We start from the raw sequence: 57,671 nt of genomic DNA on the forward strand, positions 1-57,671 counted from the left end.
TGACGTCTGCAGCCCGCTCCAGCAGATTCCCCGAAACTCCTGCAGCTATGCGGGCAACAGTCCCCATTGACGCCGGCACGACAACCATGGCACTTGCTGTGGAAGACCCGCTGGCAAGAGGTGAATGGAAATCACTATCAGCATAATAACGGAGCTGTTCCGCTTCGACATTAAAATGCCTTCTGAGCCTTACGTTCACCAGATCGGCCTCACCGGACCAGTCCAGATGGTGCTCCTCCTTGAGAACGGCAAATCCTGCCCTGCTTACCAGAACACTCAAACAGCATCCTGCTGCGAGCAGTTCCTGGACAAGGCGCAACCCGTATATGGAACCCGATGCCCCGGTAATTGCGACAGCGATATGCCTTCCGTTCATGCTCCCACCTTATGCACCATTATTTCACAGAGTGTGGCAACAAATACAATGATGCTGATGTAGCCGTTCATGGTAAAAAAGGCCATGTCGAGCTTTTCAAGATCGCCCTTCCTGAGCAGCCAGTGTTCATAGGCCAGCAGCAGCGCCGACAGCACCATCCCCAAGAGGAAGAATCCCCCCAATTGCAGCACAACATGGAGCCAGGCGAGGAGTGCTATCATTGCCAACGACAGGAACCGCGCCAGATAAAGCGAACCCTTAACTCCCAAAGTAACCGGAATGGAATGAAGGCCGGCCGAGCGGTCAAATTCAAGATCCTGCAATGCATAGAGAATGTCGAAGCCCGCAACCCAGAAAAGCACGGCTAAGCCAAGCAGAACCGCCGGCAGTTCAATCGTGCCCTTGATGGCAACCCACGCCCCTACCGGAGCCGCACCAAGGCACAGCCCGAGAACAACATGGGCCAGTGAGGTAAAGCGTTTGCAATAAGAGTAGAGCACCAGAAAAAACAGCGCGACCGGTGCAAGTTGCAAACAAAGAGGATTAAGCATCGCAGCGGCATAAAACAAAAGCATCACGGAAACTATTACAAATAACACCACCGTACCTTTACCCAGAAGACCGGCAGGTATGGCGCGACCGGCAGTACGCGGGTTTCTGGCATCAATCTCGGCATCGATCAGCCGATTAAGCCCCATGGCAGCAGTCCTTGCCCCGACCATGGCCATAATTATCCAGAACAGCTGGATTGATGATGGAATCCCACGGCCTGCCAGGAGCGCCCCGGTAAGGGCAAACGGCAAGGCAAAGATAGTATGGGAGAACTTGATCATCTCCAGGAAAATTTTTATCCGAGCGAATAACCCTCGGGTTGTCTCATCTGCCATCATTGAATCCATACTCCCGCCACCGCTTCTCGATCAAACACTCGGTCTCCGGGTCAATTGTAACTGCCACTCTCTGATCACCAGGCTTGCGGGTCGCGTCAATCGCCAAATGCGGGCCATTAATGACCAGGTCTCGCTGCCATTCCACGTTGTTCAATACCCGCCAGTAGACTCCAGCAACATCGGATGGGTCCTGATCCGCATCGACGAAGATCAGGAGCCGTGACCCGGCAAGCCAGTTCTTCTCCCGGAACAGCTCCAGCAGCTTAGTCCTGCCGCCGGCACCAGTCACGTCAACCGCTACGATCGTGGCCCCGTGAAATATCCCTGCACCAGGTTGGTAGACATCTTTCACCGCCGGGATGTCCACCTGCAGCAATGGCAACAGCAACCGACAGGCTGCCTCGGCAAGCCAGCAGTCCTCCATGGGGGGCGGACCGACCACAGTAAACGGATAAATCATACCACGGCGGTGGGTTATTGCGGTGACCCGTACCAGAGGAGAAAGCCCGGAAGGGTGATAATACCCGGTATGGTTGCCGAACGCGCCGTCTTCTACCGTCTCTCCCGGCTCGATCACCCCTTCGATAACCAGTTCGGCACCGGCAGGGACAAGCAGACTGCTGGTAAGACAGCGGACCGCAGTAATCGGCGCTCCCTGGAGTAGCCCGGCAAAGGTGTACTCATCCAGTTCCGGCGGAAGAGGCAACATGGCAGCGAATGTCAGGGCAGGCGGACCGCCAACAGCAATGGCAACAGGCATCGGCCTGCCAACTTCGCGCCATGCCGCTGCATGAAAGGATCCGCCGCTCGTGGCAGTCCAGTGAATTGCAAGTCTGTCAGGTCCAAGCACTGCAGCACGATACATCCCGCAGTTCAGAGCATGATCGCCAGAGGGTCCGGCCGTGACAACCACCGGCAGTGTTAGGTAACGGCCATCATGAGCGGGTATACCATCTTCCGGCCAGCTTTTTGGAATCGGCAGTCCGGACAAATCCGGGGGGTCGATCCTTAGCTCCTGACAGGGAGCAGTTGCTTGAGTCACTGGCCTCAATCGGCTTGCTGAACCCCCTTTGGCAAGGGAGCTGAGTTTCTCTTTTGAGCTCGCGCCTGCCAGACCATTAAGGAACTCGGTCATGATGCCAGACAGGTCAGCCAGTTTTTCGAGATTCAAGGCAGCGGCCAGCCGTTTCTCCGACCCGAAAAGATTGGCGGCAGCCCGAAAACTGGACCCTTTAACCTTTTCAAAGAGCAGCGCCTTTCCTGCTACACCAAGCTTGCAAACCTTGCTGCAGATGGCGGACATCTCAAAAACAGGATCAACCTCAACCGGCACCTGATGTATTTCGCCGAGTTCTTCAAGGCGACACAGGAAATCCCTCAGATCATGATTCACCATGTTCGGTATCTCTCAGTCTCAGCAACAATCATTACCACTTACCCAATTTGAAGACAATGTTTTTGTCCTTCTTCCGGCGCTCACTCCTGGTCTATTCTGGCTTCGATCATTGTCTTGAACCTTGGGAACACCGTAAACATGGAAGGGGCTGTCTGACCGGTTGCTGCGGCTTTTGCCAGCTCGTCCCCATAGATTTCATGTACCCCCTTCATGATGTCTGAGGTGAGACTGTCAATGTAAGCATCTCTTGAGGCCCCCCTTACTCTGAGTTTCGCAAAGACAGTTTGCGTGTTGTCGTCAACGAAAAAGAGCCGCGCAGACTTGCTGTTTTTGCGGACAATGACTGCCAAAAACTCGGCCTTTACCAAGGCCCCCTTTTCATCCAGCAGGGTCAGTTCCTGTTCCTTCAGGATTCTGGGGTCACCACCTCTGATGCTCCCCGACTCCTCCTTGGTATACCGCCACGGCGCATAACGCGGGTAACGGTTCTCCAGCTCAGAGGCAATCTCGGCAAACTCATAGGTCATGGACTTGCCTTCAACATCCAGAACATGGGCCCTGTCTTCCAACAGTGCCGCACGGTAGATGCCACCCCATTTGGCCTGCTGCCGAACCCGACCTGCCTCATCCTGCGGCTTGCTCAGATAAGGAAGAACGCTTTCCCTGTTCCTAAGAATTTCCGCCAGATTGGCAGCCCTGAGATATTCCATCCCTATGCTGCGCGGCGCAGAAAATTCCAGATAGAGGTTATCATCGGTATTGATTCTTCCGCCACGACTGTAAGCCCTTGTCCCCTCTGTTCCCATCACGAAGTAGCTGAGGAAATCCTCGGCGCTCCCCATCTTTATCTGTCGCATGTCGCCCAAAACCTGCCAAGCTGAAATCCGCTGCTCCAGCTCCTGCTCATTGATGAGCAGCGGGGAGTTGCTGGCGATGATCTCTGCATCATAGTGGGTAACCCAGATCATAGTGTAGGCAAAGTTTTCCCGGATTGTCCGGACAACGGATTTTAGATTCTCGTCGGTTAATTCGTATAAAGGCAACCACTGGCAGATGATTCCACCGGGGTTAAGCCGCTGCGCGGCCAACCGGAAATATTCCGTGGAGTAGAGGTAGCCGGCGCCACTGAACCAGGGGTGTACCGGATCGGCCGTGATCACGTCGAATTTGTCTTTCGTGGTAAGCAGATAGTTGCGACCGTCATTAAAGACAATCTTCAGCCTGGGATCAGGTTTATTAAGAATGTAGTGATTGTCTATACCGAATGTTTTGGCAACCCCAAGCACTTGCGGTTCGATTTCGGCCAGGGTGATCTTCTCGACAGCAGGATGTACCGAGACCGCGCCCAAGGTCATGCCACTACCGGTGCCCAGCACAAAAACCCGCCGCGGATTCTTATGCAGCAACATCGGGAGATGGCCTAAGACATACTGGCACTGCATGTCGTGGTGGGTATTGGATGCCTCTACCCGGCCGTTAGTGATGAAAAAGAGGACGTCCGCTGACTGGATCGCGCTTACTATAGACTGTGCCCCTTCTGCATAATAACGGATGTTCATGTTCGCCAGCATTTCGTTGAACTCATCAGAACTGCCGTATGCTTCGGGTTTGTTGGACTGATAGATGGCATACATCTTCGGGTTCCAGAGCCGCCAGCTTTCCGGGGCAGCAACCGGCACCATGAGGGCCGCCAGCGCAACCACTGTTGTCAACCAAACAGCTGTTTTGCCCCATTTGATGCTCGCTATAACCAAACAGCCGTAACCTATGTTGAGCAGTATTATGAGCTGCAGTGAGCGCTGGATGCCGAACAAGTACATGAGCAGATAACCGCTGACGCCAGCGCCGAAAATGGCGCCGACGGTATTGAAAGAAAGCAGTTCGCCGACGGCAAAGCCGACCGTCCTCCGGTAACGGCAATGGATGCCCCCGGCCAAAGGGATGGCAACCCCCATGAAGAAAGCCGGGACAAACATTATAGAGAACACCAGGATAAAATTTGCCAGCTGCACAAGCTGGAACTGGTCGCCACCAGGGAAGACCCCAAGGATATAGCTGCGTAAAAAAGCAACGTATGTAGGCAGGATACGGAACTGCATTGTTGCCAGCAGAGCTGTTGCTCCTATGGCCACCTGGACCCACCCGAAAGCAGTTATTGCCCCATCGGCTGCAGTAGTGAATCCCCTGCGCCACCTGCCGGAAACCCGGCAGAAAATACCATAAGCAGCGCTGCCCAGGCCTATCCCAGAGAGGAAGGCCATCAGCAAGAGAGTAAAGCCGTAAGCGCTGGCCCCAACAGCAACACTCAAGATCCGACTCCACAGGACCTCATAGCCCATGGCACAGAAGCCGCTCACCCCGATACCCCAGATCACCAGCCTGAAAGGGAGTAAATTGTCAGGGGCGACAGTAACCTGGGCAAATTCGGTCCCCTGGTCCGGTTGCAGCTCTTCGCCGGCCGGCTTCGCCAAGATCCGCTGCAGCATGATAGCAGCGATGCCGACAAAAAGATTAATCGCCACAGCAGTCAGCAGCGTCTTACCCATGGAGAAGCTGCGGAGCATCACGAAACCGGTAGCTGCTGCCCCAAAAACAGCGCCAATGGTGTTGCACCCATAGAGAAACGAAAGACGGATGCTCGCCCCCGACATCAACCGGGAAGTGAAACCGGTCAATACCGGCAGAGTTCCTCCCATTAGTGTTGTCGGAACAATCAAGGCAATAACGGCAAAGGTCACGCGGATGAAAGTGAGGTAGCCGGTTGACTCCGGGGCAAACTGGGCGAGGACAACGTATACCTGGGGATAAACCTTCATAAGTCCGGCAAAGAGCAGTGCCGATGCTCCAGTGCCTAACTCCAGGTAGCCGAAGAGAGATAACAGGTGCTTCCGGTTGTCGATTTTTCTGCCAATAAAGTAGCTGCCCAAGGCCAGGCCGGTCATGAACACGGTAAGCACCGTAGTGACCGCAAGGTGGGATCCGCCAAAGACAAGACTCAGATAGCGGGTCCAGACGATCTCGTAGATAAGGGCTGCAGATCCGGAAAGGAAAAAGATGCTGTATGTCAGAATGATGGCTGCTCTGCCCATGATGCTTTCAGTCTTGCAGGACGTTATTTCCGCTGCGCAAAAGGCTGCCTGACTAAGACCCCGTAAACAGGCAAGCCTTGCGTTGTGAGTGGAGGAAGGTATCTGCATGCTACAGAAAACAAATAGCTGCGTCAAGCTGAGTACTCATGAGAAGAGCGGTGTCGCTCTTGCCATGGCGAGATTCGCTGCAAAAGGCTTGCTTGAGACCTGATGACGCGAGTACAATCAAATCCGCACCGATTCACTGTAGTATCACGTGAGGGAGCGGCAGACGAAGACCGAGAGAAATGAGTTGAATGTGGTCTAAATGAACGGAATGAACAGCAATAATGCTTTAGAAGTACTTTCAGACCGCCACAGTAGCGTTGAGCCGGCGCCTTTGAGCCGCTCAAGCTGGCTGGGAGGCGCTCTGATCTTCGCGCTGGTACTGCTAGCCTACTCCTCAGTATTCTATGCCGGATTTATCTGGGACGATGATTCCTATCTAACTGAAAATCCTTATCTCTCACATCTTTCCGGCCTGGTCAGTATCTGGGTTTCCCCTGGTGCAACTCCGCAGTATTACCCGATGGTCTTTTCCGTTTTCTGGCTCGAATACCACCTGTGGGGGCTTAACCCCGTCGGCTACCATCTGGTAAATATCATTATCCATATCATAAATGCGCTGCTCATCTGGACTGCCCTGCGACACTTCCGCGTTAAGCAAGCTTTTTGGGCTGCCGCCATTTTTGCGCTACATCCGGTTCATGTTGAGTCAGTCGCTTGGATCACAGAGCTAAAAAACGTCCTTTCCCTTTTTTTCTACATGCTCGCGCTACTGTCATATTTTCGCTTTCTGAAGATGACAGTTGACGGATATCAGCCACTGTGGCAGTTAAGGGGATACTACGTTGCGGCATTTTTCTTTTTTGTCTTGGCGCTGTTAAGCAAGACCGTGACGGCCACTCTGCCTGCAGCAATCCTTTTGCTTATCTGGTGGCGTGACGGCAGGATTGTCAGGAAAGATACGGCCAGACTCTTGCCCTTTTTTGTCGTGGGTGTGGCCATGGGGCTTTTTACTGCCCACCTGGAGAAGACCCTGGTCTCGGCAACCGGAGCAGAGTGGAATTTCTCCACCGTGGAAAGGATCTTGATTGCCGGCCGGGCGGTCTGGTTCTACGCAGGTAAATTACTCTGGCCCGATCCCTTGATTTTCAGTTACCCCAAGTGGCACATCGATGCCGGACAATGGGCGCAGTACCTTTTTCCGGTCGGGGTATTTGCGGTCCTGGGCGTTTCATATCGCTTCCGCGGCATAATTGGCCGTGGTCCGTTGACCTCGCTCCTGTTTTTCATCGGCACACTTTTCCCGGCCCTCGGTTTTTTCAATGTCTACCCGATGCGGTATTCATTTGTGGCCGACCATTTTCAGTATGCAGCGAGTGTTGGGATAATCTGCCTCTTTTGTGCTTCCCTGGAGCGGATTATCAGGCGCATCAGCCATGAAACCCTGCTGCTGGAAGTCGGATGTTATTGCGGCATACTGTTGCTTATCGGTCTTGTCACCTGGCAGCAAGGGAAAACGTATAAAAATACCATGGCGCTTTACACCGATATTATCGAGAAAAATCCATCCAGCTGGTTTAGTTATACAAACCGCGCCATGGAATATATGGATCAAGGCAAGTATGACCTTGCTGTTATCGATATGGAGCGAGCCCTTGAGACTCATCCTAATAAGTCTGAAGCCCTCAGCAATCGAGCCGTTTTACGCCAGCGGGGTGCTGATTATCAGGGGGCGCTGGCTGATTTCAGCAAGGCATTGGAACTTGATCCGGCACGGGTTGGCGTTTTAATAAACAGGAGTGATCTGTATTTGTTGCTGAAAAGATATGACCTGGCCCTGCAGGACTGCAACAATGCACTCCGAATTAAAAATGACTATGTCGACGGTTATTTACAGCGAGCCAGGATCTACGAACTCCTTAAGGACAACAGTAAGAGACTGGGAGATTTATCAAAAGTGCTGCAACTTACCCCCGGAAACATGGAGGCTTTGGCTGAACGAGGCTTGCTGCATTACCAACTAGGCCAATTTGAGAAGGCGGTAGCTGATTTTTCCAAAGCATTGGACATAGATCCGGGATCTGCTCCCATTTACGATAAGCGGGCACGTGCTTTAGCTGCTTCAGGAGAGAAAGATAAGGCGCTCGCCGATTTTCAGCATGCCCGCAGTTTGGGGTATGTGGTACCTGAAGCTGAGATAACCAGCACACTGGACCCCAAGAGCAAATAAGATTATTTGCCCGACAAATCCCTAGTTCCATTGAAAGGTGATTACTTGATTGTTTGTCAAATGGCCATAACATGAAACAGTTCGGGTACTACCTGCGTGAATTGACCCTCACTGAACGGATGATCATTGTTTACATGGCCCTGCCGGTGGCAGTGTTCTATCTCGGATGGCTGAAGCCGATGATTGGCATTTTATGCGCTGTTTTATTAGGCCTTTTGATCTGCTCTCGGCTTAAAAAGGAGTTTATCCAAAAAGACGGCTCCCTTTCGCTCACAGTTATCGCCTCAGCCATATTGCTGGCCGCTTGCTGGTCATGTCTTGGAGGAGCCGGCCACCTTTTCTATGCCAATAATGACTGGCCGGTGCGTGATGCGGTACTACGAGACCTTGTTGTTTATCCCTGGCCAGTTACTTATTCTATCTCTGCCGACAACATGCTCCTGCTGCGGGCCCCTCTTGGTTACTATCTCTTCCCTGCGTTGCTCGGCAAGATCATCGGCCTTAAAGTTGCTGACTATCTTTTGCTTGGCTGGACTATCTTAGGCACAACTCTCCTTTTTCTTCATCTCTGCGCGTCATGCCGCAAAAACTCCCATGCCCTACTGACCATCTCGGTATTCATTTTTTTCAGCGGAATGGACATTGTCGGCAGCTTGATAATGAACGCCCCTGTTGCGGTAACGACCTACATGGAATATTGGGCTGAATATTTTCAATACCCCTCAATGACGACACTGCTCTTCTGGGTCCCCAATCATGGCCTCTCCGGCTGGCTTGCCGCATCACTTTTCATACGCCACTGGAAGAATTCCTTTTTCCTGCCAATCGCTTTTTTTCTAGTGACCATTACGCCGCTCTGGTCTCCATTCACGGCAATTGGCGTAATGCTCCTGTTTATAGCCTCTCTGCTCTATCACATCAGACACGGCAACTGGAAACACCTGCTGGTGCCGGAAACAGGAGTCGCAACACTAATAGCCCTGCCTATTGTCCATTATCTCACGATACAGGCAGCACAAGTAGCTTCGGGAGGGGCGATCCTGTCGGTACTCCCGACAGGAGAGTTCTTCTATTACTACACATTCTTTGTCTGCCTGGAACTCGCCGTGGTCCCTCTCATCCTGACAGGAGAAATCAAATACCGCTCAGGGAACTCATGGCTGATCGCTTCGACGTTCTTTTATCTTCTTTTGCTTCCGTTCTTTTACTACGCCCCCACAAATGAGCTTGTGATGAGATGCTCCATCCCGCTCCTGGCCGTTATCGCCATACGTACCTCAACTGTGCTTGTAGCATTCATGGAAAACCGTGCCTACGCTCTTGCCGTCTTGACCGTTGCAATTCTTCTCATCGGCGCGGCAACTCCTGCCTGGGAAATCGCTCGGGCTCTACAATTGCCGCGTTGGCGACCTGACCTGGCAACAAATCTCGTGACTGCCACAAACGCGGAGTACCGTCACTACTATACAAGAGTTCAGCCGCAGGATTTCCCATGGGAACTTAAAAAGCCAGCCCATCGATGAGCCACACCACACCGACTTTCCCCTTGACAAAACCCCTCGAAACGGCTAAAAAATTGCTTCGTCGGGGCGTAGCGCAGCCTGGTAGCGCACCTGCTTCGGGAGCAGGGGGTCGGAAGTTCGAATCTTCTCGCCCCGACCATAAATTTCGAGGGGTTACGGCATCAGCCGTAACCCCTCTTGACGTTTTCAGTTTCTGATTGGCGATTTTGTTAACTACTTACCAGTGGCACGAGGTGGGCCGTGATTGATCAACAACCAGTAACAACCAATGGTCGAGACAACCGGCGCAAAGTGATTGAAGTCGATCGGCTTGCTGATGTAGCTGTTGACCCCCAACCGGTAACTGTCGATCAGGTCCCGCTCTTCTGTCGACGAGGTAAAAATGACTACCGGCAGCCAGCAGGTCCGTTCATCCGAGCGAATCTTCTGCAGGACTTCTATGCCATTGACTCGGGGCATATGGATGTCCAGGAGAATAACCTGAGGAAAAGGCTCTCCGTTGCCGAGGCATTTTTCAAAAATGTATTCTAAGGCCTCAGCGCCATCCTTCAGCCAGACGACTTTGTTCAAGACATTTGATTTTTTCAGCGCACGTTGCGTCATCAGCGCGTCATTGCTGTTGTCCTCGACCAGCAGAATCGTCTTGCCTTGGGCAATAATCTGATCATCCGCGTCGAATGAATGCGTAATCATAAGATCCTCCCGGTCCATAACTAGTTGGAACCGCCAAGAGTGAAAAAGAATGTTGCCCCTTTGCCGACAACACCATCGGCCCAAATCCTACCGCCATGCCGCTCAATGATACGGTGCACCGTGGCCAAGCCTATACCGGTGCCTTCAAAATCCTCACCATGCAGTCGCTCAAATACTTGAAACAGTTTATCCTGGTATTTCATATCGAAACCAACCCCATTGTCCCTGACGAAAAAAACCTGCTCATTGTCTATTGTACACCTTCCCACAGAGATTACAGCATTAGGGTTCCGTGCTGAATACTTCCAGGCATTGCCGATCAGATTCTGTAATACCATATCCAACAAGGAACTATCCCCCGTGGCAGTAAGACCTTCTTCAATTTCGATACGAGTCGGGCAGTTTGGCTCCGACTCGGTAAACATGCGGGCAATCTGCTGTGCCGCCTTGCTCAGATCAACAGCCACAACCTGCAACTCAGCCCGCGAAACCCGCGAAAACCTCAGGAGATCATCGATGAGCGTTCCCATGTTCTTGCTGGCCGCGCATATCCTATCCAGGCAGTCTTTGCCCATATCATCAAGACCATCGCGATAATCTTCACTGAGGATTGTCGTAAACCCGTTGATATGGCGTAGCGGGGCTCTGAGGTCATGAGACACAGAATAGCAGAATGATTCAAGTTCGCGGTTGGCAGCTTCCAGCGCTATTTTTTGACGCTCCAGATCGTCGTTGAGCCAGGCCGCTTCCTCTTGTGCCTGCTTCCGTTGCGCCACCTCCTGTTTCAGAGTCTTATTGGTATCCTCCAGTTCCTGGTAGACCTGCTTCATCTTTGAGATGTCGAGGGCATTACAGACAATCCCCTCAATCGTTCCCGCTTCATTGAGCATCGCCGATGCTGACAGGAAAATAGGTAACGTCGTACCGTCTTTCCGAGTGCACACCGTTTCGGCACCGATTCTCCCTTGCGTTCCCGACGTTATCGGTGCAAGCAATTCCTCTTCGAAAAACGCCCCAGCCTCGATACCAGCCAAGGTACCATATTCATACCCCAGCAGTCGGTAGGAAGCATCATTCACATCCTGGACCACGTAAGTCGGAGAGAGGATCAGCAAGGCCTCAGTCATGCTCTTGATGATGTTATTGACATAATTTTTGGAAACCGTTGTTTTTTGGATATCTTCGGCCATCTGATTGAAAGTTGCGACCAGTTCCTGCATCTCGCCTACAGTGGTTATCGTCAACCTGGTGGCAAGATCGCCCTTGGCAAGCCGGCGCGAAGCATCGGCCAACTCTGAGATTGGAGCGAAGATAATCCTTTGTGAGACCATAAAGAGAATTGCAGCGAGCACCAGTGCAATCAAGATATTCAAAGCGACGATAAACGTCATGGTGCTTAGGATATTTTTGACAATATTTTGCTTAGATACGCAGACGACAACCTTACCAATAGTTTCATTACCGGTTACAATAGGTGAACTTATTTCTATCGTGGACCTATAGTCATTAATGTACTTTATTATCTCCGGTAATTCATTCAAACCTCTGAATTCTGATTTAATCTTGGTTATTATCGAAGAATTATAGTTGATACTTGAGAATTGCGATGTGGTAATTTCACCCTGACCATCAACGATGATGGTATACAGAATATCATCATCGTATTTAGCTTCGTTTACTATTGAATCAAGCTGAATATCATCTTTCATTATCAGTGGATCTTGACTGATTTTCGCTACATATTGCGCGAGGCCCTTACCTTTCTTTATCAAAAGATCATTTTGCGCGATACTTTCATGTATTGCTATGGTTGCGCACAAGACCATCGTGCCGATAGTCAGTACCAAGGCAATAGTCGAAAAAAACTTGTGCCTGATGGTTTCAGCAGAAAATTTCTTGTTAAGTGCCGTCAAAAAAAGAACCTCGACAAAGACATTAATATGTTTTTGCTACCTTTTGCATAAATGCTTTCGGGATATGTACCTTGGAAGCAGCAACGGTTTTTTTGTTGATGATTACTCCCGGCTTGGCAATGGCCTCTATCGGGATGGCTGACGGCTTAGCCCCTTGCATAACGGCAACGGCTTTTTTCCCGGCCAGAACCCCCAGTTGGTAGGGATCCGAACACAAGCCCAACAGCACCCCCTCTTTCACCAAATCTTCTAAATGGGTGAAAGAAATAACCTCGGCCTTTGCGGCGATCTCGACTATCGGCGGTATTGTTGCCCCAATCACACTACTCCCGGAAAGATACAAGGCATCCACGGAAGTAATAACCTCCGGCAGAATCTGGGCCACATCTTCTTTTTTGGCAATGATCACGGGAATGACCTTAATCCCATGTTTCTGCTGCTGGCTTTGCAGCTCTTTCAGCTGTGATTCGGAATTTTTCTCTCCAGGGGTATATAGTGCTGCCACCCTTTTAACCGGCCGGATCTCCTTTAACCTGCCGACAAGCTCGCTGATCGGGATTTTAGGACTGCTGCCAGTCACGTTGGTTCCGGAACTCTCCCATCCCTTGGCAACGCGGGCCTCTAGCGGATCATAAACCATGCTGAACACAATCGGGACGTCCTTGATCTCTTTAGCAACGGCAATCGTCGCATTGGTACCAAGGGTAATCATCATCGAGATGTTGCCCGTTGCATAATTCTTCACCATGTCGGCCGCCTTGGCCTTGCTGCCTCCGGCGTTGCCCATGACAAACGTTACCTTAGGCTCCTTGTACCCTGCCTTGGCCAACTGGTCCTTAATGCCCTTAAGCGCCTCATGATAGCGGGCCTCTTCACTAAACAGCAAGACCCCGATCCTTTTCTCTGCCCGCGCTTCGAGCGGAAAACCAACCACCATCAAGATAAATAAAAAGATAAAGGCGAACCTGCTTATCTGCGCCATGACGTCACCTCAAGAAAGTTGTACCTTGCAGCAACCACGCTTAATCGAAACCATGCATGCCCCCTTAGAGCTTTTCAGCGAAGCTAAGCAGCACCGCTTAAAATACCCACATGAACAGCTTCTTCAACCCTGATTGAGTTATAACAGCGCAGCAGCCAGTTTCAATAGCAACCGAATAAAAAAAGGGCGTCTGCTGCCAGACACCCTGTTAAGCACCAATCGTTTGCACTGCGTGTAGCGATGCCATGACGGCAGGGCATTCTATTGAGCCGGTTGTGCCGGCAGGTACTGCTCGAACTGCTTTTTGTCGATTGAACAGCGATAGGCCTCTTCAGCGCCGATCTGCTTGGTCTTTAAAAGATCAAGAAGATGCTGATCCATCAACTGCATACCGTCGCGTTTGGCAGTCTGGATGATGGAGGGTATCTGAAAGGTCTTGCCTTCGCGAATAAGATTGGCAATAGCCGGCGTACCGAGCATGATCTCAAGTGCAGCTACCCGGCCCTTGCCGTCTGAGGTCCTGAGAAGCTGCTGGCAGACGACCCCTTTCAGTGACTCAGAAAGCATTGCCCTGACTTGCTCCTGTTGGTCTGTGGGAAAGACGTCGATAATCCGGTCGATGGTCTTGGCTGCCGTATTGGTATGCAGAGTACCAAACACCAAGTGACCGGTTTCGGCAGCTGACATGGCAAGGCTGATCGTCTCAAGGTCCCTCATCTCACCAACAAGAATGATATCCGGATCTTCGCGCAGGGCAGCACGCAGGGCCGAGGTAAAGCTTTCCGTGTGTTCCCCGATCTGACGCTGATTAACCAAAGATTCTTTGTTCTCGTGAATAAATTCCAGAGGGTCTTCAAGGGTGAGGATATGCTCCTTGCGCGTGGCATTTATCAGGTCGATCATTGCCGCCAGCGTGGTTGATTTTCCGGAGCCGGTAGGACCGGTAACCAATACCAGACCTTTTTTAAAATTGGTCATTTTACGTACGCCGTCCGGCAGCTTGAGGTCATCGGCAGAAAGGATCTTGCTGGGGATGATCCTGAAAACAGCGCCAATCCCGCGATGCTGCATCATATAGTTGCCACGGAACCGCGCCAGCCCTTCTACGGCATAGGCAAAGTCCAGATCCTTTTTTTCGGCAAAGTGTTCCTTCTGTTTTTCGGTGAGGATTTCAAACAGGATCGCCTTTAGCTCATCATGAGTCAGCGGTTTGAAATTGAGCCGCTCGATCTCACCATGCAGACGGAAAATCGGCGGATTCCCGGTTGAAAGATGCAGATCCGACGCACCCTGTTCTTTCATCATTTTGAAAAGCGCATCTATTCGTGCCATATCTGAACTCCGTCATCTTGCGGTAACACTACAAAAGGATTGATGTAACATATTCTTCCGGCGAAATATGACCGGACTGCAACAGCTCCGCCCCGTCATCACCGCTCCCGCGATACCCCCTGGAGGAGAGAAACGCCAGAATCTCTCGGCCGTCTGCTGCAGACTCAAAGACCTCAATGACTTCTTTGTCAAAAGGAATCAGGTCAAGCAGGTAACGGCTCCCCCGGCACCCGGTAAGGTCGCATTCGGGACAGCCGACCGCTCTGAAGTAGCTTCCCGGCGGAAGGTGAGTACCTAACGCAGCGGATTCATCCTCACTGAGCTGTAGCTGTTGACGGCAATTGGGGCAGAGAAGCGCCACCCGCTTGCAGGAAACGATGCCGCGAATATAAGTCGGGATCACATAATGTTTATGCCAGAAATGAAGCAGGTGCCTCAGAGTTGACCCCATATCCTTGAAGTCAAGGCCGGCCAGCACCAGCTTGCCGCGCATTGCCGCTTTGCTGGCAGCAATGAAGGATTCAGGTTCGCTGGCATCCTCGATCACCAGAACATCGGGATCATGCTCCAGCGCAGCAAGAACGAGTCCGTGGCACTCACCATAAGAACCGCCGTGACAAGGGATTCTCGGGAACCTGACCGGCCCATTGCCAAGACCGTCGCCGATAAGAATGACACTCTTTCCCGTGGTGTCGGTCTCAGCCATAAGCAGGTCCATCAACTGACACCGTTCCTCAGCCTCACGATGAACAACCACTACCAGCCCGCCACCGGTGGTAAGCTTTCTCAGCCGGCTCTCCTTCTCTTCACTCAACTTCAGATCGGCAAGCGTTACAGGAAAGGAACTGCTGATGTTGAGCTTGAACGTTACCAGGTCCCCACCGAGCCCTTTGAGCATCAAGACCTGGAAGAGGTAGCGCTGGCTCCGGAAATTAAAGAGATAGGCCCCCCGGCTGTTGACATCCGACGGTCCGCCAAACTGGCACCATTTGCGAAGATTTAGCAGAAATTCTTGATAGTGGGTTATCGCAAGCTGGCCGATATTCCTGCTAACCCCGCCGCGCCGGGCGAGCACTGCCACTGAATCGCCAAGAGGCTGTAACGACAGAACGGATAGCCGGTTCTGCATGAAATAAGCAAGCAGGTAATCGAGGAATTTTGCCCCTCCGGCATCGCCATTGACGATCTCAAGAATCCTTGGTGAGAAGGCGGCAGAAGTGAAGCCAAACGAGGCGGGCTCGGCAGGTGGACCGAAGAAATAGTCCTGCATCTCGCGAATCTCTCTGATCAAGCCGACCGACACCTGTACCGTGCAGCCGGTTGCCTGCTCTATCGCTTCGATCGCGGCCCGATTCAGCGGGTCAGCCATGGCCACGTTCAGCTCCTCACCCGCCCGGATCAGCGGAATAATATTGTACTGCCGCGACAGCGCCGCAGGGACAAGCTCGACCGCTGCCGGATCGATCATGTTCTTTTTCAGCCTTACGTAAGGGATGTCCAGCTGGTTGGACAGCGCCCAGTCGATATCTTCCTGGGCCACAATGCCGAGCCTGACAAGCGCTTCGCCAAATTTGCAGGACAATGCCTGCTGCTCATGAAGAGCCGCCTTTATGTCATCTTCCGTGATGATGTTGGATTTATGAAGGATATCGCCGAGCGAGCCTTCCCTGATCACGCCTTCCATAACAACTCCTTAGCAGGCATCATATACCCCATTTGTATTCCAGAAACTTCATGGTCTGTTCATACCCCTGGGCCAGCAGATATTCTTTTTCCGCAGCTGTCAGGGAAAACCGGGCCGGCTCGATGTCTGAACAATACAGCAATATCGTGTCTTTCCACCGCCCTCCCTTGATAAACTCCTTTTCCATGGCATGCAGCGAGAAATTCAACATCTCCCGGAAATACCGGGACAGGGTCAGCTTTTCCTCTATCTGGTGCTTGAGAGTTCTTTTGGAAACAACCTTGAGGATCAGTATCCGTTCACTGCTCCTACCGTAAGACTCCTCGACGGCGCCGGCCATCAGCAACCCGTCCACCAAGACATGCTTTTTACCCTGGTGCTCAAAGTGTTTGCAGGTAAAGACCCACGGAACACCGGTTGAAAAGCGGGCCGCTGCCGAAACCTTAAGCTCCGGGTGGCTCTCAGCAGAGAAAATGAGTGGCTTGTAGTTAAGGATATCAGTGGCAATCATCTTTACCGGAAAGCGAAAATCATCACAGAATCTCCGACCAGCAAGCTTTTCCTCTACCCAAGCCTCAAGGGAGTCGCCGGTGCAGAGGCCGAACCCGGAAAAGATCCGCCGAATGCTGACATCTTTGAATCGTGCAGGATCAAGGTCCATAACCTCCCGATGCAGGTCATCCGGGGTCATCCCGGCGGCGTACATGGCGCCGATAATACTACCCGCGGAGGAGCCTATCACTTTGGAAACCTTGATTCCCTTCGCCTCAACAGCACGTAACGCGCCGACCAGGGCAGGGAAACGAATCCCCCCTCCCAGGAGAAGCAGTGTTACAGGCTGGCTCAGGTCCACAGGGGGCATGATTCTGAGATCGGCATGATGCCGTTCTGACATGAGACAACTCCACGAAACTTGATGATGAGGACGTTTTGAAATTATAGAGCGGGAGCAGGTAAAGTCAACGTGACCGGGGGTGACAAACTGATACAGGCCTTTACTTTCCTTTCCCGCCTGTGTTAATCTTGCCCAACCCGTTCAGTTCGATCTGAACGGGTTATTTTATCGGGCTTGCGTGACAGACATTACCTTCCCCGCCACCTGTCATGTCGCCCCAGGAGACACCATGAAAAGAAAAGCGCTTGCCCTCCTTTCCGGGGGACTCGACTCCACTCTTGCGGTCAAGGTTATGCTTGAACAGGGGATAGAGGTAGAGGCCCTCAACTTCACTTCCCCATTCTGCACCTGCACCAGCAAGAATGCCGGTTGCAAATCCGAAGCTGTCCGGGTGGCCGAAGAGTTCGGTATCCCGATCAAGGTCATGAACAAGGGGCTCGAATACCTTGAGGTTGTCCGCAACCCGAAACATGGCTACGGCAAGGCGATCAACCCTTGCATTGACTGCCGGATCTTCCTGTTGCGTAAGGCAAAGGAATATATGGTTGAATCAGGAGCCGATTTTGTCATAACCGGAGAAGTTCTCGGCCAGCGGCCAATGAGCCAGAGACGGGACACACTGAGGATTATCGAGCAGGAGAGCGGGCTGGAAGGGTTGCTGCTCAGGCCGTTATCAGCAAAGCACTTCAAAGTGACTATTGCTGAAACCGAGGGGTGGGTGGATCGTGACAAGCTCCTGGCAATACAGGGACGGGGACGCAAGGAGCAGATGGAGCTGGCTGAAGAGCTGGATGTGACAAACTACCCATGTCCGGCCGGTGGCTGCATGCTTACTGAAGTCTCATTTGCCCCAAAGGTGCGAGACATCTTTGACCACTCCGATGAATTGCAAATGCGCGATTTCCGCTTGTTGAAACTTGGTCGTCATTTTCGGCTGGGTGCGAGAACCAAGCTTCTGGTCGGTCGCAATGACGCCGAGAATACCGCTCTTACCACCCAAATGCTACCAGGCGAGGCAACTGTCCGCTGGATCGAAGGGGGGAGTCCGTTAGGCGTGGTCATGGGAGAGGTTACCCCCGAGATCCTGGACACTGCCGGGAAAATAGTGCTCCGTTACACCAGGGCGGAAAGTGGCGCACCATGCGCCGTCAAGATAGAGCGTGGCGAGGAGGAAGAATTCCTTGCCATAACCAACACCTTTTCCGAACCTGAGATCGAACGGTTCCGGGTTTAACCCACAAAATAGCAGAAAAGCCGGGTAAATCCCGGCTTTTCTGTTCCAACACAACAATGTCAGTTAAAGCCCTCAGATATCCGTTACCTTGTAGCCAATCCTTATCCCACCCCAATGTCTGCCGGCAATCCTGATCGGCGTGGACAAGTCATTCATGATTTCACCGGTATCACGCATATATGTCTGAAGAAGAAAGGTGTCGGTATTTTTCGCAGCCTTCAGGCCGGTCTTGTCAGCAAAGATGCGCTTGGTCCGGTTGTTGGCCATATCAATCGCCGGGTCGCCGGTAAGAGGTTTGGAGAATTTCAGATTGTGACAAGGACAGTAACCGTTGTCATCAACGCAGATCGCGAACACCATGTCGGAATTCTTGCCCAACACATCTTCCTGAATTGACGATATCAACTGGTCAAACAGGCTGTCAAATTGTGTTGTGAATTTCTTCGGAGAGCTATTGGGAACCTCCCGGTACTGCCTGGAAAACAACGCCTCGGTACTGATCTTCCCTTCTGACAGACATTTCTGCAAGGTTGACTCCACCCGATCGCGAAGTTCGCAGGCATATCCTTTCATGGCATCATGGTAGTTACCCACCCTGAAGCGCCCTACTGTCGCATAGATCTTCTCGACAACACCCGCCAATTCATGAAGGCTGTCGTCATTGACCGTCATCAGGTCATTGACCTCCTGTGCCACCGTGGAGATCCGCTGGATTTTGTGGGTAATCTCGTTGGTCGTGGCGCTCTGTTCTTCGGTAGCAGTGGCAATCTGGCCAATCATGTCCGTGCATTCGCCAGTAAGCCGAGAAATCCGTTCCAGCGCTTCTTTAGCCTTCTCTGCCGTCGCAACTCCCTCAATAACCTGAACCTGCTCCGATTCCATGGAAACAGACGCCGCCTTCCCTTCCTCCTGAATTACGGCAATGATCCGGGCAATTTCTTTGGTGGACGCAGCAGTCTTTGACGAAAGGTTCTTTACCTCATCAGCAACAACGGCAAAACCACGCCCGTGCTCTCCAGCCCTGGCCGCTTCGATTGCGGCATTAAGGGCCAGCAGATTGGTCTGGTCAGCGATCTCCTCGATCAGGCTTACGATCTCGCCGATGGTTGCCGAGGAGTCTGCCAATCTTTTTACGCTTTCCAAGGTGTGTTCCACGCTGGCCTTTATCCCTTCCATACAGCGCCAGCTTTCCTCTACCGACGACATCCCCTCCAAGGCGGCCTGATTGACCTCTCCGGCCAGATTGGCAGCCTGATGGGTATTTGCGGCAACGCCATTCAGGGTGGCTGCCATCTCTTCGGCTGCCACTGCAACCGTCATCGACTCATCTTTCTGGGTAGCGGCGGAACCCACCGACTTGGCAGTAGTCTGCGACAACTGGCAGACCTTTACAGCTACCTTGCCAGCCTCAATGTATAGCCCCCCGATGATCTCTCGCAGCTTGGAGGTCAGCTGATTAATATCCTGAGCCAGGTGACCGACTTCATCTTCGCTCCTCACCCTTACCTCGCAGGTAAGATCGCCCTCCCCCTGGGCCAGTTCCCTGACATTTTCCGAGTAGCCGATGATATCCCTGACAATGGTCCGGCGGAAAAAGAAATAGAGGCCCGTTAACATCGACACAAAGGCAATCGCGCCGGCAACGGTCAGCACACCGGATAGCTTAATTGCACTTTGATACCCCTTATCCAACGAAGTAGACAGGACGAGAACACCCAGGTTCGCCGGGTCTCCGGGATGGCATCCCTTGCAGCGCTCTTCGTTTTTCAACGGGATCACAAGGTTCAGCAATCGCTTGCCGTCAATAGTTTCGCGTGATTCGCTCTCCTTGCCCGATCGCAGGGTCTCCTCGGCAATTTTCTGGAACCGCGCGGCGCTTGCGCCCTTTGCTTTGCCATCCTTGTTGTACAGCAGAAGATCTTCGGCAAATTTTTTCTCCTTGACCTGCTCCACATAGCGATCAACCTCTTTGGTATCGCCCTTCAGCAGGAATTCATCGATATCTCTGATAATAACCCCAGCCAAGGTCTTGCTATTGGCGATCTGCAGTTTCATTGTTGAATCAAACTGCAGCCACAAAGCACTTAACCCCATTGCAGCAAACCCGACACAAAGAGTCAAACCTATGATCGCTAGTATTTTATAGATAAGCCTGGTTTTCATGCAAACCTCCTGCTATAGACAATCAGATTTACAAAAAAAATTAACTCTAGAACAATATTTCGGTAATCTTGCCGGTTTCTTGAGGGGAGTAAACTTTTTTTGCATCATCTGCCAGGAGTGCTGAGTCGAAGCTATTATTTTACGGCCTGTTAGCGGGATGTTTGCTCACTGCCAGGACTAACGCGCAATCGATAAAAAAAGAGGGGGCATGTGCCCCCTCTGAAAAAACGTTGTTTTTAACTACTACGGTCACTCCTTAGCTTCACTTTTTTCTGGAGTGCCTTGATTTGCCGCGGGTGCAACAGTGTCCGGTTTCGCAGGATCGCCCCCAATTCCCCCGGATTCAGCGGGCACAGGCTCAGACTTGCGGGCACTACTCATATTCTCAAGTATCACAGGCTTCTGAATATTTTCATCCACCTTACGTTGCAACCGACCGACATTGGGGAGTTCAGCCAAGGCCTGCCGGTACTCATCCTCTGATAGTACTCCTTTTTTTCGAAGCAACCCAAGAATCATATCAGAGCGTTTCAACACTTTGTCGAGATTCTTGTAAGGGTTGTATGCAACCCTCGGCCCGGGAAGCATTGCCGCCAGAAAAGCACACTCTCTCGGGGTCATGGCCGACGGTGGCTTGCCGAAATAATACCTGGAACCATGGCCAATGCCGTAAACCATAGGCCCAAGCTCCACGACGTTCAGGTACAGCTCGACGATCCGCCCCTTGGTCAGCTCCTGCTCCATGCGCAACGCAAGGTACACCTCTTTCAGTTTTCTCGTTACGGTTTTCTCTCGTGACAGATAAAGGTTCTTGGCTGTCTGCTGCGTTATGGTCGAAGCACCACGGGCAAGGGCTTTTTTTTCAAGATCGTGCTTGATGGCATTCTTGATCGCCTTTACGTCAACCCCTTCATGCTTGTAAAAATTGGAGTCTTCCGCCAGAATAACCGCCCACTTCATTTCTGCCGGGATGCTTCCGGACGGAGCCCAATTGCGGTTTTTCGGACCGACGACCAGCGGGTGATACTCACCCTGCCAATCCTTGACCTGGATGGTAATATTGGCCTTGCGGTTTTTGAGGTCTGAGACCGGCGGCAGCAATGCCAGTGAGACCCCGATATAGGTAAAATAAACGAGCAGTGCTCCGAGGCACCAGAAAGCAAACTTTTTCAACAACGTGCTCCTCTGCAACAATTCATTTACAAGGCTTGCCAACAGCTAAGCCAACAGCATTGCGGGATGTCTCTTTAACCTGGTACATTGCTTTGTCGGCCATGCCCAACAACTCTCTGGAGCTGTCAGCATCATCGGGGTAGGCTGCCACCCCGAAGCTGCCAGTAACATTGAGCAAAGCGCCATTATCTCCCCTGAACTCTGTTTCACGCAAAATCCGGCACAATCGCTCAGCCAGCACTCGCCCCCACTCCTTGGAGGTATTGGGAAACATCAGGACAAATTCGTCGCCGCCAAAACGGGCAGCGCTATCCACCTTCCTGATGCTTCTTCCGAGAAGCCTGCCGACCTCGGAAAGCAGACGGCTCCCCACCAGATGGCCGTGGGTATCATTGACCGACTTGAAATGGTCAAGATCAATGAAAATCAGTGACAATTCTCCGCCATAGCGCTTCGACCGTTCAAATTCATATTCGAGTAGCTCGTTGAACCTTCTGGCGTTCCACAGGCCGGTCAGCTCATCGGTAACTGCCAGCAGCCTGACTTCATCATGAATTTTCGCATTTTCGATTGCAATGGCGGCAAAATCGGCAATGGTTGTAAGTATTTTCAGATCTGCCTCGTTGAAGCTCTCCTCAACGAGGCTGTTGACCAACTCTACAACGCCAAGGGTTCTCTCGCGGCTCTTGACAGGGATGCAAATGACCGACCTGGTGGTGAATGAGGCAGCCCGATCGATGACATCGCAAAACCTGGAATCTTTGTTGACGTCAGGGATCAGAAGTGGCTCACCATGCTCTGCAACCCAACCGGCAATGCCGGCGCCCCGTTCCAGCCGGGTCCCCTTGAGGTTCACATCCGTAGGCGACACGGCAATCTCGAATACCAGATCACCAGACTCTTCATCGACCAGCAGTAAAGACCACGCTTTTGGCTGCAAAAGGCTGCTCACCTGCTCCATGATAACTTCAAGGATCTCATCCAATTGGAGGGTTGAGGTAAGCGTCTTACCAATCTCAACCATGGTGGCGAGCTCGGCATCGCGCCGCTTGAGCGCCAGTTCCAGATTGTTTGCTACTGCAAGCTCATTCATGACCGATCTCCTGGCGCATTCGCACCTTTGCCATATCTGCAGCCATGGATATTGCGGCAACCATGCTGGCCGCATTTGCCAAGCCGGTACCCGCAAGATCATACGCGGTACCATGATCTACCGATGTCCTAATGATCGGCAAGCCAAGGGTGACATTGACCCCGTCGTCAAAATGCAGCAGTTTGAGCGGAATCAGCCCCTGGTCGTGGTACATACAAACAACGGCATCATAATCGCCGCGGGCGGCGTAATAAAAAAGGGTATCAGCGGACAGCGGACCAACGGCATCAACCCCCTGCCGGCAAGCCTCTGCCACTGCCGGGCGAATGATCTGCTCATCTTCGCTGCCAAACAGTCCTGCCTCACCGCAATGGGGATTAAGCGCCGTGACGGCAATTCTCGGGCGCTTTTTGAAATACCTGGCCATGTCGCGGTCGGTCACCTTGATTGTGGCAAGCACTTTCTCAAACGTAACAAGGTTCGGCACCTCAGCCAGCGCTTCGTGAATGGTCACTAAAGCCACACGCAACCGGGAACCGGCCAGCATCATGACAAATTCGGCAGTCCCCGTCAACTCTGCCAGCAGTTCAGTATGACCCGGGTAGTGATGCCCTCCCCGATTCAGCGCCTCCTTGCTTATCGGTGCTGTCGCCATTGCCGCAACCGTACCGCTCAAGCAGAGTTTAGCAGCGGTTACGATGTAGCGATACATGGCATCGCCGGTCGCCGCCGTAGGATTGCCATAGGCAAGATCAGCTTCAGTAAGATTGGATAGCTCCCTCAGATAGACAACACCTGGCTTAGGGGTTTCTGGCGGCAGTTCGGTAACATTTTCCAGTCGCAGATACTGTCCGGCGATGGCAATGCCGCGTTCCATCGCCTTCCGGTCGCCCAGCACCAACGGCCGGCAGACCGTCTGAACAGCTGGTTCTGCCAAGGCCTTGGCAATTATCTCCGGACCAACCCCGGTAGGGTCGCCCATAGTTATGGCAATAATCGGTTGCACCATCTTACCAGCCTTATAACAGAAATGTGCTCTTTATACCTTATTCAACGGCTGTTTGGATTAAAAAAAAGAGCGGCACAAGGGCCGCTCTTTGATATGGTATGTGAAACATGTTATTTTCTGGCAGCCTTGGATGCTACCTGAACCCTTATCAGGGCACGCTCAAGGGCCGCCTCCATGATTTTGTAGCTCTTGTCTTCTGGAGTAAGTTTCTTTAAGGCCTCTTCTGCCCGTTTTTCAGCTGCCTTGGCCCGCTCGACATCAATATCCTGAGCCATTTCAGCGGTCTCGACCAGGACCGTAACCTTATCGTCCTCGATCTCGAAATAACCCCAGTTGACCGCCATATGCTCAACCTTACCACCGATCTTATAGGTAAACTCACCTATTTTCAGGGATGACAGGAAAGGAGCGTGACCAGGGAGTATGCCGAATTCACCGAGTGAACCGGTGGCGGTTATCTCATCAACATCCTCTTCGAGGACCTTTTTATATGGTGTTACCAGTGTAAGCTTCAATGATTCAGCCATGTATCAATCCTTGTAGGGGTAGAGTCAGTCCGCCCTTTCATTTGGGCGCATGCAATGCGCCCCTACACACTAAGCGTTGAGCTTCTTAGCCTTTTCGATAACTTCCTCGATGGTCCCGACCATGTAAAACGCCTGCTCAGGGAGGTCGTCGTACTTGCCGGCAACGATTTCCTGGAAACCTTTGACGGTATCTTTCAGCTCAACATAGACACCTGGAGTGCCGGTGAAGGCCTCGGCAACATGGAACGGCTGAGAAAGAAAGCGCTGGATTTTACGGGCACGGGAAACAACCAGCTTGTCCTCTTCGGAAAGTTCGTCCATACCGAGAATGGCGATGATGTCCTGGAGATCCTTGTACTTCTGCAGTACGTACTGAACTGAACGGGCAACAGCGTAGTGCTCTTCGCCGACAACCTGCGGATCAAGGATACGCGAGGTGGAGTCGAGCGGGTCAACTGCCGGGTAGATCCCGAGTTCTGCGATCTGACGCGAAAGAACAGTGGTTGCGTCCAGGTGGGCGAAGGCAGTTGCCGGAGCCGGGTCGGTCAAGTCGTCAGCAGGAACGTAAATAGCCTGTACTGAAGTGATGGAACCTTTGTTGGTCGAAGTAATTCGCTCCTGAAGCTCACCCATTTCTGTAGCGAGCGTCGGCTGGTAACCAACGGCAGAAGGAATACGGCCGAGAAGCGCGGAAACCTCGGAACCTGCCTGGGTGAAGCGGAAGATGTTATCGATAAAGAGGAGAACGTCCTGGTTCTCTTCATCACGGAAATATTCGGCGACAGACAGAGCGGAAAGCGCAACGCGGGCACGTGCCCCCGGCGGCTCGTTCATCTGGCCGTAGACCAGGGCAGCCTTGTCGATAACGCCGGAATCCTTCATTTCGTGCCAGAGGTCGTTACCTTCACGAGTACGCTCACCAACGCCGGCAAATACGGAGAAACCGCCGTGCTGCTTGGCGATGTTATTGATGAGTTCCATAATGAGAACGGTCTTGCCGACGCCAGCGCCGCCGAAGAGGCCGATCTTGCCGCCTCGGGCATACGGAGCGAGCAGGTCAACAACCTTGATGCCGGTGGTAAATGACTCAACCTTGGTTGACTGGTCCTGGAAGGAAGGAGCCGGACGGTGAATTTCGTACTCTTTTTCATTGCCGATCGGACCCATTTCATCAACCGGCTCGCCGACAACGTTGAGAATTCTGCCGAGAGTCTTGCGGCCAACCGGCATAACGATCTGCTTGCCGGTATCAAGCGCCTGCTGACCGCGGACAAGACCGTCAGTGGCGTCCATGGCGATGGTACGAACGGCGTTCTCGCCAAGGTGCTGGGCAACTTCAAGGACCAGGTTCCATTCCTTGTCGTCAATGGCCGGGTTGGTCACGCGGAGGGCGTGGTAGATCGGGGGGAGTTTGCCAGGCTCGAACTCGACGTCGACAACGGCGCCGATAACCTGCGATATTTTACCGAAATTCTGACTCATGGTTGTTCTTTCCTCCTGCGGCCGGTCAGGCCATATGTTTTCGTAACGGAACGGTTATTAGCCTTTTATCGATTCAGCCCCGGAGATAATCTCCATCAGCTCCGTGGTAATGGCTGCCTGACGGGCACGGTTATACTGCAGAGTCAGCCTGCCGATCATTTCTGAAGCATTTTTCGATGCACTGTCCATGGCGGTCATACGGGCACCGTGCTCTGATGCCACAGACTCCAGCATCGATTTGAACATGGAAACTTCCACATACTTTGGAAGAAGCTCGCCAAGAAGCTCGCCTTTGGACGGTTCATAGATGTATTCGGGCACATACTCATCAACAGCCTCATTGGCCGCTGCCGGTGGAGTTACCGGAAGCAGTTGCTGAATGGTTATGTCCTGAGACATGACACTCCGGAAAGCGTTGTAGATGAGATACACGACATCATATTCTTCTGCCACATAGCCATCAATGACTTCATGAGCAATATTTGCAGCAGTCTGGTAGCTGGGAGCAGACAGAACCCCGGTGTAGGTCTTGTGGATCTGCTGGCGGCTTTTCAGGAACTCATATCCTTTTCTGCCGACACACAGGATCGAAACCTCGGAGAATTCAGCCTTCTTTTCCTTGGCAAACCGGTCGGTAGCCTTAGAAATGTTGGCGTTGAATCCGCCGCAGAGACCGCGGTCCGACGTAACCAGGATAATCAGAGCTTTCTTGCGCTCCCGTACCTCAAGCAGCGGATGGCAATCGGCATCCTGCTGGCGAGCAAGTCTCTGCAGGACTTCATCCACCTTCTTGGCATACGGTCGTGCAGCAACTACGTTTTCCTGGGCACGGCGCAGCTTGGCCGCCGAAACCATCTTCATCGCCTTAGTGATCTGGCGGGTATTTTTAACGGAAACTATCCGCTTTTTTATTGCCTTGAGATTTGCCATGCGTGGCGTCCGTCCTTTTTAGGCAGTGAACTCTTTTTTCAGCTCATTCAGTGCGGCAATCAGCTGGCCCTTCAATTCATCATCTATCGCTTTTTTGTCGCGGATAGTAGCAAGGATATCGCCCTTCCTGGTGTCAAAGAAGGAGTTAAGCTCCTGCTCGTAGCGCTTGAGCGAACCAACCGGATAATCATCAATGAAGCCGTTGTTAGCAGCAAAGATGATCAGAACCTGCTTCTCAAACGGAAGCGGCTGATACTGAGCCTGCTTGAGGATCTCAACCAGACGCTCACCACGGGCAAGCTGCGCCTGGGTTGCCTTATCAAGATCTGAGCCGAACTGGGCGAATGCCGCCATCTCACGATACTGGGCAAGGTCGAGACGGAGCGTACCGGCAACCTGCTTCATCGCTTTCGTCTGGGCTGAACCACCAACCCTCGATACCGAGATACCAACGTTGATCGCAGGACGTACCCCAGAGTAGAACAGGTCGGACTCAAGGAAGATCTGACCGTCGGTAATGGAAATAACGTTGGTCGGAATGTATGCTGAAACGTCGCCGGCCTGGGTCTCGATGATCGGCAGCGCGGTCAGTGACCCGGCACCACATTCGTCGGACAGTTTACAGGCACGCTCGAGGAGACGGCTGTGGAGATAGAAAACGTCGCCTGGGTAGGCTTCGCGCCCTGGCGGACGACGGAGCAGCAGCGAAAGCTGGCGGTAGGCAACGGCCTGTTTGGAAAGGTCATCATAAATGATGAGCGCGTGCTTCTTATTGTCGCGGAAGTATTCGCCCATGGTCACACCGGTGTACGGTGCGATGAACTGGAGCGGTGCCGACTCGGAAGCAGTAGCAGCAACAACGATGGTGTAATCCATGGCGCCGTGCTCAGTAAGCTTGGAAACAACCTGGGCAACAGTGGAACGCTTCTGGCCGATAGCAACATAGATACAGACGACGTCGCCGCCCTTCTGGTTGATGATCGTATCGAGCGCAACCGCGGTCTTGCCGGTCTGACGGTCACCGATGATCAGCTCGCGCTGACCGCGCCCAATCGGAACCATGGAGTCGATAGCCTTGAGGCCGGTAGCCATCGGCTGATGAACCGACTTACGACTGACAATGCCGGGAGCCTTGATCTCGACCTGGCTGAACTTGTCGGTGTTGATCGGGCCTTTACCGTCAATCGGCTGGCCGATAGCGTTAACAACGCGACCGATAAGGGCGTCGCCAACCGGAACCTCAACGATGCGGCCGGTACGCTTTACCAGGTCGCCTTCCTTGATCCCTTCGAAGTCGCCGAGGATGGCGGCACCGACGTTGTCTTCCTCAAGGTTGAGGGCCATACCGGAAACTCCGCCCGGGAACTCCAGAAGCTCACCGGCCATAGCCTTATCCAGGCCGTGGATACGGGCGATACCGTCACCGATGGAGATGATGGTGCCTGTTTCGGCAACCTCGACCTCCTTGCCGTACTCCTTGATCTGCTTCCTGATTATCTCGCTGATTTCTTCGGCTCTGATTTCCATGGAACCCTCTTACCCTTTTTGTAATATATCCTGAATCCTGTTTAGCTGAGTTTTTACACTGCCGTCAAAAACACGGTCACCGATCTTGGTCACCACTCCGCCGATAAGCGCCGGATCAACCTGGACCGTGAGTTCTACCTTCTTACCGGTGGACTGCTCAAGCGCAGTCTTTATTTCTGCTACCTGCTGATCGGAAAGTGCCATGCCTGAGGTAACCATCGGTCTGACTACACCTGACAGTTCATCGGCAAGCTTTGCGTAGCTCGCAGTAATCTGCGGCAGACAGGTAATTCTGTTCCTGTCCAGCAGCAGCAGCAGAAAGTTACTGATCATTGGAGAGACGGCAAGTTTCGCCGCAACTTCACGCAGAATCTCTCTTTTTGCGTCTGCCCCATAAGCAGGGTTACTGAGCAGAGCCAGCAGATTGCGGTTGGAGTCCAGCGTATCACTGATTCTGGTTAGTTCGGCATTGAATGCCTCAACCGAGTTGGACTCGGCGCCCAACTGAACCAGCGCCTTGGCATAACGTCGTGCTATCGCGCTTGCACTCACTTTAGATTTACCACCTTGGCAAGATATTCACCAACCAGACGGTCCTGGTCGTTTTTCTCGATTTTTTCTTTGAGAGCCTGCTCAGCAAGTTGTACTGCGAGCTTTCCGGCTTCTTCGCGCAGTTCCATGCGGGCCTTAAGAACTTCCTGCTCGGCTGCAGCTGCCGCCTGGGCGCGAATTTTCGCAGCAGCAACCTTGGCCTCTTCAATGATGCGCACCTTCTCAGCCTCGCCATCACGCTTCATTGCTGCCTGAATCTCTTCAATTTCCTTATTGGCCTGGGCAAGCTTGTCGGCATACTCAGCCATCTTAGCCTCGGCAGCCTGTTTGGCAGTTACTGCCTCGGAGAGCGCTTTTTCGATCCCAGCGCGCCGGTCAGCAAGTGCACCTTTTACATTGGCCTTCTTAATGGCCCACCAGAGAATGGCAGCAAGCAGAGAAAAATCCAGCACCCTCCAGGCAAAATCCTTAAGCTGAGCACCGGTATCAGGATGATGTGCCCCGCCACCCTCGCCACCAGAGGCGAAACAGAGCGCAGCCAAGGCCATCACTGTCAGGCAGGTCAGGACAGCTATAACGAGGGAACGGTTCCCGTTGTTTTTCACAGAGTGTTGCATCTACAGACTCCTCCCAAGAACCTTCTCACAGATCTCAAGCGACAGAACCTTTGCCTGTTCCTGGAGAGCAACGCGTGCATCTGCTGCTTCCTTTGCAACTTTCTGTTTGATCGTTGCGAGTGTGGTGCCAGCCTCGGCACGGGCAGCGTCAAGCAGCTTGGCCTCTTCAGCGACGGCTTCTTTCTTCAATGCCTCTCGCTCCTCGAACCCTTTGCCCTTGATCTCTTTCAGGCGCGACTCATAGGAAGCCATCTTCTCAGCTACATCCCTGTCAACCGCAGCGGCCTTTTCGCGTGCCCCGGTAAGTTCGGATTCGCGATCGGCAAGCACCTTGCGAATCGGCTTGAACAGAAAGATGTTGAGAATCAGGAGGAGGAGGAGGAAGTTGATAACCTGAAACACAAACGACAGGTTAAGTTCTATCACGACGGCACCCCTTTTGGGAGAGTGTATTCTGTATACAGCTCACAGTGACTTAAAACTGCTTTAGTTGGCTGGCTTAAAACCAGAGATTGCTAACATAGGGAAGTTTCCGTGTCAAGTAATTTTATCCAGCGGGCGTGTTTTTTCATCCGGACACCAGGGAAAATTGTGAGCTTCAGGCCCGAAATGTCTCGATAATCCGGTTCAACTCATCCTGGCTGCCGTACTTGATTTCTATTTTTCCACCCTTACCGCTTGGCCTGATCACAACCTTGGATTTCAACTGCCGGGTCAGGCGATCGGTAAGGTCTGAGATATAGAGGTCCAGCTGTTTGCCGGGTGAAGGCCGGGGACCGGACTTTATCCGTTTGACCAGATTCTCTGCGGCGCGAACCGTGAGTCCGCCTTTAACTATTTCGTCCCGGCACTGCTTCATCTGATCATGGTTTTCCAGGGACAGCAGACATCGGGCATGCCCCATGGAGAGGCGCTCTTCAATGACATCCCGCTTGATTTCGAGCGGCAGCCTGAGAAGCCTGATGGCATTGGCCACTGTCGAGCGGTCCTTGCCGACCCTTTTGGCAAGCTCTTCCTGAGAAAGAGAAAACTGCTCCTGCAATGCGTGATAGGCCTCCGCCTCTTCAACGGCGTTAAGATCCTCGCGCTGGATATTCTCGATCAGCGCCATCTCCAAGGCAGCATCGTCGGAAACATCCTGAATCACCACCGGAACTTCGCGTAGCCCTGCCTTCTGGGCAGCCCGCCACCGTCTCTCACCGGCGATCAGCTCGTAATGATCTGACTTCCTGCGCACAACCAGCGGCTGGATGATCCCCTTTTCCCTGATGGATGCCGCCAGCTCATCGAGTTTCTCAGGAGAAAAAGTCTTGCGAGGTTGGCCCCGATGCGGCTTTATCTCTTCTATCGGGCAGGAAAAGTAGGTGCCGCGCTCAGTTTCCGCAACCGGCAGCAATGCTGCCATCCCTTTCCCGAGACCGGTTTTCTTAACCATTTGCCCCCCTGTCCCTCAGAATCAATTCGCGCGCCAAGTCAAGATAACTTGTGGCGCCTCGGGAAGTGATATCATAGAGAATTATCGGCTTTCCATGGCTCGGCGCCTCGGATAACCGTACATTGCGAGGAATGACCGTTTCAAAAGTCTCCCGGGGAAAATGCGTGCGAATCTCTTCGCTCACCTGACGCGAAAGATTATTCCGGGCATCAAACATGGTCAGCAGAATTCCAGCAACTGACAGCCTGGAGTTCAAACCTTTCTGGATCAGCCTGATGGTGTTCAGGATCTGGGAAAGCCCTTCCATGGCGTAAAACTCGCACTGAATCGGCACAAGAACGGAGTCGGCGGCAGTCAGGGCATTTACCGTGAGGAGATTGAGCGACGGAGGGCAGTCTATCAGCATATAATCATAAGCATCTGCCATAGTAGCCAGGGCATTCTTGAGCTTGTGCTCGCGCCCTGAGGACGATACCAGTTCCAGCTCGGCGCCGGCAAGGTCCGGAGTAGACGGGAGGATATGCAAAGCCGGCAATTCCGTCTTCACAATAACGCTGGCCGGATCGACATCATTGATCAGGACGTCGTAGATCGATTCGGTCAGTAATGACTTGTCGATACCGACGCCACTGCCCGCATTGCCCTGAGGATCGATGTCCACAAGCAGTGTCCGCTTCTCAGCTGCGGCAAGGGAAGCAGCGAGATTCACAGCGGTAGTGGTCTTTCCAACCCCACCCTTCTGATTGGCAATGCAGATTACAGTAGCCATTGTCCCTTGTAACTCAATGAATTAATGAGCGAATTAACCAGATTGTATGCAGAAGGAATGCACCTTACCACACTCTCCGGAATAAGAAAAGGGCGTTTTGCGCCGCGCCGACATATAGCCAAAGCAAGCGCCAGCAAGCTGCCGTTTCATTACTTTAGCCGCGCGTACCCTTGCGGTTTCTCCGGACGTCGGTATACTCAAGCTGTCAGATTGAAACAGATACGGAAGGAATCCAAGAGATGCTCATGCTCCGGAACCTGAGCCTCGGCACCCGGCTAAATCTGCTGCTGATTCTGATCTTTGCGGCCCTGATCACCTTCAATGCCGTTGATGACTACTATCGTCAGCACGCCCTGATACGCCAGGACGCCGTTGACACTTCGCGCATGATGGCTCGGCAGATCATTGAAACCCGTTCGTACCTTTCATCTGTCTTGACTGACGAGCCCCGCACCAACCAAAACCTTATTCCGCAGGTTGCCTCAACCCGCATCGCTGCCTCCATCAGCAAAGGGACCAAGTACACGCTGCGTCAGACGTCGTTGCGCTACCGCAACCCCGAAAACAGGCCAGACCCTTACGAAGCTGAAATACTGAAAAAATTCAACAATAACAAAGCTACCGAGCATGTTGAAGTAACCAAGGTCAATGGTCGGGAACTGCTCCGTTACCTGGTCCCGATGGTTGCCGATCAATCCTGCCTTGAATGCCACGGCACCTATGAGTCGGCCCCGGACTATGTACAGAAACGATTCCCCAAAGGCCACTATTCTTACAATTACCAGGTTGGTGAAGTGATCGGGGCGATCTCGGTCTCCATACCCATGGCTGATCTCTATGTCACAATCGGCAAGAACCTGCAGAACGATCTCCTTTATAGCGGGGCGATCGTATTCCTGATAGTGGTGCTTGCCGGAGCCCTGTTCAGTCGGTTTATCGTCAAACCGGTGGCACAGCTTTCCGCAACCCTGTCCACAGTGGCGCAGACCGGCGCCTTCGACACGCAGCTCCCGGCCCACGGTGACGATGAAATATCCAGACTGATCATAACCTATAACTCCATGATCAAGGAGCTGGACAGCAAAAGCATTCAACGGAAAGAATCTGACGAGCGCTATCGCAACATGATCGAGATGGCGCGTTCCGCCATCATCACCTTTCTTAAAAACGGCAAAATCGTAATTGTAAACCGGTCTGCTGAACGCCTTTTCGCAATGCAGCGCAGCGACCTGATCGGCATGGATTTCTTCGATTTTCTCAGCAACGGCAATGCCCTCAGGCAGGATCTTGACCAGTCATTCACCGAAGAGCCGGCTTGGGAGGGATTGACCGTAACCAGAGAAATTAGGGATATCCGTGGCCACAAAAAAAATGTCGACCTCGCGATTTCTGCTTCGCAGGGCGACGGCAATCCGATATTCACTGCAATTATCCGGGAAACCGATCACGATTAACGGTCTCCTACCGTCTTACTGCCACTTTTCCTGCGAAAACTCTATTGCCAAGCCGGAGTCGCTCCTTTAGAATGCGTGGCCATGATTGATATTCTTCTGATATCCGACCAGACAAGACTGCATGATATCCTGTCTGCTACCGGCAAGCTCCCTGACGGCAAGCTGAGAGTCGCCACCAGCCTGAACCAGGGGCTGGCGGAAATAACCGACAAAGCCCCGGATATCCTGTTCCTGCAAAATCGCCTTTCAGGCCTGTCCGGATTTATCCTGGTCCGGCATGTCAAGGAAGAGACCGGTTCGGCTGCTACAAAAATCGTACTGCTGACCGATGGCATTGAGGGGAGTGAAAACTCCTCGGCCGACATTGAATTACTGACCGGGGTTTCGGACAATGAACTGTCAGATGCAATATCGGAAATCATCGGCGACCTCTTGGGGCTCACGAAAAACGCCCCGGGGTCTTTGGAGCGACACCTTCTTACCCATGTGAATCCGCAACAAGTTGCTTTGCCGGATGTCGCCGACAGCGTCTCGATTTCTGCTGCTACCACCAAGGCCAGCAAGACGGCAACCTCCCCGAACGCCGCTTCCGGAAGCAAATCGGCCAAGACAAAAGGCGCCAATGACCCATCAGCGCCGCAGGCTACCATTCTCAGCAGCAGTCCGCCCCCCATCCAATGGGAAAAGAAACGGCTGGCCATAGCTTTGTCAGTTGTTGCCATTGTTGCCATTATCGCCGTGGCTGCGACCCTGGTCCTGAGATCCGGCTCAGACAGCGCCAAACCAAAACAGGCCCGCAAAGCTACCACGACAAAGCCTGCCAAGCAGGTTGTGCAGACAGCGGTAACCTCGCATGCCCGGCCCACCGTTGCCGCCACCCAGGAATTTACCGCCCCCCTGCCATCGTTCATCCCGGCAGCCGGCATTGATCGCAACTACTCCAGAGCCAATCCAGGCTGGATGCGTTACACCTCGTCCGCCAGAGAGTTCAAGATCTTCCACGAGGCCAACACCATCAAGGCCATACAGGTACTGGATCGCCAGCCAAGCGGCATCTCCCCGGCCTTTTTCTCCAAAACCATCCAGGAAATAGCCAAGACCAGGGATTACCGGCTTCAATCGCGGGAATTAAAGGGTGAATACCTGGTAAAAAAAGGTAAACTCTCGAAAACGGCGGAAGTTATCCTCTACAAAGACCGTGCAGACACCATGCTGCGGGCCTTTGTCATCCACTTCGGCACGCAGGAATCCAAAACTGAGGACAAGGGCACCAAATGAGCTGTAAACCTTTAAACTCAACTAAAGCAAACCTCTTGACCGCAGGAGGGAAACTGCTGGTGCCGACGCTGTTTCTCTGCGTCACCTCCTGCCTGATTGCCTCTGAACACTCCCTGGCATTTGCCGGAGGTCCCGGACCACAATTCGAGATCGACCTGAAGGAGCTCGACAAGTTTAAAGGCACTCCGAAGCAGACCCCTGCGAAACACAGGAAAGAATCGCCTCGCAAACCTGCCGGAAAGAGTGGAGAGAACTCTCACCAAGCGAGCAGTGCGGCCACATACACAGTTAAATCGGGCGACAACCTGTTCAAGATCCTGATGCGCGACTTCGGCCTCTCCAACCGGGAGGCAGAACTGCGCATCCCGGAACTGGTGCGGATCAACAATCTCTCCAGCAGCACTAATCTGACTGTCGGCAGCAAGCTGGTCATCCCGGCCGAGCGCCAGGCCAGAGAACATCACCACCGCCACCACTCTGAGAAAAAGCAGGCTCCTCAGCAGGCACCACCCGCAACCGAAGCAGCGCCGGCAGAGACCGTTCAACCGCTGATTGTACCGGCACCGCCGGGACCGGTTGTTGCGCCGCAACCACTATTATCAGTAAAATCCATTGCCGAAGCATCGCCCTACCAGGCCCTGGACCAGTTATTGACAGCCCTCGGCGTGCAATGGGCCAAGGACAGGGTGATTGACGGCAGCATCAGCCCGCAAAATCCTGAGAGTTTCAGCATCAAGGTTGATTATTACCTGGAGCTTGCAGGCAAGCGTTACGTATTGGTTGCCTGCAGGAAAGACCCTTACGAATATACCATGTTGCGGTTGCTGGAAATGGCTGGTTACAGTGTGGTAAGGCTCGACGACCAGTCTGGATTGCCAGCGCTGGCCAATCAGCTCTTGAGCCAACTCGGCTTCGCCTTCAGCTCGGGACAGCATCGCTTCACCCTACCGAACGGCTCCGGCGAGCCGAAACTGCTGGACGGCTTCCTGGTAACCCTGAAAACACCCAATACAAAGGTCTTTATTACCGGCACCCCACTTGATGCCGTCACCATTGAAAAGCTTGAGGCATCAACGGTAGAACCCACCAAAGCTGACCCGGCACCGGCAACTCCAGAAAAATAAGAGAGCAGCGACCCAACGACAAAGGGCGGTTCCTTGAGGGACCGCCCTTTGTCGTTTTATTTATTCGGCAGCTTTTTGCTAATACGAGTCCGGGCTGGTGCTATTACCTCTGCATAGAAGCAAGAGAGGTCACCATGCCGTATCATTCGTTACAGGCATGGGACCAGAATTACTACCTTGTAGATTGCAACAATCAACCCATTGAATATTCGTATTCTCAAACAACCATGGGGGGAACTCTACTTAAAACGTAATTGTCAAACTCGTTTCAGATGGCATGTCCTATTATATTGGGTTTCCCGGCATTTCAATAATTTGCAAAGAACCTTGATTGAATGTGAACCCCCCTCCATTACTTAGCAACTGTAGTGAAATTGTAACTGCTCCAGCCGGCACTCCAGCCAAGATTGTACTGGTGTTAGCACTTATATTGTAGCTCCCTACTCCCATTTGAGCCAGTCCCATTTTAGATTCAAGCTGTTGAACTCCATTTTTGGCAATACATATAAATCCACCCAACGAGTTACCGGTTGTCCCAAATCCCTGAGCAGTCACAAGCAGTATAGTATTCCCATTCTGCTTGGTAATAGTTCGTGAAACATAATTTGTCCATGTAGCTGTTGAGGATTGCGTAGAAGTTGTATTGGACTGGGCATACCCGAAAAAAACAGAAATTCGATCAAGCGGCACTGCGCCTGCATTCAGATTGCTGGCATTCTGATAGAAACTTGCAGGTTGGGAATTAAGACTGACGGCATTAGCAGCACTACCCGCGTTTGCCGCGTAAGTCACTGACTGGGACCCGATATTGCTGGTATTGATGGCAGTGGCGGCGGCCTGATAGTAGCTTGACGGTTGGCCGTTGAGGTTTGCGGCATTCGTTGCATTTGCAACGGTACCGGTTACGTTGACACCGGGTACCGAGCCTATTACCAATACCCCGTTGTCATCAAAATACCACGACCAGGCACCGGCATCCTTGTAGATACCTGCCGCCGCGGTGCTGAACATGAACGTCCTGCCAAAGTCGGACGACCTGATGCCAAAGTAACCGTTTTTGTTGCCGCTTACCTGGAGGTTGCCGTAAGTGCCGGTTTCATTGGTAGTAATGGTACCGCGGCTGGTAACCAGGCTGGTGGCAGCAGTAGCGGTAGTGGCACTGGTAGCATTGCCGTTAAGCGGCGCGGTGACGCTCGCGGCAGTTATATTGCCGCTGACATTCAAATCACCGTTGCCGGCGTAGACTTGCGCCACTAAAGCAAAAACAACGGCCAAAACAAATAAAGTTCTCTGCATTATCCCCTCTCATAATATACAAAAGTAACAGCAGTAGACATTAACAATACTTCTGGCCAATCAATAGCACAGTTAAGCCATTTTCTAATCATGTTAACCGGGTATACCCGTACTCATATCGAGGAACAGTTACTGTACAATCTCTTCAATGGTAAATGTGCTCCTAATAGTCCCTCCTGCATCGGTATCGGTTCTGCCATTAAGATACCAAGTACCACCTGCATTGAATGCGCCCCCACGAACACTATAAATGATCGAACCTGTTGTTGCGGGAGAGAACTCAAAGCTGAAAGGGGTGAGTTCTGTGGTTATTTGTCCAGATGTCGTGTATCCGTTAGATACGACGCCTATCAGATTATTCCCTGCAAAAACTCCGATCACAACGCCTGTGCCTCCGTACGCAGAATGTGTATTTAACACACCAGAAACACGAATAATGTCCGTTGCGTTATTCGCGCTTATTGCTTGGCTGAACAATTCAGTTCCGGCTGTAAGGGTTGGAGCAGTATCAACAGTGGAGAAATTCGAAACGTAGGTTCTTGATCCCACAATAGAACTGTAATAACGGCGAATGACAGTGCCAGGCTGCTGACGTTGCCATGGGATGGTTCCTACTGAAAGATTACTGGCGTTCTGATAAAAGCTTCCCGGCTGGGAATTGAGCTGCCCAGCATTTGTCGCACTTGCAGCACTACCCGCGCTTGCCGCATAACTCACTGACTGAGACCCGATATTGCCGGTATTGATGGCAGTGGCGGCGGCCTGATAATAACTTGCCGGTTGGCCGTTGAGGTTTACGGCATTAGTGGCATTCGCAACAGTGCCGGTTACGTTACCACCCGGTACCGAGCCTATCACCAATACACCGTTGTCATCAAAATACCACGACCATGCACCAGAATCCTTGTAGATACCTGCCACCGCGGGGCTGAACATGAACGTCCTGCCAAAGTCGGACGACCTGATGCCAAAGTAACCGTTTTTGTTGCCGCTGATCTGAAGGTTGCCGTAAGTGCCGGTTTCATTGGTAGTGATGGTACCGCGGCTGGTAACCAGGCTGGTGGCGGTAGTGGCATTGCCGTTAAGCGGCGCTGAAACGCTCGCTGCAGTTATATTGCCGCTGACATTCAAATCACCGTTGCCCGCGTGGGCTTGGGAAACAATAAGCAACAACCCGGCTGACACCAAATTGATTCTCTTCAAGTTAACGCCTCCAGACAACTGCCTTAGAATTCTAAAACTACAAAGCGCAAAGATACCTTACAACCCTATTGCGCTATTTCTTCTACAGTCATGTATGTAGCTGCAACTCCGCCAAAAACCCTTAACCCTGCATTAGTTCCATTTACATAAAATACTTGCCCTGCGTCCCCTCGACCAACTCGCAATGAGTATGTCACAGAGTCTGTTGAGCCGGGTGAATATTCGCCCATGATCGCGATTGGCGCTGGGAAATTACCGTCCGCTGAAACTGTGTGTGTCGCTGCGGCTATAGCGTTTGAACTACCAGACTGGAATAGTGACGATACCGTAGTTCCTGCGTTAGTTGGTTGTCCTTGAACATAGGCTCTGATTACAATTCTTGAGTTAGGCCGTTTTGCTGCATATATCACACTCAAAACCTGTGTCCCCTCAGTTATCTGTGGGACAGTGTCGTCTCTGGGAATGGTCACATTGCATTTCACCACTGATCCAGTCGATGCACTGGCATACCCAATAACTGAACCTGCTGTAGCCACTGTTGCAGGGACTGCCCCGGCATTCAGATTACTGGCGTTCTGATAAAAGCTTCCCGGCTGGGAATTGAGCTGCCCAGCATTTGTCGCACTTGCAGCACTACCCGCGCTTGCCGCATAACTCACTGACTGAGACCCGATATTGCCGGTATTGATGGCTGTGGCAGCGGCCTGATAGTAGCTTGCCGGTTGGCCGTTGAGGTTTACGGCATTGGTGGCCTTCGCAGCATTAGTAGCATCTGGAACAGTTCCGGTAATTCTAGCCCCCGGCACTGTTCCAGCTCCTAACACCCCGTTATCATCAAAAAACCAAGACCACGAAGCTGAATCTTTGTAAATACCGCTGTATGAAGCATTAAACATGAACGTCCTGCCAAAGTCGGACGACCGGATGCCAAAGTAACCGTTTTTGTTGCCGCTTACCTGGAGGTTGCCGTAAGTGCCGGTTTCATTGGTAGTGATGGTACCGCGGCTGGTAACCAGGCTGGTGGCGGTAGTGGCATTGCCGTTAAGCGGCGCTGAAACGCTCGCTGCAGTTATATTGCCGCTGACATTCAAATCACCGTTGACGGCGTAGGCATGGGTGGATACACATAATAGCCCCAGTAATAACGAGAAAATCCGCTTCATTTTATGCTCCTGAAAATTGTTCATTGTATATTGCAGGTTGCTGCGTCGCAAACTCTGAAACTATCCAAGTTGACGGTGCCGAGGGTAACCCTCTCTGCCCCTAGCAGTATCGTATAATCGGCAAAGGAACCGGGCGCATATTCGCAGGTATACCCTCCTTTGATGGTCACGGTGATATCTCTAGCAGCGGTGAAGTTTTCTGGAAACACCTCCGCCTGGGTCTGGATCGTCGCGCCGCTTGCCGCAGCGTTATAGGCAGCCTGCAGGGTGGTGAAGTATGATTCCGTGCCTTCTATTCTGGCCGGTGGATTCGAGCACGGCAGCTTTGAGAAGACGGCTTCCAAGCTTTGACGAGCAGTAACATTGCTAAAGGTGTAGCTTGTATAATCTCCGTCATATTTTGTTTCATTAATCTTGACGCCGACGGCCTTGTACCTGTTCGTGTGATAAATGTTGAACGTCTGGCTTTCACCGTAGGGGACATACACAACAGGTGGAGAGAGAGTTTCAGTGCCCTGCTTCACAACCTTGATAGTGCCAATCCCCTGCTTCACGGTGATCGGATACTCATTTATCGCAAAGGTCGCATCAATGCGGTGTTCTTCGGCCACATTCGAAAAGGTATGGGTCATCGCGGCGCTTGATTCCGGATTTACATTTATATTCAGGGGAGCCCCGTCAACCGTTAATGTCTTCACATGGTAGCCAAGTGCAGGGGTTATCGTGAACGTCGGGCTACTGTTATAATCAACGGTCGGTGAAACCGGAGTGATGGTGCCGTTGCTCCCAGGGGAGGTGGTGATGGTGTAGGTGTTTATGGCAAATGTCGCCGAGATGCTGTGATTCGCGGTGATGTTATTAAAGGTATGACTGGTAACCGGACCGATGGAGCTGCCATCGACCTGGACGTCGGCAACATGGTATCCGGTTGCCGGGGTAATGTCATATTTCTGGTCATTGCCGTAGTATAAGGTCTTTGTTCCGGGGGTAATCGTACCATTGGCACCGGACGTGGCTGTTATGGTAAACGGTGCATTCGGCACGAAATTAACGTGTATTTCGCGGTTGCCGGTAACGCTGACGAAAGGATAAAGGGTTACCCCATAAACCGTGTTATCGATGATGATGTTGTCATCTATCCGAATGTTGTCCACGAGAATATCACCTATGCGGTTCCCTGCTGCCGGGACGATGGTAAATTCGGTGCGGCTCCCGATGAACATTGGCACCGGGCCGAGTGGATAGATATTGCCGCCTGCGGATGCCGATGATGTTATGGTAACAACATTCGGCCCGGTCGGCTTTTTCGCTCGCAGATTGCCGGTTTTGTCGTATTCATAGGCAATCGCATTGCCGTTGCCGAGGCGCACTTCGCTCAACCGGTCCATTTCGTCGTAAACGTAGGTGGTGGTTCCGGCAAAGGAGATGGCGGAAAAGATAAGGCTCACTGCGCACAGGGTAAGAACTGCGGTGAGAGCCTTGAGTATGAACTTATTCAACATATTGACCTCGCGATTGGCTATATTGGCCACTTGACATAACAAATTTGCAATGAATGAAGACTCAACCTTGCTGCGGAACCCTATCGATTTATGCTGCTAATTATCCTCTCCTCCAACCTATCTATTCTCTTTAATCCGCTCTTCTTGCATCCATACTTTTATATGTTTTGGGAAATATGCCTCTGATCTCATTATCGCCCACCCCAAACATACAAATATGAGAGGAACTATTGCTAGTATAAATTTGAGCAGAATATCATCAGATGGTAATGATTTTGCCGATATCTGAGGATATAACAACTGAATAAAACCCCAAATACTTACTAAAGTGCCTATCAAACAAAAGAAGAAACCAACCAAACGAGCAATTAGGTTAAATGTCTTCCAATAGTAAAATTCCATTTTAAACCTATTCATATATTCACCATAAAGAGGGTGTAGCAATAGTCAAAGCTTGAGAAATACCGCCCCCAAGCATAACACCATAACCGACTCCACCTCTTAATCCTTTGCCAGCTGATATTGATCCACTATTTCTATCTACAGAATATCCAGCAGACGGTCCCCATCCCGCATTTCCTTCTACGTGTAACGCTCTGTCAACACTATATATTGGCATATTCCCAGTGGTACGACCTACCATTCCAGAAACCCCTATGCCAGCAAAATAGCCAGCTCCAGTCATACCATTAGCTTGGAACTGCATAAATGCCTGTCCAGTTGACGGGATCACACCCACATTCACACCACCGCCCCCATATAAACCGGGGAATGTTGGAAATATTTGCCCCCCTAATGTTCCACTGACACCAACGCTAAACGTCCATGCGCCATCATTAGAATTTGTCCCTTCAGCATTAGTACCTGCGTTACCGCCCACATTCTGTTCCCAACAAACTAGCGGTGGCTCCTCAAAGCTCATTTGCCCTTTTGCCCCATAATCATTTGATGCTGTGTCAGTATTATTTTGTGTCGGGAAATTACCGTAAGTAATTTGTGTCTGACGATTATTGCTTCCACTTGAGAATGACGCTTCGGGGTTTGGCGGTGGGTTTCCACTACGGTATGAGACACTGCTCTCCCCAGTAAAAAAATCCAATATTGAACTAAACGAAAATTGCCATTCAAAATGCCCCGTTGGATCAACAAACTTCATTGGGTTGTTCCGCACGTACGCATAGCGGTTCAAGCTCTGCGGGTTGGTGTAATCCGGCACGATGCTGTCCGGCGTGATGAACCTGCCGATCTCCGGATCATACAGCCTTGCGCCGTAGTTATAGAGGCCTACTTCGTAGTCCTGCTCCTGGCCGGTGAACTTGTGTAGCACTTTTTCGGTGCCGTTGTCCTGCACCGTTTCGCCGAACGGGTCATAGTGGACCGATTCCACCTGGTTGCCGGCGGCATCGGTAACTATCGACGTGCTCCCCAAGTGGTCCGGATGGTAGAAATAGGTCTTGACGCCGGTGTGGAAGGCAATTCGGGTATTGTTGGCAAAGATATAGTTGCCGCAGCCGTCGCTGGTGGCGCATTCATGGAGGTTGTCGATGTATATCCTGGAGCTTGCCCCGACTGTCTTCTTAACCCTTTTGCCGTTGCCGTCATACACAAAAGAGATGGTGCTGCCGTAAGAGGTAACGCTTATCGGCATGTTGTCCGGGGTGTAGGTCAGGGTCCGGAATCCGTCGGTTTCCATGTTGCCGTTGGCGTCGTACTTGTACATCCTGCCGGTGGAGGTAGATAAAACGGCATGGGCGCGGGCCGGGTCAAGGGTGTAGCTGACGGAATCGGTAATAAGCGGATTGACGTCTGAGACCTTATCGGCAATCTCGGTGACATTCCCTTTCAAGTCATAGAGGTATTCCCGGTCGATCAAAATGGCCTGCCCATTGCGGGTCTTCAACGTAGCGAGCCGGTAATTGCCCGGATGATAGGTGTAATCGGTGACTACGCCGTTGCCGGTTGCAGCGCCGTTGCCATAATTAATCTTCATCGGTTGGCCGAGGGCGTTGTAATCCTTGAACTCGGCATAGCTCCCCGCTTTCCACAGATTGCCGGCATTGTCGTATTCGTAGTGGACCAGCTCATCGTCGGGATAGAGGATGTTATGCAACCGCCCAGCGCCTTCGTAATCCTTCACAATCCTGTAATCGTGGCCCCCCACGGTCCTAACGGTTTTGGTCCCCCTACCGACGACGTCGTAATGGTATACCGTCTTGCCGGAGGCATCGGTCATGGAGGTAAGCCGCCCCTTGGGGTTGGCAGAGTCGGTCCCTTCGCCGTCGTAGCCGTAAGTCACGCTTGTCATCGCCGAGTCTGCCGGATAATGCTTGGCTGTCACCCGGTTCAGGTAGTCGATATCAAAGGTAATGGCTTGGCGGTTTGTCTTGTGATTGGCATCTATCATCGCCTTGAGGGTGCCGTCTCCGTAATAATCGTATTCCCAGATCCCCATGTCCGGGTCAGTCATCTTTTTTTTCCGGCCAAGGGTGTCGTATTCGATACTGGTAACCTTTTTGTTAGTAGGCTCACCCGGCTTTGAGGCATCGACGGTAACGCTAGTCAGGTTGCCGAGCACATCGTAACCATAATCAGTCGTGGCATAGGGAGCCCCCAGAGAAGCGCCGCAGGCAGGCATATCGCCGGTATATTCCTCAACCTTTGCCAGCCTGCCGAGAATGTCCCTGGTCTCCCGCCTTCCGTGGTTGTTCTCGTCGATAATAACGGTGGACAAGCCGTTATAGCAGTACCGGACATTGGTGTTGTCAGGATTGTCCACCTGGGTCACCCGGCCGATGGGATCATAATGGTAGCTTCGATAGACTGCAGCGGCACGGTCATCTTCGAAATACGGCAACGAAACCTTTTTGACCTTGCCCCGCGCATCATATTCCGTTGTGGTGACAATCACCTTGTTGTCCGGGCCGCTTTTGCGAACCATGATCGTCCGCCCCAGACCATCGAAGTAAGATCTACTCCCCATCCCCAACTGGTCATAGGTGTAGATATGCTGGAAGCCGACCGTGCCGAACGAATTGTAATCGTTATCTGTCCAGTAGCCGTCCGGCCGGGTCTCACGCTTCTTTCTGCCGAAGATATCGTATTCCGTGGTGGTTGCCTGACCGTTGGCATCTGTGACGCTCGCCTGCTGGCCAAAGCGGCCTTTGGTCCCAGTGGCATTGACACCGTAATAGGTATAGCTCGAGGTCAATTTCTCTCCGCCGACTTTAACCAGAGGAGAAATAACGGAGACAGGAAAGGTTTGGTCCGTCTGGTTGTCATAAACGGTCTCGCTATACTCGCCTATTCCGCAATTAGGCTTATTCTCATCACAATAACGAGTTTGATTGCCATAGCTGTCATAGGCCATGGTTTTTGACTTTAGTGCTGTTTCACCCTTAAGCCAGCGTTCCACCCTGACGAGGTTTCCTTTCTCCGGCATTTTCTTATATGAATCGTAGTAGAAGTCGGTTTTGCGAATCAGGTTGACGTCGCTGCTGCCGATCCCCTGATAAACGGTTTCGGATGCCGGAAATCCGACAAGCCAGCTTCTGGTGGCATCATCTGTATTCTCGGCAAACTCCCTTACGATGGTCTTGTTGAGCAAAACGTTACCCGGGTTTTCGACGTCGCCATAATGGTCTTCACGGGTAATATTGCCATAGTCATTATGTTCCGGAGTAAGGTAATCATCGTAAAAAAAGTCAGTTCGTGTATACCTCGCGCTGCGATCCCCCTTGCACAGGCCTCGCGCCTGACCGTCGCAGTTGAAACTCTCCACCCGAGTTGCCGGGCTGAAATTGTATGGCCCCGATCTGTAGGTAGTGTAGGTCGTTTCTATTTCCGAATATATGTTACCCTGGCTGTCCGATACCCTGGTCAGGTACGGTTTTCCCTTCATGAAACCGATCGCTGCCTTTGGGTCATCAGCTCCAACTGCAGTATTGTTCCCCTGGTGAAACCAGGTGTCGGTGACGGTCTGTTCGCCATCTGCACCTGCCGGACCGGTGACGGTCACATGATTAAAACCGCGAAACTCTTTTGCCCCTGAATGGTAATAACCGCCGGCATAGACATAGTTTGTCGAAGCAACAGGGCTGTTAGTGCCGTTGCCGTCATTGACCGATACCTCGGCAAGCAGCAGTTTGACAAAAGGGAGATCAGTGGACGGTTTATACTTGAAGCTGGTTGCACCGCCAATGCCATTATTGATGCGGGTAAGGAGGTCGGTCGGTTCGGAACCGGCATGGCTGTTAAGCCAGTTTGCCCCGTCAAGACACAGAATATCGGTCTTGCCGTCGCCGGTATAATCCACTGGGAAACATTGCTGGCCGACACTCCCGGAAGCAGGGCCGCTACCGTCCCAGGGAAGGGTCATCCAACCGTTTCCGGTAGACGCGCCAATTTCCCATTTGCTGGAAACGTAGCAGGCAATATCCGTTTTATCGTCACCGTTGAAATTTCCGGTAAGACAATGGTCATATACCGGCACTGTCGGTGCAGGCCCTCCGGCAGTGAACGATGTCGTATCCCAGCTGTTGCCGGTTGACAGCAATACCTTCCATTTAGACTCGATATAACAGGCGATATCCGTTTTTGCATCGCCATTAAAATCACCAGCACGGCAGTAGGCGCCAATCGGATAATAATCCGGTTTCTGGTTGAGCGGCGGGATTGTCATAGTCGCGCCACCATCCCATGGAGCCCCAACCCACCCCCGATAAGGGTCGTTGCGATATACGTCCCATTTTGATGTGCCACTCTGGTTGCAGGCTATCTCTGTCTTGCCGTCTCCGGTGAAGTCGCCGGTCAGGCAATTAGAGAGGGGAGTGCCATAATCGGTCCACGGCTGCTTGCTTGTGCTCCAGCCGCTGCCGGTCGACAATGCCAGTTGCCACGCAGTCTGATAGCCGTCAGGGATAAAACACGCTAAATCGGTTTTACCATCCCCGTTGTAATCGCCGGGAAAACACTGCCGCGATACACCTGGAGTTGGCCCGTTCGCCCAGGATTCATTTTTCCAGGTATCTACAGAGGTCTCGCCGATGGAAGCCATAACCCAAGTGTTGCTTGCCCCTTTTGGGTCAGTATTACAGGCGATGACGGTTTTACCGTCCCCCTTGAAGTCGCCGCTGAAACATTGCTCCCCGAGAATGACCGGCGATGACGGACGCGCAGCCGTCCAATTAGTGAGGGTATTTTTATAAACAACGCTTTTCAGATCCCACCCGTCATCATTGCCTGAGGTTGAACAGACAACATCGTTTGTGGCCGCAAATTGCCCGGACAGACAGTACGCATTTGCCTTTTTAGCCGACGACAGTAACGACAAGTTGACCGCAGGAGTTGGGATGGTCCAGGCCTGCGGCTCATTGTAGGTAAAGGTGATGGGCGGCTTATGGGCCGTACCGTCGCTGCCGTATTCGGTTATCGAACGGAGCAGCGACATTCCGGTCAACGGGCTGTACTGGCTGCCGGGCGCTGTCGCGTCGGTATAACCAAGCTCATATTTCTTCACGAATTCGGTGTCGTTGTTTGCCTTGACCACTATAGCCTTGAGCCGTTTCTTAATGGTTACCGCATAAAGAGCGGCGTTTTGAGCCCTTGGATAGAGTGTTGTGTAGCTGGTCAGCGCATCGTAACGATCTTGATCTTCCAAGATAAAGATAACGGTGTTGGTAGGAAGGAGGCCGGTCGTGGTATTGCCAGTATAATGTATTTTTTCTAAGTAGATCTGATTACCATACTTTACATAATCGAAGTCGATATAATTGTCGTTTGCGTCTACAATCCTGTCAAGATACCATCTAAAATCCATATCCATAACGTTAGGTTCATTAACGTATTGACGTGAACTCCCTTTGTGAAATCCAAACCGATAACGCGTTCCCTTTTTATCAATTGCCTCCCAATAGGGTCCAGCAGCAGAGATATCATTCGATATTCTTACAATCCGCGAAAAACGGCCTTCAATTTTTGCGCGATACTCTTCTCCTACGCCGGCATAAACCAGCTCGGTTCCGCCTTCCGCCTCGCGCAAAACATATTCATTGCCGCTGTAATTGATGCCACCCTTTGTATTCCGCTCTATCGCCCCCAGTTCCAGGTCCCAGCCGACACCGATCCAGCCATTGCCGTTAGTGCTCCTGTACGAAAGCACAACACTCGGCGTCATGCCTTTTCTACCCGGCGGCACGTCAATGGGAATGCGGTAATTCAGGGTTCCGGTGAACAGGTCGGGCAGGGGGGTTTCTGCACCCTCTGAGGTATCGGTGCCTTCTGCATGGGCAATAGCGCCGAACAGCAATACCAGTAATAGACTGAGGGAAAGGATGACATACTTCAGGGAATTGCCAGCAGAATGGCTGAGAAACATGGTGCCCTCCAAATAAAAATCACAGGGAGAAAACTCCCTCAGAATCAACATAGAAACAAAACTTGCTCGATGGGTTCCGGCTTAACGCTTCATCGCATTTTCTCAATAAATTAAAACAGTTACTACTGCGCCAAACCGGAAGCTATGTTATATCAACAATTGTGCCAATTGGCACAAAGCCTTAGCAGTAGCTGCTTTAATGAGGGCAGTGCGATTGCGGGAATAAAATTGCGGCAAAAATGGGGGCATTTTCGAGGGGCAAAATGGAAAAATTTTTTACATGATTTTAAAAGTGTCGATACTTCAAATAGATATAAGACACCTCAAAATGGAAAAAAATTTTACATGTTTCAAAAACATCCACATAAACGAGTAGTTAAGCAGGCAGTAAAAATGGAAAATTTTTTTCCATTTTTACTGCCTGCCCAAAGGCAGGCAAAGTTTGCCGGTAATTAACCCACTAACAATGAGGAAAGATGCTTGAGTAAAACAATAAAAAGGGCGGGTTCTGACAATTAACTACCCGCACAAAACCGGCAGAGGAGATCACGCTACGCTGCGGATCTCCTCTGCGGTTTTGTATCTAACTGACAGCCCCGCCTGGGAATTCCCGGGAGGGGCTGTCATATTTCAGAGCTTGCTGTGGCAGGCGTTGCAGCCAAGCCTGCCGGCATTCCATGTTACTGGCTTGGCCATGTGACAGGCGATATTGGAGCAGGTCTTGGTGGTGCCGTTCCACATGGTGCCTGTGCTGAGCGCTGTTTTTGCCGTGTCGTAGGCAGCCGGACCGTTTTTGTAGTTGCCGGCGTTACGGTTCCAGTAACCGCCGGCGGCAGTGTAGTCGACGAAACTGGCAGGTCTGATCTGTGCCTTAGATTTAACTTGAACAGGTGCGAGAGCGATATCAAGACTGCCGTTCACATGCATCTTGAGACCTCGCGTAGCAGTGCTTGTCGCGTAAATTCTTCCGGCATCCCTGCTGTCCCCTGTATGACATGCTGAACACCGTGCATCATACTTGTTGCGAGCGAATTCGGTAGTTGCATAGTGGCAGATGTTGCAGCTAATTGGTGTTGACTGCCCATCGTCCCCGTGTGCGGAAGAGATTGTCGGCGAACTGTAGTTACCAAGCTTGTCGGCCCTGCCGGCAAAGATGTTGTTCGCGTGAATGCCGATCGCGTGTTTCGTGTGGGCGCCGGTTGCCGGAGCATTGCCGTGGCAATTACCGCAACGGTCTGCACCGTAAGTGGTATTCCATGCGGCAGTAGTAGTGTAACCGGTGCTGCCGTCGCTGTGGCAGTAGATATTGGCACATTGTACCGTATTTGAACCGACAGAGCCGACCAGCCCCGGAGTAAAGCCTGCCGTCGGGTTCTTGAAGCGCATCGTGCCTGCTGCCACATCGCTTGTCAGGATGACGTCGATAGTGCCGTTGAGGTGGGAGGAGGTGTTGTACGGGTGACAACTGGCGCAGCCGAAGCCATAGTTGGCCCAGGCCGTGCCGCTCAGCGGGTCGGAACCGGCTGAAGCGTTAGAGGTGCAGTTGTAGAACGGTATAGCCGACAGGACCCTGCCTCCGGTGTGACGGTTATGAGCCCCGCCGAGCGTAGGATGACAGGAAGCACAGTTGAGAGTACCTGCGGTCCATGCCTGGGTCCTGTAGGAGCCTTTACCGTTTGAGTGACAGTAAACATTGTTGCAGCTGTTGCCAGAGAATGACCCCCTCCATGAGGAGCTGAATGATGCGAATTTCACGTCGGTGCCGTTGACATTGTAGGTGCCATTGACGTGGCTGGTGGTACCGGCCTTGAGCGCGGTGGAGCTCCCTGCTGCGGCAGTGTTTGCATGGCACTTGTCGCAGGTGAAAGCATAGGTGCCGCTCAGGTGCGAGGCGTGAGGCTTGGCGGCCAGCGAGTGGCATGAGGAAGTACAGTTCAGAGCACCGGGGGTCCATGAATTTGCTGCGCCATAGGATCCCTTACCGTTGGAGTGGCAGTAGGTGGTTGAGCAGTTGGCGCCGTTCCAGCTGCCGCCATAGGCTGAAGGAAAGGTGACAGTGCGTGTGCCGTTAACATGCTGCAGTACACCGGTGTACTGCTTGAGAATGGCGTTGTTTGTTAGGTCAGCGGTCCTGTAATGGCAAGCAGAGCATCTGAAACTGTAGTTGCCGGTCAGATGGGTGACGTGAGGAGCAGTGAGCGCTACGCCGTTCCTGTTGTTGACCCCGGCCCCGCCGTGGCAGGTGGTGCAGGTGATTCGGCTTGAACTGGTGGTCCAGCTTACGAAGACGTAGTTCGGGCTGGCCTGGCCGCTTGAGTGGCAGTAGACGTTGGCGCAGGTGAAGCTGGCTGCCGTATAGGTGCCGCCACCGGCGATTGCAACGGTCTTGGTACCGTTAAGGTGATTGATGTAGTTGCTGATGGTCGTGTTGTTGCCTGCGGTTGTACTGTGGCAGGCGTTGCAGGTCAGAGTGGTGTTGCCGAGATACGTATTGACGTGCTTGGTGTGCGCGGCACTCCACTTTGGCGAGCCATCACCGGCTTTGTTGTGACAGGTGCTGCAGTTGCTGGTCTTGCCGGTAGTCCAGGTGACCGTAGCAGTTACCGGTGCTTGGTTCAGACTGTTGCCGCTCCAGTGGCAAGAGTTTTGGCTGCAGGTCCCGCCGGTTGTGTATTTGTAGCTGCGACCGTCTCGGGCTGACAAGGTTCCGAAGATATAAGTGCCGCCGGCTACACTTATGTCGGCCCGGTTGCCACCGTTCTGATGGTTGCTCTCAGTCTTGCCATGGCAATTCTTGCAGGCAAAGGCATAGGCAGTGGTTAGAGTGCGATTGCTGCCGGTGTAGTGGCGGAATACTGAGGTGCGGTTGTAATGAATGGCGTGACCGATAGAGGCGTTGACCGACAGCAAGCCGCTGTTGTTGCCACCGTGGCAGCCGTTGCAGCCACCAACGGCTGCATCAACCCTGCCGTTGATATGGAGCGCTCGGTTGGCACCGGCATTAAGCGTACCATTGGCATTGAAGTGGGTGTGACAGCCGGAGCAGGAGGTTGTAGGCTGGCTGACATAGCTGCTGTGGGTGCCTGCAGTAGTCCCGGTTGTTGGCGGGTTGCCGTGACATACGCCGCAATCGGCGTTGGTTGGGGTGGCGTTTCTTGCCAGCAGCGAAGTCTGGTTCCAGAAAATAGTGCTGCGCTTGGTGCCTGAGGTATCGCCTTTGGGCATATTGCTGCCATGGCAGTAAACATTGCTGCAAGTTGTGGCATTGACGCCGAAAGGCACGCCGAAGACGCTGGTCGGGGTGGCGCCGTTCTTGCGGGCGGCAGTAGCATTGGCAAAGGTTATTTCACCCGGTCGCCTGCCATTGAGATGGCCGGAAGCAGTGGCGTTTGCAGGTACGGCATGGCACTCGAGGCAGCGGACATTAGCGATATTGGTGCTGCCATATCCGCCAAGGTGCTGCTGGTGCGCACCGATCTGCGGGTCTTTGGTCGGGCCGTTGGCGGTGTGGCCGTCGAGGTCGTAGCCGTTGACGCCGTTTGCTGCATTGCCCGGTGCTTCCTGGGCTTCAGTAGCAGTGCCAATGGTGGGTGTGCCATGACACTTGGTGCACTTGTCTACAGTGGTAGCTGCTGCCGTCCAGGCAGGGTTGCGGTTGGCGTGACATCTGGTGTTGTTGCAGGTAGTGCCGCTCCAGCTGCCACTGTAACCGTCGAAGTTTATGTCACGCTTCTTGTTGAGGTGGTATGCGTAGCCACCCGCCGCGATGGTGGTGTTGTTGCTGGCGGTCAGCACATGGCAGACGTTGCAGGTGTACTGGGCCGTGAGGTTGGTGTTGTTCAGGTGTGATGCGTGGCGGTTGGTGGTAAGCGTTGTCGGACCGCCGTGGCAGAAGGTGCAGCCGGAGGTGCCGCTCCATGCCTGTGTGGTGTAGCTTCTGCCTGCTCCGGTTGCCCCGTTTGAGTGACAGTAGGTGGTGGCGCAGTTAGTGCCGCTCCAGCTGCCGCTGTAGGTTTTGAGGATGGCGACAGTCCTGGTGCCGTTGGCATGCTGCAGCACACCGGTGAAGTTCTTGAGTACTGTGTTATTAGCTAGGTCAGTAGTTCTGTAGTGGCAGACTGAGCATCTGTAGTTATAGGTGCCGCTTGCAAGGTGCTTGGCGTGCGGCGTGGTGAGCGCTACGCCGTTCTTGTTGTTGCCTCCGGCCCCACCGTGGCAGGTGGTGCAAGTGACGCGGCTTGAGCTGGTGGTCCAGCTGATGAATACGTAGTTCGGACTGGCCTGGCCGCTTGAGTGGCAGTAGACGTTGGCGCAGACATAGCTGGACTGGGTGTAGCTGCCGCCACCGGCAATTGCAACAGTCTTGGTGCCGTTAAGGTGGTTAAGATAATTGCTGACAGTCGTGTTGTTGCTTGCCGTTGTGCTGTGGCAGGCATTGCAGGTCAGGGCCGGGTTGCCGTTGTATGTAGTTACGTGCTTGGTATGTGCTGCGGTCCACTTGACAGAAGCGCTGTCGCCAGCCTTGTTGTGGCATTTGCCGCAGTTGGAGGTCATGGCGCTGGACCAGTTGACCATTGCCTGGACCGGTGACTGGCTGGCGCTGTTGCCACTCCAGTGGCAGCTGTTCTGGCTGCAGGTGCCGGCCTTGTACTTGTAGCCTCGGCCATCGCGGGCCGAGTAGGTACCAAAGGTGTAGGTGCCTCCTGAAATCGCTATATCGGCGAGGTTGCCGGAGTTCATATGGTTGGTCTCGGTCTTGCCGTGACAGTTCTTGCAGGCAAAGGCATAGGCGCTGGCAAGGGTGCGGTTGCTGCCGGTATAGTGGCGGAATACGGAGGTACGGTTGTAGTGGACGGCATGGCCTTTAGAGACATTGACGGAAAGCAGTCCGTTGTTGTTCGCGCCGTGGCAACCGTTGCAGGCCCCGCTGCCGTTTACTTCGAGGCTGCCGTTAATATGTTTAGTCCTGTTGGTCCCTGCCGTAAAGGTGCCGTCGGTGTTTACGTGGGTGTGGCAGCCGTTGCATGAATTGAGGACAGCAGGCTTTGCCAGGCTTGCGTGGCCATTGGTATTTGGAGGACAGCCGTGGCAGCGGTCACAGTCGCCGGTATTGCTCGGAGTACCGGTCAGGTAGCTGGTATTGCTCCAGCGTGGATGCTGACCATTTGCCCCGATTTCTGTGGCTCCGTGACAGTAGGTGGTGCCGCAACTCCTTGTGGCAGAGCTGTAGGTAGTAAGAACAGACTTTGCCCGGGCCAGCGTCCCATTCATCGGCACCTCTGTTGTGCCGTTCATGTGAACGGCATCGTTAAGCGCCGGAACTGTATGGCATTCGGAACAGGCAACCGGATTGGAGTACCCGGTCAAGGCGTTCAGGTGCGCGGCATGTGCTCCAGACTGGGCACTAACACTGCTTCCAGCGGTATCTTTGAACGGGTTGGTCGTTGCATACCCATGGCATTTGTCGCAGCTGAGGGTAGCGGTATCGGAACCCCAGGTCGGCGTGCCCCGTCCATGGCACTTGCTGGCCGAACAGGTACTATACGGACCGGACCCGGCCTGATGGCTTCCGGCGGTGTAAACAGTTCCCGCCCCTTTGGCAGCAGGATCGAAGGAAAGCTGGATTATATGATCGGCGTGCAGCAGTGTTCCTGATCCGGCGCCATAATGACAGACAGAGCAGGAGTATCTTGCATTGCCGGCTGTACCGGCATGCAGTTTATGGCTGCCGGTTCCGGTAGCATCGGTAGCCATATCCTTGTGGCAAGCCGAGCAGCTCAATGGTCCGGTTGCCCCCCAGGTTTGCGGGGTGTACCCCGAAGGCTGCCCTGTCCCGCCAGTCCCCTGCACATTGCTGTGACAGTAGAAGTTGGCGCAGGTGCCGAATGTTGCGCTCGGGGCAAGGTTGCCGGTGCCGCCGCTGGTGAGGTTTCTGTAACGGGCCAGAGTACCGACCCTGGCATCGGTGCTGTTCAGGTGCCACTGGGTATTGCCATTGACGTGGTAGTTGTTCACTTCGGCGCCATGACAGGTATAACAGACAAGCCCAAGGCCTCCGCCGGTTTCAAGGGCATGCTTCGGATGCGATCCTGCAGTCGGAGCTGCAGTGGTTGATACACCGTGACACGATCCGCAGGCAACCTCGGCGTACCCCATCTCCCAGTTGGGGGCCGCAACCGTACCGCCACCCAGGGCCGCCTTTGTGGTGGTGCCGCCACCGTGGCAGTACACATTGGCACAGGTATTCTGCTTTGACATATCATTGGTTCTTCTTACGGTCGTACCAGGACTGGAGGAGACGTAGACATTTCCGGTGAGCGTAGAGTAGCCATAGAAAACGCCGCTGGAGACTTTTCCGCTGTATGCCTTAAAACCGATTTCCATCGTATTGCTCGGCATCTGCGAAGTGTAGTTGTTGTGACAGACGTAGCAGTCGTTCCCGATCATAGGGTTCAGGAGGTGAGCATTGTGTGCACCTGCGCTGCCGGGAGCCATCGAGTTCATGGCAGGCTTGACCAGACTGGCAGTGTCTATCGGCGGGTTGCCGTGGCAGGAGATGCAGCCGCCGTCAACAATGCCGTTAACATGAATGGAGGGGTTGATGAATCCTGTTCCGGCAGTATTGACGTTGTTGTGACAACCGTTGCAGGAAGAAGGCCCTTTACCATAATGAGTGTAGCCGACGTTCGGCGCTGGCGGCGGGTAGCCATGACAGCGGGTACAGTCATTGGCAGCTGAACCGGTGAGGAATGGCACATTCCAGGTCGGTTTGAACGGTGTGGTCAATGCCCCGCCGTCTGCCACGACACTGGCATAGGCCCCTTTACCGGTATTGGAATCCATGCCCGATCCATGGCACCAGAAGTTGCCGCATTGACGTGAGCCATAACTGTAAGCAGGCGTGGCAGTATACCCATAGAACCCCCCCATCCCGGCAATATGCCCGAAGGTTATCTCTGCCGGAAGCGCGGTATCAAGGTGCCCGGGCGAATACGGTCCGGCCGGCTGAAAGTGACACCCTTCGCAATCGGTCCCGGTTGAGTAGCTGTAAGGGGCTGACTTGAGATGCTGATCATGGGCACCCACATACGGATCGGTTTTTGCTGTGGTGCTCCCTGGCCCGGCGGTTCCGTAAAAAGCGGCGGTAGTAGCAGAACCATGGCATTTGTCGCATAGCGGCAATGCTGTTGGTGGACCCCAGGTCACAGTGTGCCTGCCATGGCAATCACTGTTCGAGCAGTTCCCGTATCCTGAACCTGGCGCATTGATTGCGCCTTCCGAATACACCGTGTTGACCGCAACGCCGCTGAAGCTGAGGTCGATGTTGCCACTGGCATGGTTTTCCGGGTTTGTGGTACCGCCGGTGCTGTGACAGATGCGGCAGTCAAAACTTGTTTCCGGGTTCTGGGCATGCTGAACATGGCCGCCGGTTGCTGCCGGGTCGATATACATATTGCGGTGGCACGAACCGCAGGTAACCAGGTCTCCCCACTTGGGTGTCGCATAGAATGTCGGCCCGCCTGTGCCCAGCGTCATACTTGTCGCCCCCTGAACATTGCTGTGGCAATACAGGTTCGAGCAGGTGCCGTAATTTGAGGGGTTGGTCGGAGCGACTGCACCGGTTGAACCGCTATTGATACCGTTATAGGCGGCACTTGCTGATATCGGGGACATGTTCCATTCCACCTTGCCATTTATGTGGGCGGTGGTCGTGTAATTCGCATACGTTGCATGGCACCTTGAACAGGCGATCCTGTTACTGCCCGGCATGGTGCCGGAGTGCTTGACATGGCTGCCGGAAGTGGGCGGGTTGGCACCGGTCGCATTGTGACAGGTACCGCAAGTTGCCTGGCTGGTTCCGACCCATGACGGATTTGTGTTGCTTCCTCCGCCGCCGGACCAGCCGTGGCAGTAAACGTTGCAGGAGGTAGTATTGGGTGCGGTCTGCAAAACCGTGCCCGCTGAGGTGGTCCAGCGATAAAAGGCGTTCAGGGCATTGGTGCCTGTGAATGTCCCGCCATTCACAGTGCCGTTGAACCCTGGGAAGTTGGCATTGTTGATCTTAAAACCCATCTCCAGCCTGTTGTTTCCCATCACAACTTCTTGATAGTTGTTATGACAGGCGTAGCAACTGGTGATCGGCTTGTGCGTGGCATGGGCGCCGGCGTTTGGTGCCAGCAATCCAAGGGCGTTTGTCGCCGGGTAGGACATCTGCGCCAAGGTTGTCGGAGGGGTCCCATGACAATCGTCGCAGTTGGCACCACCGATATATTTGAAACCTTTGCTGTGAGAGTGGCATTTTACGCAGTCGGAGCTGTTGTTATGGTCAAGCCAGGCAACCTTGCTGGTACTGTTCTGGTGGAATCTGGTCTTATGGTGGCAGACCTCGCAAATGTTTGATGAGGTTGTTCCGCTGCGGCGGTCATTACCCAGAACCCCGGTAGTAATTCCCGGCGACGTTGACAGTCTGTTGAAAACAACAGATTTGTTTCCGGTAGGTGTGGCAACAGTTTCCGATATCTTTTTGATGTTTGTCGTGGCTGACTTGGTGTGACAGGTGTTGCAGGTATGGGTGGTGCCCCATTCACCGAATTTGCTGGTTCCTAGGGTGAGACTGCTGTGCAAAAGCTCTCCGTAATTGTTTACTACCGTATGGACAGAATTGGCAGTGTCTACAGTAGGGTGACCGGTTGCCGTTACCCGGATATTGAAGCTGTTGGTGGCACCCTGGGGTGCAGTTGCCTTTGCCGTGACAGTAAGTGTGGTCGTCGAGCCGGCACCGTTAGGTCCAAGAGTTAGAACCGTGGGAGACAGCGTCGATGGCGTAACGAAATCTGTGCTGTTTTCTGCCCCTACGAGAGCAAGGTTGAACGATGTATTGCCGCATGCTCCGGTATCGTTATTGGTCACGGCAACACTGTACGTAACCTGTTTTCCGGTTTTGACCGCACCGGATACCGGGTTTACTGCTACTGATGGCGCATTGGTACATACCGTAGGAACCTGGGCCGTTGCAGCAGCAGTTGTCCCTGAACTGACATTATTTACCACGTCAGCGGCGCAGACCCGGTATGCATATTTCTGCCCCATGGACAACCCGGTATCAACCTTTGAAAGCAGCTGCCCCTGATAGACAACGGTCCCGGATGAGCAATCAACAGGGGCGGGGGCATTGGCCACTCCTCTCACCACCTTGTAAGCATTGGTAGCATGCAGACCGCTCAGGTCAGAAGCCGGGGTCCAGTTGAGCTGGATCTCGCCGCTGTTTGTGGCCGTAGCCGCAGTAAGTACAGGATTGGATGGTGCCTGACCGTCTATCACCACCGTGGCGCTGGAGCTGTCGTTATTAGTGACCCCGTTTCCTCCCTGCACATGGGTAATTGCGGTTACTACACCGGTCACGCTATAGGTGGAGGTTACGTAGTTTTTCGGGGTAATCCGGACATAGCACTGTGTTGTCCCGCTTGTGGCAAAAAGTCCTGAAGTGCTTACCCGCCAGTCATCACCACTGGTAGGAGCAGTCAGATTGCCGTACAAGGCTCCAGTGTTACGGTCAACAATCTCCAGCATGGCTACTTTGGCAGAAATCCCTGCTGGCTGCATGGATACCGTGACGGTATTGACCAGGTCATTGGCTCCGCCATTGACGCTCAGGCCAAAGGCATTGAGATTAGTGGCTGAACCGCCTGAAGGAATGACCGTGTTGGGCGGTTCAGCGGTGCCATTGGTGATTGTTGTAGTGGGGAGAATGGTGAGAGTGGCCGAGTTGAGGTCAGCGTTTCCGTCTACAGTCACACCACCGGCAGCTGACACCAGTCCGCTTACCTGGGCCCCGGTCGCCGGATTGGAGCTGATATCATAGACAACCAGGTAGCTCTTGAGAGTTGAGCCGACTCCCTCGGCAAGTCCGGTGATGACAGCGCTGTTGCCGCTGAAGGATCCAGTTCCAAGCTCGATATCTGCAGGGTCAAGGACCCCAAGCACACCATTGTCGGAATATAGTCGCACCAGTGAAACATTGGCGGAAGTGGTTGCAGCGTTACCTGTGACGGTAAGACTTGTCACTGTCTGATTACCGGTGGGAGATGACAGGGTAAAGCTGTTCACAACGTTGCCGGTTGAAGCCGCCAGGACATTACTGTTGCTAACGGTTGTTCCATCACCGATATTGACCCCGGTTCCAGCAGCGGCAGTCTCTTCGAGAATCAGTTGCGAGGTAACTGAGCTGCCGAGGCCGATGCTGGCGTTTGCCTTGCTCACGCCGATTTGAATGCCGATCCTGGAGCCTGCCGGCACATTGGCAAAGGTCTGACCAGCAAGGGAGATAGTCGCATTCCTCGCCGTACTTGTTGAATAGGTTGAAGATACCGGAGAATTAACCCTTACCCCATCAGGTCTGACGTAGAAAAGCGTTGAGGTGAACGTGGCCGAGCTTCCGGTGCTTCTGGCCCTGAATCTTATCGAAATCCCTTTTACTTGGCTCATTACCGATGAGTACCCTGACGGCCCGTTAAAGTAGAGGGTCACGAACTTGGCATTGGCCTCGCTGGAGGTATGATATCTTCCCGAAACGCTTGTGCAGGTGTGGGCAGGGAAGTTCAGAAGGCCCACATTGTTAGTGCCTGCGGGGTCTGTCACCGTAGAGGTCACGCATACCGAGTTTGTAGCGGAGGGGCCGCCATTTTCAGGCATGAGCAGAGTCGTCCCGCTATCCCAGTC

36 protein-coding genes and 1 tRNA gene (2 of these 37 only partly in view) are annotated in these 57,671 nt (G+C 52.9%); 8 read left to right on the forward strand and 29 right to left on the reverse strand.

All coding sequences use genetic code 11. From position 1 onward, the window contains the following. From KI809_RS11090 to KI809_RS11105, 4 genes are all read right to left on the reverse strand, one after another. A protein-coding gene (locus KI809_RS11090; protein ID WP_214171630.1) for a UbiX family flavin prenyltransferase crosses the window boundary here: on the reverse strand, positions 1–376 show its 5' portion. The gene continues 233 nt to the left of window position 1, outside the view; the window shows 376 of its 609 coding nt (coding positions 1–376); its start codon is at positions 374–376; the stop codon falls past the left edge of the window. Next, positions 373–1,266 (reverse strand): 4-hydroxybenzoate octaprenyltransferase, encoded by an 894-nt coding sequence (locus tag KI809_RS11095; protein ID WP_214171851.1) that lies wholly within the window; start codon positions 1,264–1,266, stop codon positions 373–375. The genes KI809_RS11090 and KI809_RS11095 overlap by 4 nt, the downstream gene beginning before the upstream one ends. Further along, positions 1,253–2,662, reverse strand: a complete 1,410-nt coding sequence (locus tag KI809_RS11100) for a UbiD family decarboxylase (protein ID WP_214171631.1) — start codon at positions 2,660–2,662, stop codon at positions 1,253–1,255. Before KI809_RS11100 ends, KI809_RS11095 begins: the two co-directional genes overlap by 14 nt. Positions 2,663–2,742: 80 nt before the next feature. Then, the gene (locus KI809_RS11105) at positions 2,743–5,751 is read right to left on the reverse strand and encodes a fused MFS/spermidine synthase (RefSeq protein WP_214171632.1); all 3,009 of its coding nucleotides are present in this window, start codon (positions 5,749–5,751) and stop codon (positions 2,743–2,745) included. Between the two features lie 307 nt (positions 5,752–6,058). On the opposite strand from KI809_RS11105, the gene KI809_RS11110 reads away from it, so the two are divergent. From KI809_RS11110 to KI809_RS11120, 3 genes are all read left to right on the forward strand, one after another. Then, positions 6,059–8,026 carry a tetratricopeptide repeat protein gene (locus tag KI809_RS11110; protein WP_214171633.1) on the forward strand — a complete coding sequence of 656 codons (1,968 nt, stop codon included), beginning with the start codon at positions 6,059–6,061 and terminating at the stop codon, positions 8,024–8,026. 71 nt (positions 8,027–8,097) lie between these two features. Continuing rightward, positions 8,098–9,549: a hypothetical protein gene (locus KI809_RS11115; protein WP_214171634.1), complete on the forward strand. Its 1,452-nt coding sequence runs from the start codon at positions 8,098–8,100 to the stop codon at positions 9,547–9,549. A gap of 62 nt (positions 9,550–9,611) precedes the next feature. Continuing rightward, positions 9,612–9,688 (forward strand) — tRNA-Pro (locus KI809_RS11120). Between the two features lie 74 nt (positions 9,689–9,762). Here the strand turns inward: KI809_RS11120 and KI809_RS11125 are convergent. From KI809_RS11125 to KI809_RS11150, 6 genes are all read right to left on the reverse strand, one after another. Next, complete coding sequence (locus KI809_RS11125) at positions 9,763–10,242, reverse strand: response regulator (RefSeq protein WP_246559362.1); 480 nt, start codon at positions 10,240–10,242, stop codon at positions 9,763–9,765. A gap of 20 nt (positions 10,243–10,262) precedes the next feature. Beyond that, entirely contained in the window at positions 10,263–12,155 is a 1,893-nt protein-coding gene (locus tag KI809_RS11130) for an ATP-binding protein (protein WP_214171635.1), read from the reverse strand. 22 nt (positions 12,156–12,177) lie between these two features. Beyond that, positions 12,178–13,137, reverse strand: coding sequence for an ABC transporter substrate-binding protein (locus KI809_RS11135; protein WP_214171636.1), 960 nt, complete (start codon positions 13,135–13,137; stop codon positions 12,178–12,180). Between the two features lie 261 nt (positions 13,138–13,398). Next, positions 13,399–14,469: a type IV pilus twitching motility protein PilT gene (locus KI809_RS11140; RefSeq protein WP_214171637.1), complete on the reverse strand. Its 1,071-nt coding sequence runs from the start codon at positions 14,467–14,469 to the stop codon at positions 13,399–13,401. A 28-nt stretch (positions 14,470–14,497) separates the two neighbouring features. Continuing rightward, positions 14,498–16,153: an ATPase, T2SS/T4P/T4SS family gene (locus KI809_RS11145; protein WP_214171638.1), complete on the reverse strand. Its 1,656-nt coding sequence runs from the start codon at positions 16,151–16,153 to the stop codon at positions 14,498–14,500. Positions 16,154–16,172: 19 nt separating this feature from the next. Next, positions 16,173–17,048, reverse strand: coding sequence for a patatin-like phospholipase family protein (locus KI809_RS11150; protein ID WP_246559363.1), 876 nt, complete (start codon positions 17,046–17,048; stop codon positions 16,173–16,175). Positions 17,049–17,277: 229 nt separating this feature from the next. Here KI809_RS11150 and KI809_RS11155 point away from each other — a divergent pair, with 229 nt between their 5' ends. After that, positions 17,278–18,282, forward strand: coding sequence for a hypothetical protein (locus KI809_RS11155; RefSeq protein WP_214171639.1), 1,005 nt, complete (start codon positions 17,278–17,280; stop codon positions 18,280–18,282). Positions 18,283–18,354: 72 nt separating this feature from the next. On the opposite strand, the gene KI809_RS11160 is transcribed toward KI809_RS11155, so the two are convergent. From KI809_RS11160 to KI809_RS11220, 13 genes are all read right to left on the reverse strand, one after another. Continuing rightward, complete coding sequence (locus KI809_RS11160; protein ID WP_214171640.1) at positions 18,355–20,445, reverse strand: methyl-accepting chemotaxis protein; 2,091 nt, start codon at positions 20,443–20,445, stop codon at positions 18,355–18,357. 249 nt (positions 20,446–20,694) lie between these two features. Then, entirely contained in the window at positions 20,695–21,618 is a 924-nt protein-coding gene (locus tag KI809_RS11165; RefSeq protein WP_214171641.1) for a transglycosylase domain-containing protein, read from the reverse strand. Between the two features lie 22 nt (positions 21,619–21,640). Further along, the gene (locus tag KI809_RS11170; protein ID WP_214171642.1) at positions 21,641–22,711 is read right to left on the reverse strand and encodes a GGDEF domain-containing protein; all 1,071 of its coding nucleotides are present in this window, start codon (positions 22,709–22,711) and stop codon (positions 21,641–21,643) included. Next, positions 22,704–23,720: a 4-hydroxythreonine-4-phosphate dehydrogenase PdxA gene (pdxA, locus tag KI809_RS11175; RefSeq protein ID WP_214171643.1), complete on the reverse strand. Its 1,017-nt coding sequence runs from the start codon at positions 23,718–23,720 to the stop codon at positions 22,704–22,706. The genes KI809_RS11170 and pdxA overlap by 8 nt, the downstream gene beginning before the upstream one ends. A 110-nt stretch (positions 23,721–23,830) precedes the next feature. Beyond that, positions 23,831–24,247, reverse strand: a complete 417-nt coding sequence (locus KI809_RS11180) for a F0F1 ATP synthase subunit epsilon (protein ID WP_214171644.1) — start codon at positions 24,245–24,247, stop codon at positions 23,831–23,833. 69 nt (positions 24,248–24,316) lie between these two features. Then, the gene (gene atpD / locus KI809_RS11185; protein WP_214171645.1) at positions 24,317–25,729 is read right to left on the reverse strand and encodes a F0F1 ATP synthase subunit beta; all 1,413 of its coding nucleotides are present in this window, start codon (positions 25,727–25,729) and stop codon (positions 24,317–24,319) included. Positions 25,730–25,786: 57 nt separating this feature from the next. Beyond that, positions 25,787–26,659 carry an ATP synthase F1 subunit gamma gene (gene atpG / locus KI809_RS11190; protein WP_214171646.1) on the reverse strand — a complete coding sequence of 291 codons (873 nt, stop codon included), beginning with the start codon at positions 26,657–26,659 and terminating at the stop codon, positions 25,787–25,789. Positions 26,660–26,677: 18 nt separating this feature from the next. After that, entirely contained in the window at positions 26,678–28,186 is a 1,509-nt protein-coding gene (gene atpA / locus KI809_RS11195; RefSeq protein WP_214171647.1) for a F0F1 ATP synthase subunit alpha, read from the reverse strand. Between the two features lie 9 nt (positions 28,187–28,195). After that, entirely contained in the window at positions 28,196–28,738 is a 543-nt protein-coding gene (locus KI809_RS11200) for a F0F1 ATP synthase subunit delta (RefSeq protein WP_214171648.1), read from the reverse strand. Then, positions 28,735–29,355 (reverse strand): F0F1 ATP synthase subunit B, encoded by a 621-nt coding sequence (locus KI809_RS11205; RefSeq protein WP_214171649.1) that lies wholly within the window; start codon positions 29,353–29,355, stop codon positions 28,735–28,737. The genes KI809_RS11200 and KI809_RS11205 overlap by 4 nt, the downstream gene beginning before the upstream one ends. Continuing rightward, positions 29,356–29,781, reverse strand: a complete 426-nt coding sequence (locus KI809_RS11210) for a F0F1 ATP synthase subunit B family protein (protein WP_214171650.1) — start codon at positions 29,779–29,781, stop codon at positions 29,356–29,358. 172 nt (positions 29,782–29,953) lie between these two features. Beyond that, positions 29,954–30,790 carry a ParB/RepB/Spo0J family partition protein gene (locus tag KI809_RS11215; protein WP_214171651.1) on the reverse strand — a complete coding sequence of 279 codons (837 nt, stop codon included), beginning with the start codon at positions 30,788–30,790 and terminating at the stop codon, positions 29,954–29,956. Beyond that, the gene (locus KI809_RS11220) at positions 30,783–31,559 is read right to left on the reverse strand and encodes a ParA family protein (RefSeq protein ID WP_214171652.1); all 777 of its coding nucleotides are present in this window, start codon (positions 31,557–31,559) and stop codon (positions 30,783–30,785) included. The genes KI809_RS11215 and KI809_RS11220 overlap by 8 nt, the downstream gene beginning before the upstream one ends. A gap of 245 nt (positions 31,560–31,804) precedes the next feature. Between KI809_RS11220 and KI809_RS11225 the strand changes: the two genes are divergently transcribed. The 3 genes from KI809_RS11225 to KI809_RS11235 all read left to right on the forward strand — a co-directional run bounded on the left by KI809_RS11225 (position 31,805) and on the right by KI809_RS11235 (position 35,415). Next, on the forward strand, positions 31,805–33,013 hold the full coding sequence (locus KI809_RS11225) for a Tll0287-like domain-containing protein (protein WP_214171653.1): 1,209 nt from the start codon (positions 31,805–31,807) through the stop codon (positions 33,011–33,013). A gap of 81 nt (positions 33,014–33,094) precedes the next feature. Further along, positions 33,095–34,291, forward strand: a complete 1,197-nt coding sequence (locus KI809_RS11230) for a response regulator (RefSeq protein WP_214171654.1) — start codon at positions 33,095–33,097, stop codon at positions 34,289–34,291. A 59-nt stretch (positions 34,292–34,350) separates the two neighbouring features. Further along, on the forward strand, positions 34,351–35,415 hold the full coding sequence (locus KI809_RS11235; RefSeq protein ID WP_214171655.1) for a LysM peptidoglycan-binding domain-containing protein: 1,065 nt from the start codon (positions 34,351–34,353) through the stop codon (positions 35,413–35,415). A 285-nt stretch (positions 35,416–35,700) separates the two neighbouring features. Here the strand turns inward: KI809_RS11235 and KI809_RS11240 are convergent, their stop codons facing one another. The 5 genes from KI809_RS11240 to KI809_RS11260 form a co-directional block, all read right to left on the reverse strand. Next, positions 35,701–36,711: a hypothetical protein gene (locus KI809_RS11240; RefSeq protein ID WP_214171656.1), complete on the reverse strand. Its 1,011-nt coding sequence runs from the start codon at positions 36,709–36,711 to the stop codon at positions 35,701–35,703. A 129-nt stretch (positions 36,712–36,840) separates the two neighbouring features. Beyond that, positions 36,841–37,914: a hypothetical protein gene (locus KI809_RS11245; RefSeq protein WP_214171657.1), complete on the reverse strand. Its 1,074-nt coding sequence runs from the start codon at positions 37,912–37,914 to the stop codon at positions 36,841–36,843. A gap of 65 nt (positions 37,915–37,979) precedes the next feature. Further along, positions 37,980–39,077 carry a hypothetical protein gene (locus KI809_RS11250; RefSeq protein WP_214171658.1) on the reverse strand — a complete coding sequence of 366 codons (1,098 nt, stop codon included), beginning with the start codon at positions 39,075–39,077 and terminating at the stop codon, positions 37,980–37,982. 20 nt (positions 39,078–39,097) lie between these two features. Next, on the reverse strand, positions 39,098–40,579 hold the full coding sequence (locus KI809_RS11255; protein ID WP_214171659.1) for an InlB B-repeat-containing protein: 1,482 nt from the start codon (positions 40,577–40,579) through the stop codon (positions 39,098–39,100). Positions 40,580–41,000: 421 nt separating this feature from the next. Then, a complete protein-coding gene (locus tag KI809_RS11260) occupies positions 41,001–46,952 on the reverse strand; it encodes an RHS repeat-associated core domain-containing protein (RefSeq protein WP_214171660.1) in 5,952 nt (1,983 codons plus the stop codon). 144 nt (positions 46,953–47,096) lie between these two features. On the opposite strand from KI809_RS11260, the gene KI809_RS11265 reads away from it, so the two are divergent. Further along, positions 47,097–47,408: a hypothetical protein gene (locus tag KI809_RS11265; protein ID WP_214171661.1), complete on the forward strand. Its 312-nt coding sequence runs from the start codon at positions 47,097–47,099 to the stop codon at positions 47,406–47,408. Positions 47,409–47,582: 174 nt separating this feature from the next. Here KI809_RS11265 and KI809_RS11270 read toward each other — a convergent pair whose 3' ends face one another. Beyond that, positions 47,583–57,671 carry the 3' portion of a CxxxxCH/CxxCH domain c-type cytochrome gene (locus KI809_RS11270; RefSeq protein ID WP_214171662.1) on the reverse strand. Its footprint extends 1,170 nt past the window's final position, so 10,089 of the gene's 11,259 nt are visible here — the last part of the coding sequence; the start codon falls outside the window, past its right edge; its stop codon occupies positions 47,583–47,585.

Source organism: Geoanaerobacter pelophilus, assembly GCF_018476885.1.
GTDB classification, from domain to species: domain Bacteria; phylum Desulfobacterota; class Desulfuromonadia; order Geobacterales; family DSM-12255; genus Geoanaerobacter; species Geoanaerobacter pelophilus.

What these genes read in the sequence shown, in the direction of transcription:
- KI809_RS11255 (WP_214171659.1), bottom strand. Translation starts at nt 40,579, where the DNA reads ATGTTGAATAAGTTCATACTCAAGGCTCTCACCGCAGTTCTTACCCTG.
- KI809_RS11115 (WP_214171634.1), top strand. Translation starts at nt 8,098, where the DNA reads ATGAAACAGTTCGGGTACTACCTGCGTGAATTGACCCTCACTGAACGG.
- KI809_RS11225 (WP_214171653.1), top strand. Translation starts at nt 31,805, where the DNA reads ATGCTCCGGAACCTGAGCCTCGGCACCCGGCTAAATCTGCTGCTGATT.
- KI809_RS11155 (WP_214171639.1), top strand. Translation starts at nt 17,278, where the DNA reads ATGAAAAGAAAAGCGCTTGCCCTCCTTTCCGGGGGACTCGACTCCACT.
- KI809_RS11220 (WP_214171652.1), bottom strand. Translation starts at nt 31,559, where the DNA reads ATGGCTACTGTAATCTGCATTGCCAATCAGAAGGGTGGGGTTGGAAAG.
- KI809_RS11205 (WP_214171649.1), bottom strand. Translation starts at nt 29,355, where the DNA reads ATGCAACACTCTGTGAAAAACAACGGGAACCGTTCCCTCGTTATAGCT.
- KI809_RS11110 (WP_214171633.1), top strand. Translation starts at nt 6,059, where the DNA reads ATGAACGGAATGAACAGCAATAATGCTTTAGAAGTACTTTCAGACCGC.
- atpA (WP_214171647.1), bottom strand. Translation starts at nt 28,186, where the DNA reads ATGGAAATCAGAGCCGAAGAAATCAGCGAGATAATCAGGAAGCAGATC.
- KI809_RS11100 (WP_214171631.1), bottom strand. Translation starts at nt 2,662, where the DNA reads ATGGTGAATCATGATCTGAGGGATTTCCTGTGTCGCCTTGAAGAACTC.
- KI809_RS11265 (WP_214171661.1), top strand. Translation starts at nt 47,097, where the DNA reads ATGTTATATCAACAATTGTGCCAATTGGCACAAAGCCTTAGCAGTAGC.
- KI809_RS11150 (WP_246559363.1), bottom strand. Translation starts at nt 17,048, where the DNA reads ATGTCAGAACGGCATCATGCCGATCTCAGAATCATGCCCCCTGTGGAC.
- atpG (WP_214171646.1), bottom strand. Translation starts at nt 26,659, where the DNA reads ATGGCAAATCTCAAGGCAATAAAAAAGCGGATAGTTTCCGTTAAAAAT.
- KI809_RS11140 (WP_214171637.1), bottom strand. Translation starts at nt 14,469, where the DNA reads ATGGCACGAATAGATGCGCTTTTCAAAATGATGAAAGAACAGGGTGCG.
- atpD (WP_214171645.1), bottom strand. Translation starts at nt 25,729, where the DNA reads ATGAGTCAGAATTTCGGTAAAATATCGCAGGTTATCGGCGCCGTTGTC.
- KI809_RS11180 (WP_214171644.1), bottom strand. Translation starts at nt 24,247, where the DNA reads ATGGCTGAATCATTGAAGCTTACACTGGTAACACCATATAAAAAGGTC.
- KI809_RS11095 (WP_214171851.1), bottom strand. Translation starts at nt 1,266, where the DNA reads ATGATGGCAGATGAGACAACCCGAGGGTTATTCGCTCGGATAAAAATT.
- KI809_RS11240 (WP_214171656.1), bottom strand. Translation starts at nt 36,711, where the DNA reads ATGCAGAGAACTTTATTTGTTTTGGCCGTTGTTTTTGCTTTAGTGGCG.
- KI809_RS11230 (WP_214171654.1), top strand. Translation starts at nt 33,095, where the DNA reads ATGATTGATATTCTTCTGATATCCGACCAGACAAGACTGCATGATATC.
- pdxA (WP_214171643.1), bottom strand. Translation starts at nt 23,720, where the DNA reads ATGGTGCAACCGATTATTGCCATAACTATGGGCGACCCTACCGGGGTT.
- KI809_RS11250 (WP_214171658.1), bottom strand. Translation starts at nt 39,077, where the DNA reads ATGAAGCGGATTTTCTCGTTATTACTGGGGCTATTATGTGTATCCACC.
- KI809_RS11125 (WP_246559362.1), bottom strand. Translation starts at nt 10,242, where the DNA reads ATGATTACGCATTCATTCGACGCGGATGATCAGATTATTGCCCAAGGC.
- KI809_RS11260 (WP_214171660.1), bottom strand. Translation starts at nt 46,952, where the DNA reads ATGTTTCTCAGCCATTCTGCTGGCAATTCCCTGAAGTATGTCATCCTT.
- KI809_RS11105 (WP_214171632.1), bottom strand. Translation starts at nt 5,751, where the DNA reads ATGGGCAGAGCAGCCATCATTCTGACATACAGCATCTTTTTCCTTTCC.
- KI809_RS11170 (WP_214171642.1), bottom strand. Translation starts at nt 22,711, where the DNA reads ATGAATGAGCTTGCAGTAGCAAACAATCTGGAACTGGCGCTCAAGCGG.
- KI809_RS11160 (WP_214171640.1), bottom strand. Translation starts at nt 20,445, where the DNA reads ATGAAAACCAGGCTTATCTATAAAATACTAGCGATCATAGGTTTGACT.
- KI809_RS11215 (WP_214171651.1), bottom strand. Translation starts at nt 30,790, where the DNA reads ATGGTTAAGAAAACCGGTCTCGGGAAAGGGATGGCAGCATTGCTGCCG.
- KI809_RS11145 (WP_214171638.1), bottom strand. Translation starts at nt 16,153, where the DNA reads ATGGAAGGCGTGATCAGGGAAGGCTCGCTCGGCGATATCCTTCATAAA.
- KI809_RS11135 (WP_214171636.1), bottom strand. Translation starts at nt 13,137, where the DNA reads ATGGCGCAGATAAGCAGGTTCGCCTTTATCTTTTTATTTATCTTGATG.